General features: G+C 66.9%; 54 protein-coding genes and 1 tRNA gene (2 of these 55 cut by a window edge). 28 read left to right on the top strand and 27 right to left on the bottom strand.

Features of this window, described 5'->3' with window-relative positions; genetic code table 11:
• Positions 1 to 223: the final stretch of an imidazole glycerol phosphate synthase subunit HisF gene (hisF, locus tag EC845_RS16320; protein ID WP_123299171.1), read on the top strand. It extends 557 nt beyond the left edge of the window; only the last 223 of its 780 coding nucleotides appear in the window; the start codon falls outside the window, past its left edge; the stop codon is at positions 221 to 223.
• Between the two features lie 16 nt (positions 224 to 239).
• Here the strand turns inward: hisF and EC845_RS16315 are convergent, their stop codons facing one another.
• The 9 genes from EC845_RS16315 to EC845_RS16275 form a co-directional block, all read right to left on the bottom strand.
• On the bottom strand, positions 240 to 983 hold the full coding sequence (locus EC845_RS16315; RefSeq protein WP_255416912.1) for an aspartate/glutamate racemase family protein: 744 nt from the start codon (positions 981 to 983) through the stop codon (positions 240 to 242).
• A gap of 41 nt (positions 984 to 1,024) precedes the next feature.
• The gene (locus EC845_RS16310; protein WP_123299169.1) at positions 1,025 to 1,852 is read right to left on the bottom strand and encodes a M55 family metallopeptidase; all 828 of its coding nucleotides are present in this window, start codon (positions 1,850 to 1,852) and stop codon (positions 1,025 to 1,027) included.
• Between the two features lie 53 nt (positions 1,853 to 1,905).
• On the bottom strand, positions 1,906 to 3,033 hold the full coding sequence (locus tag EC845_RS16305; RefSeq protein WP_123299216.1) for a P1 family peptidase: 1,128 nt from the start codon (positions 3,031 to 3,033) through the stop codon (positions 1,906 to 1,908).
• A gap of 11 nt (positions 3,034 to 3,044) precedes the next feature.
• Positions 3,045 to 3,989, bottom strand: coding sequence for a glutathione ABC transporter permease GsiD (gene gsiD, locus EC845_RS16300; protein WP_123299168.1), 945 nt, complete (start codon positions 3,987 to 3,989; stop codon positions 3,045 to 3,047).
• 27 nt (positions 3,990 to 4,016) lie between these two features.
• A complete protein-coding gene (gene gsiC / locus EC845_RS16295; RefSeq protein ID WP_123299167.1) occupies positions 4,017 to 4,937 on the bottom strand; it encodes a glutathione ABC transporter permease GsiC in 921 nt (306 codons plus the stop codon).
• Positions 4,938 to 5,070: 133 nt separating this feature from the next.
• Positions 5,071 to 6,618: a glutathione ABC transporter substrate-binding protein GsiB gene (gene gsiB / locus EC845_RS16290; protein ID WP_123299166.1), complete on the bottom strand. Its 1,548-nt coding sequence runs from the start codon at positions 6,616 to 6,618 to the stop codon at positions 5,071 to 5,073.
• Positions 6,619 to 6,737: 119 nt separating this feature from the next.
• Positions 6,738 to 8,633 carry a dipeptide ABC transporter ATP-binding protein gene (locus EC845_RS16285; RefSeq protein ID WP_123299165.1) on the bottom strand — a complete coding sequence of 632 codons (1,896 nt, stop codon included), beginning with the start codon at positions 8,631 to 8,633 and terminating at the stop codon, positions 6,738 to 6,740.
• A 47-nt stretch (positions 8,634 to 8,680) separates the two neighbouring features.
• Positions 8,681 to 9,688 (bottom strand): isoaspartyl peptidase/L-asparaginase family protein, encoded by a 1,008-nt coding sequence (locus EC845_RS16280; RefSeq protein ID WP_123299164.1) that lies wholly within the window; start codon positions 9,686 to 9,688, stop codon positions 8,681 to 8,683.
• Between the two features lie 114 nt (positions 9,689 to 9,802).
• Positions 9,803 to 10,798, bottom strand: a complete 996-nt coding sequence (locus EC845_RS16275; protein WP_199739823.1) for a MurR/RpiR family transcriptional regulator — start codon at positions 10,796 to 10,798, stop codon at positions 9,803 to 9,805.
• A 206-nt stretch (positions 10,799 to 11,004) separates the two neighbouring features.
• Between EC845_RS16275 and hisI the strand changes: the two genes are divergently transcribed.
• From hisI to tatC, 7 genes are all read left to right on the top strand, one after another.
• The gene (hisI, locus tag EC845_RS16270) at positions 11,005 to 11,394 is read left to right on the top strand and encodes a phosphoribosyl-AMP cyclohydrolase (RefSeq protein WP_123299162.1); all 390 of its coding nucleotides are present in this window, start codon (positions 11,005 to 11,007) and stop codon (positions 11,392 to 11,394) included.
• Between the two features lie 5 nt (positions 11,395 to 11,399).
• On the top strand, positions 11,400 to 11,780 hold the full coding sequence (locus tag EC845_RS16265) for a phosphoribosyl-ATP diphosphatase (RefSeq protein ID WP_123299161.1): 381 nt from the start codon (positions 11,400 to 11,402) through the stop codon (positions 11,778 to 11,780).
• 38 nt (positions 11,781 to 11,818) lie between these two features.
• Positions 11,819 to 12,181 carry a hypothetical protein gene (locus EC845_RS16260; protein WP_123299160.1) on the top strand — a complete coding sequence of 121 codons (363 nt, stop codon included), beginning with the start codon at positions 11,819 to 11,821 and terminating at the stop codon, positions 12,179 to 12,181.
• Between the two features lie 40 nt (positions 12,182 to 12,221).
• On the top strand, positions 12,222 to 12,626 hold the full coding sequence (locus EC845_RS16255) for a histidine triad nucleotide-binding protein (RefSeq protein WP_123299159.1): 405 nt from the start codon (positions 12,222 to 12,224) through the stop codon (positions 12,624 to 12,626).
• A 201-nt stretch (positions 12,627 to 12,827) separates the two neighbouring features.
• Complete coding sequence (gene tatA / locus EC845_RS16250; RefSeq protein ID WP_123299158.1) at positions 12,828 to 13,052, top strand: Sec-independent protein translocase subunit TatA; 225 nt, start codon at positions 12,828 to 12,830, stop codon at positions 13,050 to 13,052.
• A gap of 116 nt (positions 13,053 to 13,168) precedes the next feature.
• Positions 13,169 to 13,708: a Sec-independent protein translocase protein TatB gene (tatB, locus tag EC845_RS16245; protein ID WP_123299157.1), complete on the top strand. Its 540-nt coding sequence runs from the start codon at positions 13,169 to 13,171 to the stop codon at positions 13,706 to 13,708.
• 101 nt (positions 13,709 to 13,809) lie between these two features.
• Positions 13,810 to 14,610 carry a twin-arginine translocase subunit TatC gene (tatC, locus tag EC845_RS16240; RefSeq protein ID WP_233598110.1) on the top strand — a complete coding sequence of 267 codons (801 nt, stop codon included), beginning with the start codon at positions 13,810 to 13,812 and terminating at the stop codon, positions 14,608 to 14,610.
• A gap of 138 nt (positions 14,611 to 14,748) precedes the next feature.
• On the opposite strand, the gene EC845_RS16235 is transcribed toward tatC, so the two are convergent.
• Complete coding sequence (locus tag EC845_RS16235; protein ID WP_123299214.1) at positions 14,749 to 15,888, bottom strand: S1C family serine protease; 1,140 nt, start codon at positions 15,886 to 15,888, stop codon at positions 14,749 to 14,751.
• A 367-nt stretch (positions 15,889 to 16,255) separates the two neighbouring features.
• On the opposite strand from EC845_RS16235, the gene EC845_RS16230 reads away from it, so the two are divergent.
• The 3 genes from EC845_RS16230 to pdxA all read left to right on the top strand — a co-directional run bounded on the left by EC845_RS16230 (position 16,256) and on the right by pdxA (position 19,540).
• Positions 16,256 to 17,566 carry an MFS transporter gene (locus EC845_RS16230; protein WP_123299156.1) on the top strand — a complete coding sequence of 437 codons (1,311 nt, stop codon included), beginning with the start codon at positions 16,256 to 16,258 and terminating at the stop codon, positions 17,564 to 17,566.
• Between the two features lie 64 nt (positions 17,567 to 17,630).
• Positions 17,631 to 18,404, top strand: a complete 774-nt coding sequence (locus EC845_RS16225) for a Nif3-like dinuclear metal center hexameric protein (RefSeq protein WP_123299213.1) — start codon at positions 17,631 to 17,633, stop codon at positions 18,402 to 18,404.
• Positions 18,401 to 19,540, top strand: a complete 1,140-nt coding sequence (pdxA, locus tag EC845_RS16220) for a 4-hydroxythreonine-4-phosphate dehydrogenase PdxA (protein WP_123299155.1) — start codon at positions 18,401 to 18,403, stop codon at positions 19,538 to 19,540. The genes EC845_RS16225 and pdxA overlap by 4 nt, the downstream gene beginning before the upstream one ends.
• 57 nt (positions 19,541 to 19,597) lie before the next feature.
• Here the strand turns inward: pdxA and mscL are convergent, their stop codons facing one another.
• Positions 19,598 to 20,050, bottom strand: a complete 453-nt coding sequence (mscL, locus tag EC845_RS16215) for a large conductance mechanosensitive channel protein MscL (protein WP_123299154.1) — start codon at positions 20,048 to 20,050, stop codon at positions 19,598 to 19,600.
• Positions 20,051 to 20,661: 611 nt separating this feature from the next.
• Between mscL and EC845_RS16210 the strand changes: the two genes are divergently transcribed.
• The 7 genes from EC845_RS16210 to EC845_RS16180 all read left to right on the top strand — a co-directional run bounded on the left by EC845_RS16210 (position 20,662) and on the right by EC845_RS16180 (position 26,591).
• Positions 20,662 to 21,273 carry a glutathione S-transferase N-terminal domain-containing protein gene (locus EC845_RS16210; protein WP_123299153.1) on the top strand — a complete coding sequence of 204 codons (612 nt, stop codon included), beginning with the start codon at positions 20,662 to 20,664 and terminating at the stop codon, positions 21,271 to 21,273.
• Positions 21,274 to 21,368: 95 nt separating this feature from the next.
• Complete coding sequence (locus EC845_RS16205) at positions 21,369 to 22,004, top strand: ClpXP protease specificity-enhancing factor (RefSeq protein WP_123299152.1); 636 nt, start codon at positions 21,369 to 21,371, stop codon at positions 22,002 to 22,004.
• A gap of 92 nt (positions 22,005 to 22,096) precedes the next feature.
• Positions 22,097 to 22,172: transfer RNA gene (locus tag EC845_RS16200), tRNA-Thr, on the top strand.
• Positions 22,173 to 22,291: 119 nt separating this feature from the next.
• Positions 22,292 to 22,990, top strand: coding sequence for a GntR family transcriptional regulator (locus tag EC845_RS16195; protein WP_123299151.1), 699 nt, complete (start codon positions 22,292 to 22,294; stop codon positions 22,988 to 22,990).
• Positions 22,991 to 23,151: 161 nt separating this feature from the next.
• Entirely contained in the window at positions 23,152 to 24,129 is a 978-nt protein-coding gene (locus EC845_RS16190) for a tripartite tricarboxylate transporter substrate binding protein (RefSeq protein WP_123299150.1), read from the top strand.
• 75 nt (positions 24,130 to 24,204) lie between these two features.
• A complete protein-coding gene (locus EC845_RS16185; protein WP_123299149.1) occupies positions 24,205 to 25,584 on the top strand; it encodes an MmgE/PrpD family protein in 1,380 nt (459 codons plus the stop codon).
• Positions 25,585 to 25,595: 11 nt separating this feature from the next.
• Positions 25,596 to 26,591 carry a D-2-hydroxyacid dehydrogenase family protein gene (locus tag EC845_RS16180; protein ID WP_123299148.1) on the top strand — a complete coding sequence of 332 codons (996 nt, stop codon included), beginning with the start codon at positions 25,596 to 25,598 and terminating at the stop codon, positions 26,589 to 26,591.
• Between the two features lie 69 nt (positions 26,592 to 26,660).
• On the opposite strand, the gene EC845_RS16175 is transcribed toward EC845_RS16180, so the two are convergent.
• The 7 genes from EC845_RS16175 to EC845_RS16145 form a co-directional block, all read right to left on the bottom strand.
• Positions 26,661 to 28,406: an FAD-dependent oxidoreductase gene (locus EC845_RS16175; RefSeq protein ID WP_123299147.1), complete on the bottom strand. Its 1,746-nt coding sequence runs from the start codon at positions 28,404 to 28,406 to the stop codon at positions 26,661 to 26,663.
• Positions 28,403 to 29,401, bottom strand: coding sequence for an NAD(P)-dependent oxidoreductase (locus tag EC845_RS16170; RefSeq protein WP_123299146.1), 999 nt, complete (start codon positions 29,399 to 29,401; stop codon positions 28,403 to 28,405). The genes EC845_RS16175 and EC845_RS16170 overlap by 4 nt, the downstream gene beginning before the upstream one ends.
• 56 nt (positions 29,402 to 29,457) lie before the next feature.
• Positions 29,458 to 30,216 carry an SDR family NAD(P)-dependent oxidoreductase gene (locus EC845_RS16165; protein WP_123299145.1) on the bottom strand — a complete coding sequence of 253 codons (759 nt, stop codon included), beginning with the start codon at positions 30,214 to 30,216 and terminating at the stop codon, positions 29,458 to 29,460.
• Positions 30,213 to 31,025: a shikimate dehydrogenase gene (locus EC845_RS16160; RefSeq protein ID WP_123299144.1), complete on the bottom strand. Its 813-nt coding sequence runs from the start codon at positions 31,023 to 31,025 to the stop codon at positions 30,213 to 30,215. The genes EC845_RS16165 and EC845_RS16160 overlap by 4 nt, the downstream gene beginning before the upstream one ends.
• 63 nt (positions 31,026 to 31,088) lie before the next feature.
• Positions 31,089 to 33,653 carry a branched-chain amino acid ABC transporter ATP-binding protein/permease gene (locus EC845_RS16155; RefSeq protein ID WP_123299143.1) on the bottom strand — a complete coding sequence of 855 codons (2,565 nt, stop codon included), beginning with the start codon at positions 33,651 to 33,653 and terminating at the stop codon, positions 31,089 to 31,091.
• The gene (locus EC845_RS16150; protein WP_123299142.1) at positions 33,650 to 34,519 is read right to left on the bottom strand and encodes a branched-chain amino acid ABC transporter permease; all 870 of its coding nucleotides are present in this window, start codon (positions 34,517 to 34,519) and stop codon (positions 33,650 to 33,652) included. Before EC845_RS16150 ends, EC845_RS16155 begins: the two co-directional genes overlap by 4 nt.
• A gap of 115 nt (positions 34,520 to 34,634) precedes the next feature.
• Positions 34,635 to 35,891, bottom strand: a complete 1,257-nt coding sequence (locus tag EC845_RS16145) for an ABC transporter substrate-binding protein (protein ID WP_123299141.1) — start codon at positions 35,889 to 35,891, stop codon at positions 34,635 to 34,637.
• Between the two features lie 217 nt (positions 35,892 to 36,108).
• Here EC845_RS16145 and EC845_RS16140 point away from each other — a divergent pair, with 217 nt between their 5' ends.
• The 6 genes from EC845_RS16140 (at position 36,109) to EC845_RS16115 (ending at position 42,275) form a co-directional block, all read left to right on the top strand.
• A complete protein-coding gene (locus EC845_RS16140; protein WP_123299140.1) occupies positions 36,109 to 37,194 on the top strand; it encodes a Gfo/Idh/MocA family protein in 1,086 nt (361 codons plus the stop codon).
• Positions 37,195 to 37,255: 61 nt separating this feature from the next.
• The gene (locus tag EC845_RS16135; protein ID WP_123299139.1) at positions 37,256 to 38,068 is read left to right on the top strand and encodes an IclR family transcriptional regulator; all 813 of its coding nucleotides are present in this window, start codon (positions 37,256 to 37,258) and stop codon (positions 38,066 to 38,068) included.
• A gap of 4 nt (positions 38,069 to 38,072) precedes the next feature.
• Positions 38,073 to 39,830 (top strand): FAD-dependent oxidoreductase, encoded by a 1,758-nt coding sequence (locus tag EC845_RS16130; RefSeq protein WP_123299138.1) that lies wholly within the window; start codon positions 38,073 to 38,075, stop codon positions 39,828 to 39,830.
• A 70-nt stretch (positions 39,831 to 39,900) separates the two neighbouring features.
• Positions 39,901 to 40,515, top strand: a complete 615-nt coding sequence (locus tag EC845_RS16125) for an NIPSNAP family protein (protein WP_123299137.1) — start codon at positions 39,901 to 39,903, stop codon at positions 40,513 to 40,515.
• A gap of 51 nt (positions 40,516 to 40,566) precedes the next feature.
• Entirely contained in the window at positions 40,567 to 41,424 is an 858-nt protein-coding gene (locus EC845_RS16120; RefSeq protein ID WP_123299136.1) for a sugar phosphate isomerase/epimerase, read from the top strand.
• Positions 41,421 to 42,275 carry an SDR family NAD(P)-dependent oxidoreductase gene (locus EC845_RS16115; protein WP_123299212.1) on the top strand — a complete coding sequence of 285 codons (855 nt, stop codon included), beginning with the start codon at positions 41,421 to 41,423 and terminating at the stop codon, positions 42,273 to 42,275. Before EC845_RS16120 ends, EC845_RS16115 begins: the two co-directional genes overlap by 4 nt.
• Positions 42,276 to 42,356: 81 nt before the next feature.
• On the opposite strand, the gene EC845_RS16110 is transcribed toward EC845_RS16115, so the two are convergent.
• The 4 genes from EC845_RS16110 to EC845_RS16095 all read right to left on the bottom strand — a co-directional run bounded on the left by EC845_RS16110 (position 42,357) and on the right by EC845_RS16095 (position 45,683).
• Entirely contained in the window at positions 42,357 to 43,229 is an 873-nt protein-coding gene (locus EC845_RS16110) for an ABC transporter permease (protein WP_123299135.1), read from the bottom strand.
• 10 nt (positions 43,230 to 43,239) lie between these two features.
• Complete coding sequence (locus tag EC845_RS16105; RefSeq protein ID WP_123299134.1) at positions 43,240 to 44,154, bottom strand: ABC transporter ATP-binding protein; 915 nt, start codon at positions 44,152 to 44,154, stop codon at positions 43,240 to 43,242.
• A gap of 66 nt (positions 44,155 to 44,220) precedes the next feature.
• On the bottom strand, positions 44,221 to 45,240 hold the full coding sequence (locus EC845_RS16100; protein ID WP_123299133.1) for an ABC transporter substrate-binding protein: 1,020 nt from the start codon (positions 45,238 to 45,240) through the stop codon (positions 44,221 to 44,223).
• Positions 45,241 to 45,362: 122 nt separating this feature from the next.
• Entirely contained in the window at positions 45,363 to 45,683 is a 321-nt protein-coding gene (locus tag EC845_RS16095; protein WP_123299132.1) for a hypothetical protein, read from the bottom strand.
• 300 nt (positions 45,684 to 45,983) lie between these two features.
• On the opposite strand from EC845_RS16095, the gene secA reads away from it, so the two are divergent.
• The 4 genes from secA (at position 45,984) to EC845_RS16075 (ending at position 51,695) form a co-directional block, all read left to right on the top strand.
• Positions 45,984 to 48,761 carry a preprotein translocase subunit SecA gene (secA, locus tag EC845_RS16090; protein ID WP_123299131.1) on the top strand — a complete coding sequence of 926 codons (2,778 nt, stop codon included), beginning with the start codon at positions 45,984 to 45,986 and terminating at the stop codon, positions 48,759 to 48,761.
• Positions 48,762 to 49,011: 250 nt separating this feature from the next.
• Positions 49,012 to 50,253, top strand: coding sequence for a bifunctional glutamate N-acetyltransferase/amino-acid acetyltransferase ArgJ (gene argJ / locus EC845_RS16085; protein WP_123299130.1), 1,242 nt, complete (start codon positions 49,012 to 49,014; stop codon positions 50,251 to 50,253).
• 51 nt (positions 50,254 to 50,304) lie between these two features.
• Positions 50,305 to 51,177, top strand: a complete 873-nt coding sequence (locus EC845_RS16080) for an ATP-binding protein (RefSeq protein ID WP_123299129.1) — start codon at positions 50,305 to 50,307, stop codon at positions 51,175 to 51,177.
• Entirely contained in the window at positions 51,174 to 51,695 is a 522-nt protein-coding gene (locus EC845_RS16075; protein ID WP_123299128.1) for an NUDIX domain-containing protein, read from the top strand. The genes EC845_RS16080 and EC845_RS16075 overlap by 4 nt, the downstream gene beginning before the upstream one ends.
• Positions 51,696 to 51,703: 8 nt before the next feature.
• Here EC845_RS16075 and EC845_RS16070 read toward each other — a convergent pair whose 3' ends face one another.
• The 5 genes from EC845_RS16070 to EC845_RS16050 all read right to left on the bottom strand — a co-directional run.
• On the bottom strand, positions 51,704 to 51,946 hold the full coding sequence (locus EC845_RS16070; RefSeq protein ID WP_123299127.1) for a DNA gyrase inhibitor YacG: 243 nt from the start codon (positions 51,944 to 51,946) through the stop codon (positions 51,704 to 51,706).
• Between the two features lie 42 nt (positions 51,947 to 51,988).
• The gene (gene zapD / locus EC845_RS16065; protein ID WP_123299126.1) at positions 51,989 to 52,738 is read right to left on the bottom strand and encodes a cell division protein ZapD; all 750 of its coding nucleotides are present in this window, start codon (positions 52,736 to 52,738) and stop codon (positions 51,989 to 51,991) included.
• 237 nt (positions 52,739 to 52,975) lie between these two features.
• Positions 52,976 to 53,647, bottom strand: a complete 672-nt coding sequence (gene coaE, locus EC845_RS16060; RefSeq protein ID WP_123299125.1) for a dephospho-CoA kinase — start codon at positions 53,645 to 53,647, stop codon at positions 52,976 to 52,978.
• Positions 53,644 to 54,588, bottom strand: coding sequence for an A24 family peptidase (locus tag EC845_RS16055; RefSeq protein WP_123299124.1), 945 nt, complete (start codon positions 54,586 to 54,588; stop codon positions 53,644 to 53,646). The genes coaE and EC845_RS16055 overlap by 4 nt, the downstream gene beginning before the upstream one ends.
• A 79-nt stretch (positions 54,589 to 54,667) precedes the next feature.
• Positions 54,668 to 55,402: the 3' portion of a type II secretion system F family protein gene (locus EC845_RS16050; RefSeq protein WP_123299123.1), read on the bottom strand. The gene runs 507 nt beyond the window's last position; 735 of the gene's 1,242 nt are visible here — the last part of the coding sequence; its start codon lies beyond the right edge, outside the window; the stop codon is at positions 54,668 to 54,670.

Below are 55,402 nucleotides of genomic sequence, written 5' to 3'. Positions count from 1 at the left end.
GAAAAGCGGTTTCGACCTGCTGCTCACGCGTGCGGTGAGCGATGCGGTGGGTGTTCCGGTGATTGCATCGGGCGGCGTGGGCAACCTCGATCACCTGGCCGATGGCGTGCAGCAGGGCGGTGCCGACGCGGTGCTGGCCGCCAGCATCTTCCACTACGGCGAATACACCGTGGGCCAGGCCAAGGCGCGCATGGCCGAACGCGGCATCGTCGTTCGGCTCTGATCGCGCCGGGGCCGCCTTACATCCGGTAGGCTGCGCGCGCCAGGGCCCGGGCCAGGATGGCCGAGGGGTCGACCAACGGCCAGTCTCGGGCCGCAACGGCCTGGGGCAGGGCCAGCGGGATTTCCGTGCAGGCCATCACCAGCGCAATATCGCCATGCTGTTCGCGCAGCCGCATGCCGGCCTGCACAAATCGTTCTTCGGCGAGCGCCAGACGGCCGACCTTCACGCCGTCGTAGATCCCTTCCATCAGCCAGCGCCGGGTCTGCTCGTCGGGCACGATGCAGCGAATGCCGTGGGCCTCGAAAGCCGGGTCGTAGAGCCCCATGCGGTAGGTGCCCGTCGTGGCCAGCAAAGCGGCCTGCCGGGTGCCGCGGCGTGCCAGTTCGGCAACGGTTTCCTGGGCGATGTGCAGCAGTTGCACGCCCGGTGCGCTGGCCTGCAGCGGCGCATGCCAGGCATGCGCCGTGTTGCAGGAGATGGCCACGGCCTGGGCGCCGAGATCGGCGAGCCGGCCCAGCGTACGGCGCGTGGCTTCGAGCGGTTGGGGGGCCTCGGGGTCGTTGAGCGCGCGGGTGCGGTCGACGATGGGCACCTGGGCCAGCCAATGCTCGGGATAGGCCTGGTCGTTGATGGCCTGCCCGCGTTCGAGCAGGCAGGCGTCGCAGGACTGAAGAAACAGCCGGGCGAAGTCGACCCCCGCAGCCGGGCCCATGCCGGCCAGGATGCCGACGGTCGCCGTCGTTGCCTCGGTGTCGGCCACGGAAGCAGATAAAACGGAAGAGGCAGGGTGGGAGACGTGGGTCATCTGAGCATGCTGGACATGGCGGACAGGCTGTTGATCATACGCACCGCCGACTCGATGTCGGGCGCCGAGAAGCGCAGTTCGTCGCCTGCCGTGCGCACCAGGCCCGGCCACTGGCAGAACAGGTCGGCCAGGGCGGTGGTCTGGGTCTGCAGCGTGATCTGCAGCGGCTTGCCGGTTTCGGCCAGCAGGAGCGGCCGGCAGGCGCTGCGGCCGGCGACGGCCTGCTGCACACCGGCCCGGATGGCGGCGCAGGACTGTGCAGGCGACAGGCTGATGCCGCTGTTGGCGCCTGTGGCGCGTTTGGTCTGGACCCAGGTCGTGTGCGGAAACAGGTCGCGGTTTTCTTCGATGAACACGTCGTCGCCGCTGGCCATGATGACGGCTGCACCATAGGCGCCGGCCAGGGCGCCGTAGAGGCCCGCCTCGCCGAGCTCGCGGCCGTCGACGGCGATGCGGGCGAACGCGAAGCTGTTGATGGTGTGCGCCAGGATGCCGAGCCCCTGGGCGCGCGAGTGATAGCCGATCAGGCACACGCCGTCCATGCCGAGCTCGACGCCCGAGACCATGCTCAGGTAACGGGGCTTGCCCTGGATGGCCTGCGCCCGTTCGTCGAGCAGATCGGGCGGCATGTTGCGGAAGGCACCATGCGAGTCGTTCACATAGACCTGGGATGCGCCCGCGTCGTAGGCGCCGGCGATCGCGGCATTGGCCTCGGCGGCCATGAGCCGGCGTGCACGTTCGTATTCCGGGTTGCCGGGGCGTACCTGCTCGGGGTGGTAGACGCCGGCGACGCCTTCGATGTCGACAGAGATCAGGATGTTCATGGATAAGGCGGGTCCGTGCGACGGACCTCGATCGAGGAGCGGATTCTTGTTTGTCAGTCCAGGCGGGCCAGCAGATCGCGCAGGGCGCGGCGATGGTGCCCGTTGCGGCCGGTGACCGGTGAAGCCCACCACAGCGCATGCACGATGGCTTGCTCGACGCTGTCGGCGGCGGCCTGGAACAGGCCGTCGAGCAGGGTTTCATGCACCGTGGAGACGGCGGGCATGGGCCGGTCGGCCTGGTGGGGCAGGGTGTAGGCGGTCGAGAACGCCAGCGCGATGTCGCCGCTGCCGTGACCGTAGACCGATCCGGTGCGCGCCAGGCCGGCGCCCGCGCGTGCGGCGAGCCGGCTCAACTGGCGTGCGTCCAGCGGGGCATCGGTGGCCAGGACCATGATGATGGAGCCTTTTTCCGGCGCCTGGGCCTGGGCGCGGGCCTCGTCGTCGAGCAGCGTGGCCAGTTGCGGGCCGAGCCGTTCGCCGCCCCAGCAGAAATTCGGCAGCACGCCATAGTTGGAGAGGACCAGTGCCCCGACCGTGAAGGTCCGGGGAACGGGCCGGCCCTGCTGGATGGCCTCGTGGGGCTGGGCATGGGACATGGGCACACGGCGCGAGGCGCTGCCGATGCCGCCCTTGAGCTGGAAACTCGACATGCCGCGACCGGCGCCGACCGAGCCCTGAGCGGGCTGCAGGCCGGCCTGGGTGCAGGCCGCCAGGTAGTCGTCACCCGTGACCGCCATGCGCTGGATGTCGTTCAGAAAACCGTCGTTGCATTCGAGCACCAGCGGGTTGACGGTGGGCAGGCTGCGGCCGGTTTCCGGATTGGCCTGCCCGCACTGGCGGATCTGCGCCTCGGCGACTGCGCTGACCGAGTACGTGTTGGTCAAGGCGATCGGTGTCTCGAGCTGCCCCAGTTCCTGGAGCTGGACCAGCCCCACGCTCTTGCCGAAGCCGTTGATCACCGCCAGCCCGGCCGGCACCTTGTCGCGGTAAGGATCGCCGGCATGGGGGTCGATGACGGTCACGCCCGTCTGCACGTCGTCCCGGTCGAGCGTGGCGTGACCCACGCGCACGCCGGCGACGTCGGTGATCGCATCGAGCGGGCCGCTGGCCAGCAGGCCGATGCGCGGCGGCTGCGATCGCAGCCGTGCGGCAAGGGCCTGCGCCGGCGACACGTCATGCATGGTGGCGGACATCATGTCTGACGGTCGATCTTGGGGTCGAGCGCATCGCGCAGGCCGTCGCCCAGCAGATTGAAGGCCAGCACGGTCAGGAAGATGGCCAGGCTGGGGAACAGCGCGACGTGGGGTGCGTTGACCATGTCGGCCCGCGCCTCGTTGAGCATGGCGCCCCATTCGGGCGTGGGCGGTTGAGCGCCCATGCCCAGGAAGGACAGGCTGGCCGCCGTGATGATCGAGGTGCCCACGCGCATCGTGAAGTACACGACGATGGACGAGATCGTTCCCGGCAGGATGTGGCGCATGATGATGGTCCAGTCCGACGCGCCGATGCTGCGGGCCGACTCGATGTAGGTCATCTGCTTGAGCACCAGCGTGTTGCCGCGCACCAGCCGGGCGAAGGCCGGCACGCTGAACACGGCCACGGCCACGACCACGTTGGTCATGCTGCTGCCCAGGATGGCCACCACGCCCAGCGCCAGCAGGATGCCGGGGAAGGCGAACAGCACGTCCGAGATGCGCATGACGATGCGGTCCCACCAGCCTTCGTAGTAGCCGGCCAGCAGGCCCAGTGCGGTGCCGATCAGGCCGCCCACCAGGACCGACAGGAAACCCGCCGCCAGCGAGATGCGGGCACCCATGAGGATGCGGCTGAAGATGTCGCGGCCCAGCGGATCGACGCCGAACCAGTGCATGGCCGAAGGACCGTCGTTGAGGCGGTCGTAGTCGAAGAAGTTTTCTGCGTCGAAGGGAGCGAGGTAGGGCGCCAGCACGGCGGCGAGCACCAGCAGCAGCACGAACACCAGGGCGGCGACCGCCACACGTTGCTTCTTGAACTTGCGCCAGAACTCGCGCCAGGGTGTGCGGATCGCCCCGTCGGCGACGGATGCCGCAGTGGCTGCGACGGAGGCGGCAGCAATCTGTGCCGCGTCGGGAGGGGTAGGAATGGAGGGCGTGGTCATGCCGGAATGTCTCGGTGGGGCTGCGGTTTATTTGTAGCGGATGGTCGGGTTGATGTAGCCGTAAAGCATGTCCACCACCAGGTTGATCAGGATGAACTCCAGCGAGAACAGCAGGACCAGGGTCTGGATCACGGGGTAGTCGCGCATGTTGACGGCGTCGACCAGCAGGCGGCCCAGACCGGGCCAGTTGAAGACCGCCTCGACGACGATGGAGCCGCCCAGCAGGAAACCGAACTGCAGGCCCATCATGGTGACCACGGGGATCAGCGCATTGCGCAGGCAGTGCTTGAGGATGACCACCCGTTCGTTGAGGCCCTTGGCACGCGCGGTGCGCACGAAATCGTCCTGCACCACTTCGACGAAGGAGGCCCGCGTGAAGCGTGCCATCACGGCCGCGACGGCCGCGCCCAGGGTGATGGACGGCAGGATGTAGTGCAGCCACGTGGAGGCGCCCACCGTGGGCAGCCAGCCCAACTGGACCGAGAACACCTGCATCAGCACCATGCCCAGCGCAAAGGCGGGAAACGAGATGCCCGAGACCGCCAGCGTCATGCCCAGGCGGTCGGGCCATTTGTTGCGGTAGACCGCGGAGACGATGCCGATGCCCATGCCGAAGATCACGGACCACACCATGCTGGTGATGGTGAGCAGCAGCGTGGGCATGAAACGTTCGCCGATCTCGTCGATCACCGGACGGCGGGTGCGGATGGATGTACCGAAATCACCTTGCACCATGTGCTTGAAGAAGTTCAGGAACTGCTCGGGCAGGGGCTTGTCCAGGCCCAGGTCCTGGCGAACCAGGGCGACCGTGGCTTCGTCGGCGTCCTGTCCGGCCGCCAGCCGGGCGGGATCGCCGGGCAGCATGTGCACGAAAAGAAAAACCAGGACAGAGACGATGAGCAGCGTGGGCAGCAGGCCGGCCAGTCGTTTGAGAAAGTAGTTCAGCATGAAAGCGGGACTGCACGAGGCAGTCGATGGTGCAAGGTCACCGGGGGCACCTCGGACGAGGCACCGCCGGTTTTTTTTGAGAAGGGTTCCCCACGGCCGGTCCGCCGCGGGGAACGGGGGCTGCCAGGCAGCCTTACTGGGTCGCGATTTCGTCGCTGTTGATGTTGCCGTCGGGCATGACGAACACGCCGGACAGGCGCTTGCTGTGCGCCGACAGGTTCTGCTCGGTCACCAGGGGGATGCGCGGCAGATCCTTGGCCAGTTGTTCCTGGGCGGTCTTGTACAGCTCGGCCTTCTCGGCATCGTCGACGCTCACGAGGGCCTTGGCGATGGCGCCGTCGGTCACCGGGCTGCTGTAGAACGACATGTTGTTGAGCTTGGGGGCCCAGGCTTCGGTGGCGAACAGCGGACGCAGCGCCCAGTCGGCTTCACCGGTCGACGACGACCAGCCGGTGTAGTACAGGCGGACCTTGGCGGTCTTGGGGTCGGGCCAGGAATCGACCTGCTCGGCACGCTGGCCGGGTTCGAGCGCCTGCACCTGCATCTTGATGCCGACCTGTGCGAGCTGCTGCTGGACGAACTGGATCACCTTCTGGCTGGTGGTGTTGTTGTAGGCGCTCCACAGCGTGGTCTCGAAGCCGTTGGGATAGCCGGCTTCCTTGAGCAGGTCGCGTGCCTTCTGCGGGTTGTACGGGATCGGGTCCATCTTCACGGCGTACTGGATGCCTTGCGGCACGAAGCCCTGGGCCGGGAAGGCAAAACCGCTGAACGCCACCTTGGCCAGCGCTTCCTTGTTGACGGCGTAGCCGATGGCTTCACGTACCTTCGGGTTGTCGAAGGGTTTCTGCAGCATGTTGAAGCTCAGGAAACGCACGATGATCGAGGGCGTGGTCACCACTTCGATCTTGTCGACCTTCTTGAGGATGGCGGCCTGTTCGTAAGGCAGCGGGTAGGCGAAGTCGGCTTCGCCGGTCTGCAGCATGGCGGCACGCGTGTTGTTTTCCAGCACGGGCTTCCAGCTCACGCCGTCGACCTTGGGGTAGCCCTTTTTCCAGTAGCCGTCGAACTTCTTGCCGACGATGGCTTCGGTCTGCTTCCATTCGACGAACTCGAAGGGGCCGGTGCCGACGGGGTGGAACGCGATGTCCTTGCCCCACTTCTGCAGTGCGGCCGGCGAGATGATGGCGGCCGAGGCATGGGCCAGCGAGTTGATGAAGGGGCCGAAGGGCTCCTTGAGGGTGATGCGCAGGCTCAGGGGGTTGACGGCTTCGACCTTGGCGATGCGGTTGAACTGGGTGGCGCGCAGCAGGCGGTTCTCCGGGTTCATCACGCGATCGAGGTTGGTCTTGACGGCGGCGGCGTTGAACTCGGTGCCGTCATGGAACTTCACGCCGGCGCGCAGCTTGAAGGTGTAGACCAGGCCGTCCTTCGAAACGTCGTAGCTCTCGGCCAGCACGTTGCGGACCTTGAGGTCCTTGTCGAACTGGAACAGGCCTTCGTAGAAGGTCTTGGTCACCGCCGTGGTCATGGTGGTGTTGGTGTTGTACGGGTCCAGCGTCTCGGGCTGCTGGCCGATGGCCAGGATGGCATTGCCGGCGGCCAGCACCGAACCGGAAGCAGCCAGCGCGGCCAGGGCCAGCAGGCTCGACGCGATGCGTCGGGAGTGGATCGTTTTCTTCATGGTGAACTCCAGGTTGGAAGTGAGAGAGGACAGGCTTTGGATGAAGAACTCGAACAGGGTCGAGCGTGCTTGGGTGCCACGGTCCGCCCGGCGGGCGGCCGCGATCTGGGTGATGTCGGTCAGTAGAGGTTGGCGATGGCGTGGCGGGCCACGAAATGGCCTTCGCCCACCTGCACCAGGGGTTGCACGACGGGCTCGTCGCCCAGTGCCCGGATGGGACTGGGGATCTCGCCCTCGAGCAGTGCGCGCTTGAGGTGGCGGCGCGCCGGGTCGGCGATGGGGACGGCGGCCATCAGCTTCTTGGTATAGGGGTGCTGCGGGTTCTCGAAAATCGCGCGGCGCGGGCCGATCTCGACGATCTGGCCGAGGAACATGACGGCCACGCGGTGGCTGATGCGTTCGACCACGGCCATGTCGTGCGAGATGAACAGGAAGGCCACGCCCAGCTCGCGCTGCAGGTCGAGCATGAGGTTGACGATCTGCGCCTGGATGGACACGTCGAGCGCGGAAACCGACTCGTCGGCCACCACCACCTTGGGGTTGAGCGCCAGTGCGCGCGCAATGGCGATGCGCTGGCGCTGGCCGCCCGAGAACTCGTGCGGGTAGCGCTGCGCATACTCGCGCGGCAGGCCGACCTTCTCGAGCAGCCAGTCCACCCGTTCCTGCGCGGCCTTGCCGCTGGCGACCTTGTGCACGAGCAGCGGCTCCATGATGGAGAAACCCACCGTCAGGCGCGGGTCGAGCGAGGCGAAAGGGTCCTGGAAGATGAACTGGATGTCGCGGCGCAAGGCCTGCACCGCGCTGGTGGGCAGGTCGAGGATGTTGCGGCCACCGAACTCGATGGCACCGCTCTGGCTCTCGACCAGGCGCAGCAGCGAGCGGCCCGTGGTGGACTTGCCGCAGCCCGATTCGCCGACGATCGCCAGCGTCTCGCCGGGATACAGATCGAAACTCACCTTCTCGACCGCGTGAACACGCCGCTTGACGCGGTTGAGCAGGCCTGCGCGGAGGTCGAAGCGGGTCACCAGATCCTTGACGCGCAGGATCGGCTGCGCGCCTGCCGGCCGGGTGTCGACCGGTGCCGATTCGAGTGTGACCGAGGCCGCTTCGACCTTGTTGATCAGCTCGAAATGACGGGGCAGGTCGGTGCCCTGCATCGCGCCCAGCTTGGGCACGGCCGACAGCAGCGCACGGGTGTAGGCATGGCGGGGTGCGGCGAAGATCTGCGACGACGGGCCTTCCTCGACCTTGTCGCCACGGTACATCACCACCACCCGGTCGGCGACTTCGGCCACCACGCCCATGTCGTGGGTGATGAAGATCACGCCCATGTGCATGTCGTCCTGCAACTGGCGGATCAGCTGGAGGATCTGGGCCTGGATGGTGACGTCGAGCGCCGTGGTCGGCTCGTCGGCGATCAGCAACTGGGGTTTGCACGACAGCGCCATGGCGATCATCACGCGCTGGCGCATGCCGCCCGACAACTGGTGCGGGTAGCGGTCGAGCACATTGCGCGCTTCGGGAATGCGCACCAGCTCGAGCATGCGCAAGGCCTCGGCGCGTGCCGCCGCCCGATCCATGCCCTGGTGATGGCGGATGGATTCGGCGATCTGGTCTCCGGCGGTGAACACCGGATTGAGCGAGGTCATGGGCTCCTGGAAGATCATGGCCACGTCGGCGCCGCGCACCGACCGCATGGTGGCGTTGCCGGCGCGTGCGAGGTCGAGCACCTGGCCGTTGCGGCGGCGCAGGGCGACCTGGCCGTTGACGATCTTGCCGCCGCCGTGCTCGACCAGGCGCATCAGGGCCAGCGAGGTCACCGACTTGCCCGATCCGGACTCGCCCACGATGGCGACCGTCTCGCCGCGGTCGACATGGAAGGAGAGGTCGCGCACGGCATCGACCGTGCGCTCGGAGTTGGCGAACCGGATCGTCAGGTCGGCCACGCTCAGCACGCGTTGCTCCGGCATGCTGGCGGCCAGCGACGGGGAAGATGGAGTAGAGGAGGGGGTCATAGGGAGAGAGAGGCGCCGGGCACGCGAACGGCCCTGCGGGAGGTCAATCAAACGAGGGGTTCGTCGCGGAAGATGGCGGTCTGCGGCCGTTCGCCGACCCGGGCATGACCGCGGTACATGCCTTCGGTGTTGAAGCACAGGCTCACGCTGCCCGTGCGGTCCACGGCGATCAGGCCACCCGTGCCGGCGATGGCCGGCAAGGCCTGGTGCACCACGGCCTGGGTGGCGTCCTGCAGCGTGGCGCCGCCGTAGGCCATGCGTGCGCAGACGTCGTGTGCGGCGCTGACGCGGATGAAGCTCTCGCCATGGCCGGTGCACGACACGGCGGCGGTGCGGTCGTCCGCATAGGTGCCCGAGCCGATCAGCGGACTGTCGCCGATGCGGCCGGGCTGCTTGTTGGTCATGCCGCCGGTCGAGGTCGCCGCCGCGAGGTGGCCCCGCGCGTCGAGCGCCACGGCACCCACGGTGCCCATCTTGCGGTCTTCGTCGAGCGGCCGGCCGGCGAGTGCGGCGGCGCCGTCGTGGTCGAGCACGGCACCGGCGTGGCGGGCACGGGCGGCATGCAGTTGCTGACGGCGTGCCTCGGTCGAGAAGTAATCCGGCGATACCGCGGCCAGCCCGGCTTCCCGTGCCACGGCCTCTGCGCCTTCGCCCGCCATCAGCACGTGCTGGCCCCGGACCATGACGGCGCGGGCCGCCTCGACCGGGTTGCGCACCCGGCAGACGCCGGCAACGGCGCCTGCAGCCAGGGTGGCGCCGTCCATGACGGCGGCATCGAGCTCATGGGTTTCCCGCGACGTGAAAACCGCCCCGTGGCCGGCGTTGAACAGCGGGCAGTCTTCCAGCAGCTTCACGGCCAGGCAGACGGCGTCCAGCGCCGTGCCACCCGCCGCCAGGATCTGCTGGCCGGCTTCGAGGATGCCGTGCAGGGCTGCGTGATAGGCCTCGGCCTGTTCGGGCGAGATCTGGCCGCGGCTGAGGGTGCCTGCGCCGCCATGGATGGCGATCACGGGACGAACGGCAGCCGATGCGGCGGGAAATGAAGGGGCGGACATGGAAAACGGAGGCAATGGAAACGGAGCGGCAGAAACTGGAGCGGGGCGGTTGGAGACGGGCGTGATCAGGGAAGCGAGATTGACATCAGGCGATTTCCGAAAGAGGTGATCGAATCAGCCCGGATCGCGCAGCGGCGGCACCTGAGGCCCGCTGGGCGAGGGCGCAGGCACGGCGGCGGCCACCGTGGCACCCTGGCCTCCTCGCGGACCCGCACCGGCCTCGAGGCGGCCGCGTGTGCCGTCGTGCAGCCAGGGCAGCACGGCTTCGGTCATGCGTGCCGCGGACTTGACCGACTCCTTGGCCTGATGGGCGACGGCGCTGGTCAGCGCCTCGATCATGGCCAGGGCCGACGATTCGGAGTTCGCCGCGTACTGGTTTTCGGTCTGGGCGAAAAGGCAGACGTGGGCATGCGGCACCAGCGGTGAACGGGGGCCGTCGGTGAGGGCCAGCACGCTCACGCCGCGCTGGAAGGCACCCTGGGCCAGCAGCACCGTGTCGGTCAGGTAACGCGGGTAGCTGATGGCGATGAGCATGTCGTCGGGCGTCATGCGCGGCAGCAGGCGCGCGCCGTAGGAGGCACCGGCCACGCCGGCCAGCAGGTGCACGTTGTCGCAATGGCCGTCGAGGCCGCGCTGCAGCAGGCCGGCCAGCCAGCCGCTGGCGCCGAAGCCCGCCAGATAGATGCGCCGTGCGCGCAGGATGGTGCTCACCGCCGCCTCGCACGAGGCCGCGTCGAGCGCCTCGCGGGTCGCGGCCACGTTGCGCTGGCTTTCCTCGAGCGCGGCGGCGAACACATCGCGCATGCTGCTGGGCTTTTCCAGCTTGATGCGCATTTTTTCGATGGGGGCCAGCATGGCCTCGAAGCCGCGCACCAGCTCCGCGCGCAGCATGGGATAACCGTCCAGGCCGATGGCGCGCGCAAAACGATTGGCCGTGGCCACCGACACGCCCACGGCGGCCGCCAGCTCGTCGATCGGCATGGTGGCGGCCTGCAGCGGGTGGGCCAGCACGTAGTCGGCCATCTGCTGGTGCGAGCGCGTGAGGTTGGGGCGCACCCGGCTGATGCGGATGGCGATGGTCAGGTCGCTGGCGTCGGACGTATCGGGCATGGCGGGCAGGCGGTTTCAGAGCCGCGAGCGGTCTGACAAAAAATTTACATTTGTCGAATCATAAGGAAAATTTTTGATCATTCAAGCTTTAATTCATGAGGGACTTCCCGGTGCGCAACTGCTGTGCCGTGCCCGCAACGTTCCCGGGCCGAGGCTTTCGGACCCTGGGCGTGTGCCACGCGGGCCAAATGACAGACAATGGCGTGATGAATTGGCTCGATGAAGTGAAATGGGATGAACAGGGGCTGGTCCCCGTCATCGCTCAAGAGCACGGCAGCAAGGACGTGCTCATGTTTGCCTGGATGAACCGCGAGGCGCTGGCCCGCACGGCCGAGCTGCGCCGTGCGGTCTACTACAGCCGTTCGCGCGGCAAGCTGTGGTTCAAGGGCGAGGAGTCCGGCCACGTGCAGATCGTGCACGACATCCGCCTGGACTGCGACAACGACGTGGTGCTGCTCGAGGTCACGCAGACCGGGCACGAACCCGGTATCGCCTGCCACACCGGCCGTCACAGTTGTTTCTTCAAACGTCACGACAATGACACGTGGCTGACCGTCGAACCGGTCTTGAAGGACCCGGCCAGCATCTATAAGTAAGACCCATGAGCGCCCCAGATTTCTCCCAGGACGCGCTGGCCCGCTTGGCCGCCGTCATCGAATCCCGCAAGCCGGCCAATGGCGGCGACCCGGACAAGAGTTACGTCTCCCGCCTGCTGCACAAGGGGCCGGACAGCTTTCTCAAGAAGATCGGCGAAGAGGCCACCGAGGTGGTCATGGCTGCCAAGGATGTCGACCATGGGGCCGATGCCTCCAAGCTGGTCTACGAAGTGGCCGATCTCTGGTTCCACAGCATGGTGGCGCTGGCGCATTACGGTCTGTCGCCGCTGGACGTGGTGACCGAACTCGAGCGCCGCGAAGGCACCAGCGGGCTCGAGGAAAAGGCGCTGCGGAAGGCCCAGGCCCGCGAGTCCGGCCAGGCCTGAGACCGCGTTTCCGTATCCTTCAACCCGGGAGACCTGTCATGCAAACTCCGTATCGCGACGACAGCAGCCTGAGCACCGTGGGCTGGGTCAGCTACATCCTCCACCTCATCGTGGCGGTGGCGGCCGTCATCCCCACGGCGCAGGCTTCCATCCTGCTGCTCCTGCTGGCTTTCATCCTGGACATGGTCAAGCGCGGCGACGCCGTGGGTTCCTGGCACGAAAGCCATTTCAGCTGGCGCATCCGCTCGGTGGTCTGGGCCGGATTGCTCTACCTGATCACCGCGCCGCTGTGGCTGTTCTTCATCGTGCCTGGCTGGATCGCCTGGGCCGCCATCTCGATCTGGTTCCTCTATCGCATCGTGCTCGGCATGGTGCGCATGAACCGGCATCAGCCGGTCTGAGTCCCGATTTCCCACGAACGAGTCTTTTCGGAATCCGAACGTGTCCGTTTCCTCTCTCCCTGTCGATGCCGCCGAGGCCCGCACCGCCGCTCACGATCCCGACTGCATCTTCTGCAAGATCGCTGCGGGCCGGATTCCGTCGCGCAAGGTCTACGAAGACGACGAGCTGTATGCCTTCCACGACATCGCGCCCTGGGCACCGGTGCATATTCTGGTGATCCCGCGCCGGCATATCGTGTCGCTGGCCCATGTCGGGCCGGACGATGCCGCGCTGCTCGGGCGCATGGTCGCCCTGGCGCCCGTGCTGGCGCAGCAGGCCGGCTGCCGGCCTTACCCGGAGGGCGGTTTCCGGGTGCAGTTCAACACCGGCGGCGACGGCGGGCAGGAGGTGCATCATCTGCACATGCACGTCGTGGGAGGCGCGAGGCCCTGGCTCAAGGGCTGACCGCAGACCGCATTCACGCCGGCCCGCAGCCGCCGCTGGCGCCGCCGGGCTTCCGACTTCGATCCTGTTTTGATATCTTGGGGTGCAACAGGCGCGCCGCCAGCGACCGGAAAAAACGCTGACGGTGTGAAACACCTTGTTCCTGTAGCGGGCAGCGAGTGCTGCTCACCACTAAAATACTCGTTCACTTAGGAGATTTCCATGGGTTCCTTTTCCATCTGGCACTGGCTGATCGTGCTGCTTATCGTGGTGATGGTGTTCGGCACCAAGAAACTGCGCAACATGGGTCAAGACCTGGGTGGTGCGGTCAAGGGCTTCAAGGACGGCATGAAAGACGGCAACGAAGCGGAGAACAAGCAGGTCACCGAATCGTCCGCGCTCGACAGCAAGCCCACCATCGACGTCGACGCCAAGGAAAAACGCTGAGTGCGTGTCTTGGCAGTCGTTCAGGACACCGGTGGGATCCATCCACCGGTCGGCTGGACGTCGTGTGGCTTGATTGAAGTCATGCCTCGGGTTCAGCACGCAACGGGTTTTTGCGCATGATTGATATCGGTTTTTCCAAAATCGCACTCATCGGGGCGGTCGCGTTGATCGTGATCGGCCCTGAGAAACTGCCGCGCGTCGCCCGCACCGTGGGCATGCTGCTGGGCAAGGCGCAGCGTTACGTGGCGGATGTGAAGGCCGAAGTCAACCGGTCGATGGAGCTCGACGAGCTGCGCAAGATGAAGGACACGGTCGAGACCGCTGCACGCGACGTGCACAGCAGCGTGCAGACCCAGGTCAGCGATTTCGAACAGACCTGGCGAGACACCTCCAGCGACCTGTCGAGCAGCTACGACGGCAGCGGCGCCTCGTCGGAGGGCAGCACCTCGGCGCTCGAAGCCGCCGGATCGGGCGTTCTCGGCAACGTGGTTCCGGCCTACCGCAACCCCAACAAGAACTGGCGTGCCAAACGCACGGCCGTGCCGCAGTGGTACAAGGTCCGTAGCCGCAGCAAGCGCGCCAGTGCGCTCTCGGGCGCCGCGCGGGTGGTGCGAGAGCGCCAGTCGGGGCCGTCCTCGTCCGGTCCGTGCGCCTGAGCGCGCGCCACCGCCTCGTCATGTCCGCCGGGGCCCAGACGGCGGCGGGCTGCCCCAGGCAGCCCTTTTCCTGGCCCTGAGTTTTCCCGAGAGATTTGATCTTGGCTGATCCCAAAAAAGAAGACGAGCTCGCCGGCAGCGAACAACCCTTTGTGCAGCACCTCATGGAGCTGCGCGACCGTTTGCTCAAGGCCGTACTGGCCATCGCCATCGTGGGGGGCGTGCTGGCGTTCTATCCGGGGCCGGGTCGTCTGTACGATTTCCTGGCAGCGCCCCTGGTTGCCCACCTGCCCGTGGGGGCGACGCTGATCGCCACCTCGGTGATCTCGCCTTTCCTGGTGCCGCTGAAGATTCTGCTGATGGCGGCGTTCCTGATCGCCTTGCCGGTCGTGCTCTACCAGGTCTGGGCGTTTGTGGCACCGGGCCTGTATTCGCACGAAAAGCGGCTGGTGCTGCCCCTGGTGGTGGCATCGACCCTGCTGTTCCTGATCGGCGTGGCCTTCTGTTATTACTTCGTGTTCGGCCAGGTCTTCCAGTTCATCCAGAGCTTTGCACCCAAGAGCATCACGGCGGCGCCTGACATCGAGGCCTATCTGAGCTTTGTGCTCAGCATGTTCCTGGCTTTCGGCGTGGCCTTCGAAGTGCCCATTGCGGTGGTGGTGCTGGCCCGCATGGGCGTCGTCACCATCGAAAAACTCAAGAGTTTCCGCGGCTACTTCGTGGTGGGCGCATTCGTGGTGGCCGCCATCGTGACGCCGCCCGACGTGGTCTCGCAACTGGCTCTGGCCATTCCGATGTGCCTGCTGTACGAGCTGGGCATCATTGCGGCCCGCCTGTTCATTCGCAACACGCAGGCTTCCGAGGACGAATCCACCGAAGTCAACAAGGACTCGGCGGCCTGAATCCAGGCCCATGTCCCCGCCCATGGCGTGGCGGGTCGACGATACAAGACAGAACGGCAAGAGGTCATGAGGCCTCTTGCCGTTTTTGTTTGCTGCTCGGGTGCCGGCCCGTCTCCCCGGTCTTGCCGGGGCCGGTTCTCAGCGCGGGTTGCGCTGCGGGCGCGTGCCCGGCACGACCTTGAGGCTCGCGGCACGGTTCTGACGCTGGATCTCCAGCGTGGCGGGCTCGCCCGGGCGCAGCGCGGCGACGCGGGTCAGCAGTTCGGCCACGTTGGCGATGGGCTGGCCTTCGAGGCTGGTGATCACGTCGCCCGGCTGAAGCCCGGCCTGGGCACCCGGACCGGCCTGCAGCACGCCGGTCACGATGACACCGCTGTTCTGGCCCAGGCCCAGCGTCTCGGCCAGTTCGCGGTTGAGCTCCTGGGTCTCCACGCCGATCCAGCCGCGGATGACCTTGCCGTCGCGCACGATGCCGTCGAGCACCATGCGTGCGGTCGAGACGGGAATCGCAAAGCCGATGCCCATGGAGCCTCCCGAGCGCGAGTAGATGGCGGTGTTGATGCCCAGCAGATTGCCGTAGGTGTCGACCAGGGCGCCGCCCGAGTTGCCGGGGTTGATGGCGGCATCCGTCTGGATGAAATTCTCGAAGGTGTTGATGCCCAGCTGGTCGCGGCCCAGCGCGCTGACGATGCCGCTGGTCACCGTCTGGCCCACACCGAAGGGGTTGCCGATGGCGAGCACCCGGTCGCCGATGGCCGCGCTGTCGGCTTGCGCCATGGTGACCACGGGCAGGTCGGGCAGGTCGATCTTGAGCACGGCCAGATCGGTATCGGGATCGGTGCCGACCACGCGGGCCTGTGCCGTGCGCCGGTCGTTGAGGGTGACTTCGATCTGGTCGGCGCCCTCGATCACATGGTTGTTGGTGAGGATGTAGCCTTCGGGGCTGAGGATCACGCCCGAGCCCAGGCTGGCTTGCGCCTGGTTGCTGGGGGCGCCGAAGAATTCGAACCAGGGGGCCAATCCTTCGGGGATCTGTGCCGGCGTCTTGCTGCTGTTGATGCTGACCACGGCCGGCGCCGCTTTCTGGGCCGCGTCGCGGAAGCTGTCGGGCGCACCGCGTTCGTAGTGCTCCTGCGGCGCCTCGACCACGGGTACGGCGCCCTGCGTGTTGAGACTCGCGCCGCGCTGCAGCCATTGGGGCTTGAGCGTGGACACGACAAACAGCGCGGCCAGCAGGACGGTCACGGATTGGGAGAACAGCAGCCAGAGGCGTTTCATGGGCAGGGCAATGGGCTTGGAGATGACGATGGCGCCCGCAGGGTACACGGGCGCTGGGTGTCATTGTGCTTCAAGTGGCCCGGCACGGCGGTTCGGCGCACGCCCCTGTTTGCACGAGGGCTCGCGGGCCTACAAGGGTAACGCTAAGGGTCTACCCTTAGAAGCGATTTAGAATGTCGGGCTTGCCCTTTGCTCGCCGCCGTGTCAGCGGTGGATGGCGACCCTGCCGGATCGCCGCAGGGCAGGCTGCCGCCCCCTTCGACCGGCGCGGCGTCTCTCGGTTCATGCCTTCTTCCCCTTCGTGGAGCGACCGTGCACCTGCGTGCACTGAAGGCCGGCCTGTTTTTGTTTGTTTCGGATATTGATCATGTCTACACCTGCCGCCCCTGCGGGCGCCCTGACGGAGTCCACGCATCGACCGCTGACACGCGGCGATTACAAAACCCTGGGTCTTTCGGCCCTGGGCGGCACGCTGGAGTTCTACGACTTCGTCATCTATGTGTTCTTTGCCACGATCGTCAGCAAGCTGTTCTTCCCGGCCGACATGCCGGACTGGCTGCGCATGCTGCAGACCTTCGGCATCTTTGCGGCCGGTTACCTGGCGCGTCCCATCGGCGGCATCGTCATTGCGCACTTCGGCGACGTGGTGGGCCGCAAGCGCATGTTCACGCTGTCCATCTTCCTGATGGCGGTGCCGACGCTCATCATCGGCCTGCTGCCGACCTACGAGACGCTGGGCGTGGCCGCACCGCTGCTGCTGCTGGCCATGCGCATGCTGCAGGGTGCCGCGATCGGCGGTGAGATGCCGGGGGCCTGGGTCTTCGTGGCCGAGCACGTGCCGGCCAACCGCTACGCCTTCGGCGTCGGCACGCTGACCGCCGGCATCACGGGCGGCATTCTGCTGGGTTCGTTGATGGCGATTTTCATCAACGCCGTGTACGAACCCCAGCAAGTGATGGACTACGCCTGGCGCATTCCGTTCATTCTGGGCGGCGTGTTCGGGCTGGTGTCGGTCTACCTGCGCCGTTACCTCGAAGAAACGCCGGTGTTCAAGGAACTGGCCTCGCGCCGTGCCAAGGCGATGGAACTGCCGCTCAAGACCGTGCTGCGCGAACACCGTGCGGCCTGCGTGCTGACGGCCGCCATGACCTGGGTGCTCTCGGGCGCCGTGGTGGTGGTCATTCTGATGACCCCGGCTTACCTGGAAACCTGGTACCAGATCCCGAGGCAGGATGCGATGGTGGCCAACTGCGCCGCCACGCTGATGCTGACCATCGGCTGCATGCTGGTGGGCTGGGCCTGCGACCGCATCGGCACCCGGGCGGTGATGATCATCGGCTGGGGCGGCCTGGCGCTGTCGAGCTACTGGTTCTACAGCCAATTGCCGGGCACCGGCAGCTCGCTCATCTGGGGCTATGCGTTGATGGGCTTTTTCGTCGGCAGCATTTCGCTCACGCCCATCGTCTCGACCCGCGCCTTTCCGCCGGCCGTGCGTTTCACGGGCCTTTCGTTTGCCTACAACATGGCCTACGCCGTGTTCGGCGGCCTCACGCCGGTGCTGATTTCGCTGTGGGTGAAGCAGGACGTGCAGGGCCCCGGCCATTACGTGCTGGCCCTGGCGCTGCTGGGCATGGCCCTGGCGTTCGTGCCGATGAGCAGCCGCGGCTACAAGGCCTGAACCTCGGCCGACTGAACGAGCGGGACCGAAGACGGCCCGGGCCGGCTTTGCGACAATGCGGGCCATGACTGCCACGACGACTTCTCCCGCCGTCACGCGCCAGCACCTGCTGGCGGCGTTCGACGATATTCTCCAGCCCGGCCGCTTCAAGGACTATGGCCCCAACGGCCTGCAGGTCGAGGGCAAGGCCGAGATCCGCACGCTGGTCTCGGGCGTGACCGCCAGCCTGGCGCTGATCGAAGCCGCCGTGGCCGCCGGCGCCGATGCCCTGGTGGTGCACCACGGCCTGTTCTGGCGAGGCCAGGATGGCCGCGTCACCGGCTGGATGAAGCAGCGGCTGGCTGCGCTGCTGGCCAGCGGCATCAATCTCTATGCCTACCACCTGCCGCTCGATGCCCATGCCGAACTGGGCAACAACGCGCAGCTCGGCGCGCGGCTGGGGGTGCAGGCCGAACGGCATTTCGGTGAGCAGGATCTGGGCAGCGTAGGGCCGCTCGATGCGCCGCTGGCCGCCGAGGAATGGGTGAGCCGGGTCGAGCGCGTGCTGGGACGGACCCCGACCTGGGTGCCCGGCGACGGCCGCCCGCTGCGCCAGATCGCCTGGTGCACCGGGGGCGCGCAAGGCTACTTCGAAGCGGCTATCGCGGCCGGTGCCGATGCCTATGTCACCGGCGAAATCTCCGAGCCGCAGGCTCATTACGCCCGCGAAATGGGTGTTGCCTTCATCGCTGCCGGCCACCACGCCACCGAACGGTATGGCGTGCAGGCGCTGGGCGCGCAAGTCGCCGGCCAACTGGGCCTGTCGCACCGGTTCATCGACATCGACAATCCCGCATGAACGGCCCGTCCTCTTTTTCCGTCCCCGCCGACAGTGCGGAACATGTGGCACAGGCGCAGGCCCCGGTGCGGTTGCCGCTGGCCGTGACCCTGGGCGATCCGGCCGGCATCGGCCCTGAAACCATCGCCATGGCGTTCCGCGACCACCCGCAACGCATGGCAGGCTGTTTTGTGGTGGGCGACGTGGCCGTCATGCGCCGGGCGGCGGCCGTGATCGGCGGACATCTGCCCGTGGTGACGATCGGGCAGCCGGCCGATGCCTGTGCCGACCTGCCGCCCCGGTTGATGCCGGTGCTGGCCGTGCATCCGGGCGCCGAGACCGATCCGGCTCGTGCGCCGTTGCCGGCTTTCGGTGTGGTGGATGCCCGCGCCGGCCGCATGGCCGCCGATGCGGTGGTGTGGGCCGCGCGCGCCGTGTTGCGCGGCGAAGCCGCCGGCATGGTGACTGCGCCGCTGCACAAGGCCGCATTATCCGCAGCCGGCGTGGCGTTTCCCGGCCATACCGAAATGCTGCAGGCCGAGGCGGCGCGTGCCTTGGGCTTGCCCGTCGAGCAGGTCCCGGTGCGCATGATGCTGGCCAACGAGGAGTTGCGGACCGTGCTCGTCAGCATCCACGTCTCGCTGCGGCAGGCCATCGATGCCGTCAGCCGCGATCAGGTGCTGGAGACGCTGCGCATCACGCATGCGGCTCTCAACCGCTGGCCCGAGATCGCCGCGCAGGGCGGTCCCCGCCTGGCCGTCGCGGGCCTCAATCCCCATGCCGGAGAAGACGGCCTGTTCGGCCGCGAGGAGATCGACCACATCGCCCCGGCCGTCGAGGCGGCGGTGCGCGAGGGCATCCAGGCTTTCGGGCCCTATCCGCCGGATACGGTGTTCATGAAGGCGCGGCGCCCCGAAGGCGCGATCCGCGGTACCTACGATGCGGTCATCGCCATGTACCACGACCAGGGGCTGATCCCCGTGAAGTATCTGGGGGTGGAGCACGGCGTCAATGTCACGCTGGGCCTGCCGCTGGTGCGCACCAGCCCCGATCACGGCACGGCATTCGACATCGCCGGCCAGGGCGTGGCCTCGCCGGCCAGCCTGCTGCAGGCGGTCAAGATGGCGCGCCAGCTCTGCGGCACGCCGGTGGTCTGATCAAAGGGCACCCGGCGCGCCCGGCGTGAGACCGCGCTGCCGGGCAGGCCGCCTGGCTCAGGGCAGGGGCGGTGTGTCGCGGCCCTTGAGACTGTCGCGGATCTCGCGCAGCAGCACGATGTCTTCCGGCGGGGCCTTGGGGGCGGCAGGTGCGGGCTTGGGCTCTTCGCGCTTGAGGCGGTTGATCTGCTTGATCATCAGGAAGATGATGAAGGCCAGGATCAGGAAGTTGACCGCCACGGTGATGAAGCTGCCATAGGCAAACACCGGAACGCCCGCTGTGCGGAGGGCCGTCAGGTTGTCGGCCACGCCGGCCGGTATGTCGCCGATCACCACGTAGTAGTTCGAGAAATCGAGATTGCCGGCCACGGCCCCGACCAACGGCATGATCACGTCCTTGACCAGCGAATCGACGATCTTGCCGAAAGCGCCGCCAATGATCACACCGACGGCCAAGTCGATGACGTTGCCCTTGATGGCGAATTCCCGGAATTCTTTCATCATGCCCATACAGTACTCCTTGTCTGGTGACGGTCAAAAAACGAAGTGCGAATGGGCGGATTATGAGGGTCTCATGCCCATTTTGGGAATCTGGCCGAGTCGGTGTCGGCCGCCTGAGCCTGTCAGCAGCGCCGTCGGCACGGTCCGTTCGCGGCGATCGCGGGGCCATTACTCGTCGCCCGCGATCAACCTCTGGCCCTGGTTTCGGGCATATCGGGGATAATGCTCGGTTCGCGGTCTTCCGGAGACCGTGCCTGGCCCTGCGGGGCCTTGAGTGAACGTTGACCGCAAGCACTGCTTTTCGAAGTGCTTTTCGAGGTGCCGGATGCGTGTAAAGCCACTGTCATTGCCAGGGTCGTCACCCGTCGGGAGTACGCAGGGCGGTGTGCGCTGTCTTCGCCTGGTCTGGCGCTTGCGCCCGTGGGTTGCGATCTCCGGTGCATCGAACGGCGTGTCCGGTAGGCCTTTCGGTGCCGGGGATGAACCGGGTCGTCTGCATCTTCGCACAGCGGGGATGTGGGCAGGCCGGGCCGGTTCGGTCGAACGAACGAACAATGGATTCGGGAGCCGCGTATCGATGCGTACGCGACTCCTTTTACGATTTTTTAGGAGCTGATGCCATGATGGTGCTGTATTCGGGAACGACGTGTCCGTATTCCCACCGTTGCCGTTTTGTCTTGTTTGAAAAAGGCATGGATTTCGAGATCCGCGACGTGGACCTCTACAACAAGCCCGAAGACATCAGCGTGATGAACCCCTACGGTCAGGTTCCCATCCTGGTCGAGCGCGACCTGATTCTGTACGAGTCGAACATCATCAACGAGTACATCGACGAGCGTTTCCCTCATCCGCAGCTGATGCCCGGCGACCCGGTCGACCGCGCGCGTGTCCGCCTGTTCCTGCTCAATTTCGAGAAGGAGCTGTTCACGCATGTCTCCACGCTGGAAACGCGCGGCGCCAAGAGCGGCGACAAGAGCCATGAAAAGGCCCGTGCCCACATCAGCGATCGCCTGACGCAGCTGGCACCCGTGTTCCTCAAGAACAAGTACATGCTGGGCGACAACTTCTCCATGCTCGACGTGGCCATTGCCCCGCTGCTGTGGCGCCTGGATTACTATGGCATCGAGCTGTCCAAGAACGCGGCACCCCTGCTCAAGTATGCCGAGCGCATCTTCTCGCGTCCGGCCTACATCGAGGCGCTGACGCCCTCGGAAAAGGTCATGCGCAAGTAACAAGCAGCCCGATCGATTGCTGCAACCCAGGATGCGGGGCCTGCGAACGGAGCGACCTCTGTTCGCCGGCCTCGCGTCGTTTTGGATTCCCGGTTATGACTGACATCGCCAATACCTCGACACGTCCCTACCTGATCCGCGCCCTGCATGAATGGTGCTCGGACAACGGCCTCACGCCCTATATCGCCGCCCATGTCGACGGTTCGGTGCAGGTGCCGATGGAGTTCGTCAAGGACAACGAAATCGTGCTCAACGTGAGCTACGACGCCACCAGTGCGCTGCAGCTGGGCAACGAATTCGTTTCCTTCAGGGCCCGCTTCGGCGGCGTGCCGCGCGACATCATGGTGCCGATCGACCACGTCGTGGCCATCTACGCCCGCGAGAACGGCCAGGGCATGGCCTTCCCGCCGCCCGCGCCGGTCGCAGCCGCTCCGGCCGCGCCCAGCCTGGCCTCGGTCGACGGCGGCGGCCAGTCGTCGTCTGCCGCCTCTGCGCTCGGCGACGAGACAGCCGGCGATGCGCCTGCGACGTCTTCTTCCTCGTCTTCGCCCGTGCAACTCGTGGTGGCTTCTTCGGGCAGCAGCAGCAGCGGCGACGGCGGCGACGCCGCCACGGCAGCGCGCGACGACGCTTCGGGTGCCGCCGACAGTCCGGAAAAAGACGATGGCGACGTGCCGCCGACCAGCCCCCCGCCCGGCGGAAGCCGGCCGTCGCTCAAGCTGGTGAAGTAAGCGGGCAAGGGGGCAAAGGCCGCTGCTGCCGATGCAAGTGTTGTGCAGTTTGGCCCGATCCGGCCCCGCCTGCCATTACAATATTGCGAGTCGCCGGTTTAGCTCAGTTGGTAGAGCACCCGCCTTGTAAGCGGTAGGTCGTCAGTTCGAATCCGACAACCGGCACCAGTTCAAGCCCCCAGTCTTCCGAGACTGGGGGCTTTTTCTTTTGAGGCACGGCTGTGCACGGGTTTTCCATCAGTTCTTCAATCGTCTATATGTATACGATTAGGCGAATGGAGCCTCTTATGCAATTTCTCAAGCCTGCCCTTCAACCGTCCGCCTTCGACGAGATCAAGAACACGTCCCTGGGGAAGCTGGTCCGGGACCAACTGCTGGGGCAGATCATGTCCGGCGCTCTGGAGCCGGGTCAGGCTCTGCGTGAACCCGATCTGGTCGAGCAGATGAAAGTCTCACGGGTGCCCGTGCGCGAGGCGCTGCGTGAGCTCGAAAGCATGGGTCTGGTGGTGTCGCGCAAACATTCGGGCGTGTACATCCGCGAGCTGTCGCTGCAGGAGGTGGCCGACCTGTATGCCTTCCGTTCGGTGCTCGACCGCCATGCCGGCCAGATGGCCGAACGTCTGCCCCAGCCGCAGCGCGATGAGCTCGTCGCGAAACTGCAGGCCTGCGTGCAGCAGATGGACGAAGGCCTCACGCAGGGCCATGGACAGACCTACTACCAGGCCAATCTGCAGTTCCACTGGCTGTTCATCGAAAGCACGGGCAACCGCGAGATCGCGAACAGCTACCGCGACATCATCCAGAAACTCCACCTCGCGCGGCTCAAGAACCTGTCGAGCCAGGATCACCGCCGTGCATCCAACGAGGAACACAAACGCATCGTGCGTGCACTGGAGCAATCCGCGAGCGAACTCGCGCCACAAGCCTGTGCCGGCCTGCTTGCCGACCATGTGCTGAATGCTTACCGACGACTCGCCGAAAACTGACTGACGGCATCCGTCTAGCCATCCGGACCTAGCCCACCGGATCGGCCAGCCGCAGGCGAAGTCGCTTCCCCCCGGCGACTCTTCATGGCGAGCCGCGCCAGGCGGAGCCATGGGAATTTGCGATCTTTCCTCTCGATAAAAAACCTGAACAGGAGACAAAAATGGATCGTCGTGTTTTCTTGATGGCTGCCAGCGCTGCAGCTTGGGCTGCCGGACCGGGAGGGCTGCGGGCGCAGCCGCGGTACCCGGACCGGCCCATCACCTATGTGGTGCCCGTCGCGGCGGGGGGCGGAAGCGATTACGTGGGGCGGGCCACCACCACCTTGTGGGGCAAGGCTCTGGGGGCCACGTTCGTGGTCGAAAACCATGGCGGGGGAGGCGGCGTGATCGCCTGTCAGAAGACGCTGCGCTCGGCACCCGATGGCTACACCCTGATGCAAGGCTATGTGGCGACGCTGGGCACCAGCCCGGCCACCCGCACCTTGCCCTACGACCCGATCAAGGATTTCACATCCATCGGCATGATCGGCGGCACGCCCAACGCGCTGATCGTCGATGCGAACCTGCCGGTTCGCAACTTCCGCGAGTTCGTCGAGTTCATGAAATCCGGCCCGCATCACAACTACGGGTCTGCGGGCGCCGGTTCGCTCACCCATCTCTTGATGGAACTGCTGAAGCTGAAGCTCGGGTTGTCGATCGAGCATGTGGCTTACAAAGGCATTGCGCCGGCCATCAACGATCTGCTGGGCGGCCAGACGCAGGCGATGTTTCCGGGGCTTGCGGCGGCCGTGCCGCATCTGACGGGCGGCAAGGTGCGCGCGATCGCGGTGACCGGCGAGCAGCGGACCGCAAAGTACCCCGACGTGCCGACTTTCAAGGAGCTTGGGGTCGACGGCTTCGACGACATTCTGCAGTGGTATGGCGTCTCGGGGCCGGCCGGCATGGATGCCGGCACGGTGGGCGTGCTCAACGAATCGCTGCAGAAGGTGCTCGCCAATCCCGAACTGGAAAAACTGCTGGAGGTCGAGGCGATCGTGCCGATGGCCATGACCCCGGCGGCGTTCGACGCGTATGTCAGAAAAGACCTCGCACGATGGAAAAAAGTCGCTCAGGAACAGAGCATCAAGCTGGATGCCTGACCCGATCGACTCGGGGCACCCACGCCGTGGGTGTCCTCATGTTTGTTCCCCTGTTGTCTCAACTTCATTTGAATCATGGCCATCAACACCAAAATCGAAGCAGATCAGAACGCCCCTGCGATCACGCAGATTCTCGGCGCATTCGTTGCGCAGCATCCATCGGGCGGCTGGCCTGCCGAAGTCGAGCATGAAGCCCACCGGACTTTTCTGAACTGGCTGGGTTGTGCCGTCGGCGCAGCGCATCACGAAGCCGCATGGGCCGCGCTGCGTGCGGTCCAGGTCCTCGAGCCGGCCCCGCAGGCGGCGGTGCTGGGGCGCGCCGATCGGGTGGATGTCGCCAACGCGGCGCTGATCAACGGCATCACCTCGCACACCTTCGATTTCGACGACACCCATCTCAAGACCATCATCCATCCGGCAGGCCCCGTGTGTTCGGCGGTGCTGGCCCTGGCCGAACTGACGGGCGCGACGGGGCGGCAGGTCATCGACGCGGTGGTCATCGGCATCGACGTGTCGTGCCGACTGGGCAACATGATGTATCCCCATCATTACGACCGAGGCTGGCACATCACCGGATCGACCGGCACGCTGGGCGCCGCTGCCGCGTGTGCCCGCCTGCTGGGGCTGGATACCGAAAAAAGCATCATGGCCCTGGGCATCGCCGCCTCGCAGCCGGTGGGCCTGCGCGAGCAGTTCGGCACCATGACCAAACCGCTGCACCCCGGTGCGGCCGCCAAGGCCGGGCTCATGTCGGCCCTGATGGCCAGAGAGGGCTTCACCGCCAGCCGCCGGGCCATCGAGGCCCCGCGCGGCTTTGCCCAGGTGGTGTCGACCAAGTACGACTGGAGCGAGGTCACCGGCGAACTGGGCTCGCGCTTCGAGATCTCGTTCAACGCCTACAAACCCTTTGCCTGCGGCATCGTGATTCACCCGAGCATCGATGCCTGCGTGCAACTGCGCGCCAAGGGCGTGACCGCCGACAACCTCGAACGCCTGGACCTGCGTGTGCATTCCCTGGTGCTTGAACTGACCGGCAAGAAGGAGCCGGCGGACGGCCTGCAAGGCAAGTTCAGCGTGTACCACGGCTGTGCCGTCGGGCTGATCGAAGGACGCGCCACCGAAGACGAGTATGCGGACGACGTGGTGACCCGCGGCGATGTCGTGGCCACCCGGCGCAAGGTCGTCGCCACCATCGACGACAGCATCGACGAGGCCGCAGTGGATGCCGTGGCCACCTTGAAGGACGGCCGCCAGGTGCATGTGTTCGTCGAGCATGCCATCGGCTCGCTGGAGCGTCCGATGAGCGACGCCGACCTCGAAGCCAAGTTCAGCGGCATGTCCGATGCGATCCTGGGTGCCGATCGGACCCGGCGACTGCTGGACGCCTGCTGGACGCTGGGCGCTGCGGGCAGCGTGCGCGACATCGTGGCTCTGGCTTCTGCCGCCCGGCCATGAAGACGTCCGCAATGAGCCAACCCGCAAGAAACACCGTCGTCGTGCTCGACGACTGGGAACATGCCCTGCGCGAACGGGTGCGCTGGGATGAGATCCGGACCCGGGCCGAGGTCACGATCCACAGCCGCCGGCTGGTGGGCGGCGAACTCGTCGAGGCGCTGCAGGGGGCGCAGTGTGTGGTGCTGTTCAGGGACCGGACGCCCATGCCCCGCGCGTTGCTCGAAACACTGCCCGACCTGCGCCACATCGTCTACACCGGCACCCGCAACAGGACGCTGGACATCGAGGCGGCGCAGAGCCTGGGCATGAGCGTGAGCCATACGGAATGGGGGCCGTCGAAGGCCAGCACCTGCGAGATGACGTGGACACTCATCCTGGCGGCAGTGCGGCGCTTGCCGTCCATCCAGCTGACGCCGAGCAGGCCCGTTTGGCGGGCACCGCATGGCGCCAGCTTTTTGCCACCCGTTCTGGAGGGCAAACGGCTCGGGTTGATCGGGCTGGGGCAGATCGGCCAGCGGGTCGCGGCCGTGGGGCAGGCACTGGGCATGGAGGTCGTGACCTGGAGTCCCAACATGACGGCCGCGCGTGCCGCGGCCAGCGGCGTCACCGCCGTGTCGCTCGAGGAACTGCTGGGCACCGCCCAGGTCGTCAGCCTGCACCTGGTGCCTTCGGCATCCACCCACCATCTGCTGAATGCGGAAAGGCTGGGGGCCATGCGGCCCGACAGCGTGCTCGTCAACACCTCCCGTGCCGAGCTGGTCGACAGCCAGGCCCTGGTCCACGCGCTGCAGGCCGGACGACCGGGCCTGGCTGCGCTGGATGTGTTCGCGCATGAACCCCTGGATGCGGCGTCGCCGCTGCTGGCGATCGAGAACGTCATCTTGACGCCGCACTATGGGTTTCTGAGTCGGGAAGTGGTGGAGGAGTTTGCGAGGGGGGTGGAGGGGAGGTTGATGGCGGTGTTGGGGGGAGGGCCCGAGCGGGGCGGGATGACGTCAAGCGTTTGAGCCAGCCGCACGCGTTTGCGGCCGAGGATGCCGGGTACCACGCCGTGCTGCGCCGGGCCCTGCCTGTTTCTACGATCTCACACGCGCCCGCTGCACGGCGCTGCGGGCCGCCAGGTAGGCAAACACCAACCCGGGGCCCAGTGTGATGCCGGGTCCGGGGTAGGTGCCGCCCATGATCGAGTGCTGGTCGTTGCCGACGGCATAGAGGCCTTCGACGGGCTGGCCCGACGCATCGAGCGTGCGTGCCTGGTCGTCGGTCTCGAAGCCGGTGGCGGCGCCGATGTCGCCGGGGTACAGGCGCAAGGCGTAGAAGGGGGCGGTTTCGATCGGGCCCAGGCTGGGGTTGGGACCGGTCCAGGTGGCATCGCCGTTGGCGCGCTGGTAGGTGGTGGTGCCGCGCTGGAACTGTTCGTCGACGCCGGTCTGGGCAAAGCGGCCGATGTCGGCGGCGGCCTGCTTGAGGTGGGTGGCGTCGATGCCCAGCTTGCCCGCCAGTTCTTCGAGGGTCTGGCCCTGCACGATGTAGCCGTCGGCAATGCCTGCGCGCAGGCCCATGCCGTTGGGGCGCACCATGCCCAGGCCGTATTTGCGCATGCCGTTGGCATCGGTCACCAGGAACGAGGGCACGCTGGGTGCCTGGGCGTTGGCCTCCTGCATGGTGATGCCGGTCAGGTGGTACGAAGTGGATTCGTTGTAGTAGCGCTGGCCCTTCTGGTTGACGATGACGGTGCCCGGCTTGGCGCGATCGAATACGAAATGAGGGAACACGGCCGTACTGCCATCCGTGCGTTTGCGCAGCGAGACGGGCGCCCAGAAGCAGTTGCTGCGGCCGCCGCGTCCGTAGACGGCGCCGACGGTTTCGGCGAGGTCGTGCATGGCGCCGGTGTGGCCGGGCGCGCCGGCGCACCAGGCCACTGCAGAACCGGGTGCCAGTTGGGCACGCCGCTGCGGGTGGCGATTGAAGCCGCCGCTGGCCAGGATCACGCCGCCCTTGGCGTGGATGGTGCGGGTGGCGTCGTGCTGGCTGATGACCAGCGTATCGACCGCGCCCGAGCCGGCGCGGCTGCGCAGCAGGTGGGTGACGCGGGCTTCGGTCAGCAACGTCACGCCGCGTTCGCGCAGCGACAGCAGCAGCCGTCCGATGAGGGCATTGCCCATCACCAGCCGGGTGCCGCGCGGGCCGCTCAGGCGATCGCTGACGTGGCGCAGCATCGTGCGCGTGACGTACTTGAAGGTGGACCACGAGCCCCACCATTTGCGGTTGAAGGCCAGGAGCTGAATGATGTCGTCGCGGTCGACCATCATGCCGCCCAGCACGGTGAATTCGGGGATGGGCGGACGGACCAGGTCGAAGTCCTTGCCCAGCAGCCGGCCGTCGAAGGGCAGGGGTTCCAGTGCGCGTCCGCAGGTGGTCGAGCCTTCGAGTTCCGAGAGGTAGTCGGGGTGGAAGTCGCGGGGACGGTATTTCACATGCGAGTGGTCTTCGATCTTGGCGACGGCATCGGCGCCGTTGTCGAGGAAGGCGCGGCGCACCGACCGGTCGGTGCGATCGCCCACGGCCAGATCGAGGAAACGTTCGGCCTGGTCCAGCGTGTCCTGCGGATTGACTTTGGGGGCATGGCGGGTGCCGACCACCCACGTGGTCGCACCCGAGTAGGCGGTGGTGCCGCCGACGTATTCGGTGGATTCGACCAGCAGGACCTTGGCGCCGTCGATGGCGGCGAACAGGGCGGCCGACATGCCCGCACCGCCCGCGCCGACGACCACGACGTCGAATTCGCTGGGGTCGGGCAGGGATTTGAGTTCTGTTTTCATGAGTGAAGTGTCTGGGTGAAGGGTGTGTGGGCAGAGATGCCCGCGACGGAGGGGGATGAGCCGGTGTCTTGCGCGGCCTGCCGCTGGTAGACCTCGAGCGTGCGCAGCAGGCCCTCGCGCAACGGTGTGGGCTGGTAATGGGGGACGAGCTGCCGCAGATCGTCGGCCGGCAGCTCGGCGGCGATGGGCAGGGGGGCGCCCTGGGCCGAAAGCTCGACGCCGGGGCCGAGCGCGCGAAGACGGGTCAGCATCTGGTCGGTGGTGTAGACATCGCCCACCATGTTCAGCACCAGGGCGGCTTGCGGCCCGGCGGTCGCCGCGGCCACGAAGACCTGGGCCACGTCTTCGACGTAGACCAGTCCGGTGGCGCCGGTGAAAGGAATCACGTAGGGCTGGCGCAAGGCGATCGCGCGGCAGGCCAGCGACGGGCCGGCGCTCGATCCGGTCTCGCGGCCGGCGCCGTAGATCACGAAGGGCCGCAGGCCCACGCTGGCCACGCGGTGACCGGGCCGACCGTCGGCCTGTGCGGCCGGGTCGCACCAGTAGGCGCGGGCGATGCCTTCGCAGGCCAGCTTGGTGGCGCCGTACACGGTGGCGGGCGCCGGGTGCAAGGCGTCGTCCGGCCCGTAGACGCCGGCGCTGCTGGCATAGGCCACACCGGCCCAGCATTCGCGCCGTGCGGCCTCGAACACATGGATCGTGCCCTTGATGTTGACGTCGACCGCGCGCAGGGCGTCGTCGCGGCAGGTGGGCGTGAGCAGGCCCGCGAGGTGGATGGCGCCGTCGCAGCCCGATGCCGCAGCGGCCACGTCGCCGCCGTTCGAGACATCGCCATCGTGCCATTCGATCGCTGCGGCACGTGCGCCGACGATGCCGTGCACCAGGCTGCGGTCGCCCGCCCGGTCGAGTACACGCGCGCCGTGGCCTGCTTCGAGCAGGGCCTTGAGGACCCAGGCGCCGAGGAAGCCCCGTCCGCCTGTCACCAGAATCTTCATGTCCGTGGTTCTCTCGTCGTTGAAGGTGGAATAGTGGAATGGAACAGGGCTCGCCATCAATAGGTCGCGCGTCCGCCCGAGAGGTCGAACACCGCGCCGGTCGAGAACGAACAGGCCTCGGATGCCAGCCAGGCCACCATGGCCGCGACCTCGGCCGGCTGGCCCATGCGCCGCACCGGGATGCGCGACAGGCTGGCCGCCAGTGCCTCGGGAGTCATCTGCTGGACCAGCGCGGTTTCGATCACGGCCGGGGTGATGCAGTTGACGCGGGCGGGCGTGAGGGCCAGTTCCTTGCCCAGCGACTTGGTCAGGGCGATCACGCCGGCCTTCGCGGCCGAGTACGCGGCCATGTCGGCATTGCCTTCCTTGCCGGCGATGGAGGACAGAAACACGATGCGTCCGGCAGCCGATTGGCGCACCAGCGGCACCACCGCCCGGGCGCACAGAAAGGCGCTCGTGAGGTTGATGTCCAGCGTGCGCCGCCAGGCTTCGAGCGGGTAGCCCGCCACCGGCAGACAAGGCCCGGTGATGCCTGCGCCATGCACCAGCACGTCGACGCTGCCCAGGGCCTGCACGGTCTGCTTCAGCGCCTGCTCGACACCGGTTTCGTCGGTGAGGTCGGCGGCGCAGGCGTGGGCCTCGGCGCCCGAGTCGCGCAGCTCGGCGGCCAGCGCGTCGAGTGCCCTGGCGTTGATGTCCCACAAGGCCAGGCGCATGCCGTCGGCTGCCAGGCGCTGCGCCACCGCACGGCCGATGCCGCCGCAGGCTCCGGCGATCACGGCCACGGGGGCGGAACGGGCCGGCACGGGGCTCATGCCGGTTCCTCGCGCAGCAGGAAAGCGACCATCAGATCGCGTACGCAGGCGAACATGTCGCCGCCGGTCATCGTCGGGTGCCCGCCGGCGCGGGCGGCCGCGATCAGCGGCGTGATCGCCGGTGCCGTGATCACGTCGCCGACAAAGGCATGCGAGGCCAGGTGCGCCACCTGCACGGGGATGGGATCGTTTTCGCGCATGCCCACGGGCGTGGCGTTGAGCACGATGTCGAAGCCCGTGGGATCGGGCGAGCCGGCCTCGACGCGGGTCGAATCGAGCGAGGCCAGCCGCGCGATCAGGCTGTCGCGGCGCGTGGTGTCCTCGTCGTGGATGGCCAGCGCGCTGGCGCCGGCCTCGACCAGGGCGTGTGCGATCGCCGAGCCCGCGCCGCCGGCGCCGACCAGCAGCACACGCCGACCGCGCGGATCGCAACCCTTGCGCCGCATCGCCGTGACATAACCGAGCCCGTCGAACATGTCGCCATGCCAGGTGCCGTCGGCGTTGCGGCGCATCGTGTTGGTGGCTTGCAGAAAATGTGCGCGTTCGGAGGCCGTCGTGCACAGGCCGTAGGTGGCGAACTTGTGCGGCACGGTGACGATGATGCCGTCCACGTTCTGCACCCGGGTCAGGCCCTGCACGCAGGCGGCGAGGTCGGCCGGTGCGACATGCGCGGGCATGACGATGGCGTTGTGCCCGCGGTCGTGAAACGCCTGCGTCACGCCCGAAGGCGATTTCACCTGCGCAATCGGGTCCCCCACGATGATGTGGACCCGTGTGGCGCCGTCCAGATAGTCCTGAATGTCAGGCATGTCTTTTTGCTCCTGTCTTCTGTTTTGTCTGTCTTGTCGATCCATGGGCCGGGATGGCCGGCTTCACTCGTGCACGATACCCAGCAGGCGGGCCTGCGTGGCGGTGTCGGCGGCGAGGTCGGTGGCCGCACCTTCGTACGCCAGCTTGCCGTTGACCAGCACGCAGGCACGGTCGGCGATGCCGAGAACCGATTCGGCATGGTGCTCCACGATGATCATGCTGACCTGGCCGCGCAGGCGCTTGACGGCTTCCATCACCTCCTGGACCACGGCGGGTGCCAGGCCTTCGAAGGGTTCGTCGAGCAGGATCAGCCGGGCCGGAGCCATCAGCGCACGCGCGATGGCCACCATCTGGCGTTCGCCGCCCGACAGGCTTTCGGCCTTGATGTTGCGGCGGTTGTGCAGGCGCGGGAACAGCTCGTAGGCCTTGTCCACGCTGATGCCGCCGGGGCGGGCGGCGAGCACCAGGTTTTCATAGACGGTGAGGTTGGGGAACAGCCGCCGGCCTTCCGGCACGATCGAGATGCCGGCGCGGTTGATCGCGTGCGACTTGCGGTTGGTGATCTCCTGCCCGTCGAAGCTGATGCGGCCGGCGCTGACGGGCATGGCACCCATGATGGCGCGCAGGGTGCTGGTCTTGCCCACGCCGTTGCGGCCCAGCACCGCCAGCACCTCGCCCTCGTTGAGGCTCAGGTTCAGGCCGTCGATGATGGTGCTGCCGTTGTAGCCGGCCTTCAGGCCTTCGATCTTCAGCAGCGTCTTGCCGGTGCGTGCCGTGGGCTGGAGGACGGGCTGGGCCGGGCTGACTTGCGGATGAACCGTGCCGGCCGTTCCGCTGCCCGCTGCCGCTGCATCCGGGGCCGGCGAGGCCTGCGCGCCCTTGGTGCCCAGGTAGGCTTCGATCACCAGCGGATGCACCGCCACTTCCGCAGGCTTGCCGTCGGCGATCAGTTGTCCGCGGTGCAGCACCGTGACCCGATCGGAGATGGCCAGCACCCGGTCCATGTCGTGTTCGATGAGGATCACGGCATGCTGGCGGGCCAGCGTGCGGATGAGCTTGGCGACGATCTCGCGGTCGGCTTCGGCCAGTCCGGCCAGCGGTTCGTCGAGCAGCAGAAGCCGGGCCTCCATGGCCAGCGAGACGGCAATCTCCAACAGCCGCTGTTCGCCGTGCGACAGGTCGGTACAGCCTTCGGCGGCGCGGTCGGCCAGGCCCACCGCATCGAGCAGCGACCAGGTGCGGTCGTTGACCTGCGCCATGTCGTGCGCATCGCGCCACAGGCTGGGCAGGCCGGGCTGAGCGGCCTGGACGGCCACCCGCACGTTCTCGAACACCGTCAGGTTCTTGAAGATGCTGAGGATCTGGAACGAGCGGCTCATGCCCAGCTTGATGCGCTTGTGCACCGGCAGGCGGGTGATGTCGCGGCCTTCGAACACGATGCTGCCTTCGCTGGGAGGAAGGATGCCGGTGAGCATGTTGAAGAACGTCGTCTTGCCGGCGCCGTTGGGGCCGAGAAAGCTGTGGAGCTGGTACGGGTAGATGTCGAGATCGATCTTGTTGGCGGTGACCAGCGAGCCGAAGCGTTTGCTCAGGCCGCGCACGCTCAGCACCGGCTTGCTGGCATCGGCCTGCATGCGCGCGCCGGCATAGGGCTTGATGACGGCCGGCCGCGCGGGGATGCCCTCGCGCACCAGCGTCCAGCGCTGGCGGCCGAACAGGCGCTGCACCAGGCCCTGGATGCCTTCGTGCGAGAACAGGGCGAACAGGATGATGATGGGCGCGAAGATGAGCCACCAGTGCTCGGTCAGGCCGCTGAGCTTGTCCTCGAGCACGATGAAGGCGATGGCACCCCACAACGGGCCGAGCACATGGTGCACGCCGCCCAGCACGGTCATCAGCAGGCTGTCGCCCGCGTGTTCCCAGCTCAGGTTGTTGGCGTAGGCCCCTTGCAGCAGCAGGCACAGCAGGCCGCCGGCATATCCGATGATGCCGCCGGCGATGACGAAGGCACCGAGTTTCAGGCCATAGGTGTTGTAGCCCAGGCTGGCCGCACGTTGCTCGTTGTCGCGCGCGGCCTGCAGGGCACGGCCGAAGGGCGAGTGCACCAGCCGCCACATGAACCAGACCACGGCAAGAATCGTCAGCACCGCAAAGACGTGGAAGGCGGCGAACGAATCGAACATCGGGCGCGGCACGTTCTGCAGGCCGTTTTCTCCGCCGGTGAACTCGGTCCACTTGAAGGCGATCTCGAATGCGATCTGCGAGCAGGCCAATGTCAGCAGCGAGAAGTACAGCCCGCGCCGGCGCAGGATGAAGGCCCCCAGTGCCGCAGCGAGGATGAGCGAGAACACCACCGCCAGCGCCAGCGCCGACAGCTCGTTGCCGCCGACGCGCAGCAGCACGATGGCGACCACATAGGTGGATGTGCCGAAGAACACCGAAGCCCCGAACGGCACCAGGCCGCTGTAGGCGACCAGCAGATTCACGCCCATGCCGTAGAGCGCGTAGATGGCGATCTGCGTGGCGCGCGACAGCGGCGTGCCCATCACGATCATCAGCACGGACAGGCCGGCCAGCACCAGGGCCATCACGACCACCGGATGGCGAAGGATATTTGTCGATTTCATTCAAAACGCTCCCAGCGTTCGCCGAACAGACCGCGCGGACGCACCAGCAGGATGAGGACCATCAGCACATACATGGCTGCGGCCGAGGCTTCCGGAAAGAACTGCACCGTGAGCGCGGTGACCAGTCCGACCAGCAGGCCCGCGACCACGGCCCCGGGGTAGGAACCCAGGCCGCCGATGGTCACGATCACGAAGGCCGGCATGATGGCTGCGGTGGCCATGGTGGGCGTGACGGTCTGCAGCGGCGCGGCAAGCATGCCCGCGGCACCGGCCAGAAAACAGCCCAGGCCGAAGGCGCCGGTGAGCACACGCGGCAGGTTGATGCCGAGCAGGCCGACCATCTCGGGGTCGCGGCTGCCGGCGCGCAGGATGCGGCCGAACGGTGTGAACTTGAAGAACGCCCACAGCGCGATCAGCAGGATCACCGTGGCCACCAGCACGGCCAGGCGGTACTTCGTCAGCAGGATCGGGCCGTACTCGATGAAGCCGCTGAAGATCGGGGGCGGGCTGAAGGGCAGGCCGCCCGCACCCCACACCAGCCGCATCAGCGAGATCATCAGCAGCGACAGGGCAAACGTCAGGATCAGCCCGAGCAGGGGCTCCTTGCCGTAGAGCCTGCGGATGAGCAGCCATTCCACCAGCATGCCGACCAGGCCGACCAGCACGGGCGCGAAGACCACGGCGTACCAGCCGAATTCGGCTTGCAGCGTGAGCGCGAAATAGGCGCCGAGCGCAAAAAAGGCCCCGTGCGCGAAGTTCACCACGCCCAGCATGCCGAAGATGATCGACAGGCCGGTGGCAATCAGCACATACAGGAAACCAAGCACCAGGCCGTTGACGGCCTGGGACAGGATGAGATCCAGCATCTCCAACTCCCTCAAAAAATAGAACGGCCCGCAGCGCGCCGGCTGCCGCGCGCCGCGTCGGGGCGGCGGCGGCAGGCCAGGGCTGCGGGAAACAAGTCAGTGCATCGGGAGAAGATCAGCGGGGATCCATCCGGCAGCCGATTTCCTGCTGCGTGCCGTAGAGGGCATCGAGCTGAGAGGCGTCGTTGGGCGCCGTGGCCACCACGTCGAGCCAGTCCCACTGGTCGGTGATCTTGTCCTTGACCTTGAGCACCAGGGTCTTGCGCAGCATCTGGTGATCCCACTTGCGGTAGTAGGCGGGTGTGCCGCCGTCGTCGATGCGCACCGATTCCAGGGCCGCGGCGATGTCGCCGCCCTTGACGTTGCGGGCCTCCTCGATGCCCGCGATCAGCATGCGCATCGAGAACCAGCCGAGCCAGACCTTGTCGGCCGGCGGCTTCTTGTACTTGGCGACATAGGCCTGCGTGAAGGCCTTGTCGGCCGCCGGGTTGTCGGGCGAACTGAAATGCCAGGGCTTACCGAAGTAGCCGGTGGCGGCCTCGGGGCTGATCGACCAGAGATCGGCGTCGCCGATGATCGGGCAGGCGATGGGGATGCGGCCTTTCATGCCCATTTCGGCGTACTGCTTGAGGAAGGTCGAGAGGTCGCCGCCGGGCAGGCCGGCCACGACCACGTCCGGCTTGGCCTGGCGCAGCTTGAGGATGAAGGAGCTGAAATCGGTGGTGCCCAGGGGCGTGGCGTCCTGGCTCTGCACCGAGCCGCCGCCTTCCTTGAGCAGGCCGGTCATCGAGGTCTGGATGTCCTGCCCGAACGCGTAGTTCGCCGTGAGGAAAGACCACTTCTTGCCGACCTTGAGCAGCTCGGGCGCCATGGCCCGGCTGGCCACCAGCGTGGTCGTGAGGGTGCGGAAGGTATAGGGGTTGCACTCCGAGCCCGTCAGCTCGCGGGCTGCGGCATTGGGAGAGATGTAGGGCACCTTGGCCCGCCGCGCCACCGAGGCCATCGCCAGCGAAGTGGCGCTGTTGGTGCCGCCCAGCACCGCCACGACCTTGTCCTCGTCGATCAGCTTCTGCATGTTCTGCTGCGCCGACTGCGGATTGGGTTCGTCGTACCAGACCAGCTCGACCGGGCGGCCCAGCAGTTTGTTGCCGACGGCTTCGAGCGCCATGCGTGCGCCGGAGACCAGTTGTTCGCCCTGAACCGTCCAGGTGCCTTGCTTGGCAAACACCAGTCCGATCTTGATCGGCCCCTCGCCCTGCGCCCTTACCAGGGCGGGCATGCCCAGGCCAAGGGCCATGCCACCTGCCAGGGTCTTGGCGGTTCTCCCCAGCATTTTTCGGCGTCCGTGATCAAACACGTTGTCATTTTTCATAGCGTTGTCTCCTAATTGTCGGCGGTCCGGTTGGAACTACGAAAGGCGCCTTCAGGCCAATCACACCTTCAGGCGATGTCTCGGAGCGGATACTACATAAAACTGGAACAACGTTCAACTATTGAATATCGTTTAATTTCAGGATAGGATTCGACTCAGATCGGCGGCGAGGCATTGCGGGCCGCCGACACACAGAAAAAACAGGAGACACCGACAGATGACGCCAACCCCTGCAACACCCCCATCGCCCACGGATCGCCCGGCGCAGCGACCGCGCATCGCGGTCATCGGCGCGGGTGCGATCGGGCGCATGCACATCGGCCACATGGCTCAGCGCACGGACATGACGCTCGCAGCCGTGGTCGAACCCACGCCTGCCGGCCGCCTCTGGACCGAGTCGCTGGCGGTGCCCGTGTTTGCCGATCACCTGGCCATGCTCGAAGCCGTTCGGCCCGACGCCGCCATCGTCGCCACCCCCAATGCCACCCATGTGGATGTGGCGATCGACTGCCTGCGCCACGGCGCCGCCGCGCTGGTTGAAAAACCGGTGGCCGACACGCTCGACGAGGCCCGGCGCCTGCTGGCTGCCGAGCAGGAATACGGCCTGCCCGTGCTGGTGGGTCATCACCGGCGGCACAACCCCATCCTGCGGCGTGCCCGCGACATCGTCGCCAGCGGCCGGCTCGGCACCGTGCTGAGTGCCACGGCGCTGGCGACGTTTCTCAAGCCCGACAGCTACTTCGACATGGCCTGGCGCCGGCAGGCCGGTGGCGGCCCGGTGCTGATCAATCTGATCCACGACATCGACCTGCTGCGTTTCCTGATGGGCGACATCCAGTCCATCCAGGCCTTCAGCGCCAACACGGCCCGGGGTTTCGAGGTCGAGGACACCGCCGCTGCCATCCTGCGTTTCAAGAGCGGCGCCCTGGCGACGCTGTCGGTTTCGGATGCGACCACGGCACCCTGGAACTGGGATCTGGCCAGCGGCGAAGCCGAGCATTACCCGCGCCAGTCCATCAATTCGCACTACATCAGCGGCACGCACGGCTCGCTCACGCTGCCTCAGCTCGAGGTCTGGAGTTACCCGGGCGCGCGCGGCTGGCACGATCCACTGACCCAGGAGCGCAGTGCGCTGCACCGGGGCGATCCCTATCAGGAGCAGTTGCGGCACTTCCGCGCACTCGTCACCGGCGAGGAAAATCAGCCGGTGTGCAGCGTGCAGGACGCCATGCGCACGCTCGAGGCCACGCTGGCCGTGCGCACCGCGGCCCTCACAGGGCAGCTCGTGAGCCTGGCTGCATGACGGATCGGGCGTGCAAATCCGGTACGCTCAAGTGAATTTCACTTGAACCGATTGCTCCACCATGAACGGAATCCTCGACCGCACCCTCGGCATCCTCGAACTGCTGGCCGCCCACGTGGAAGGCCTGCCGCTGGCCGCCATTGCCGACCGCATCAACACGCCGCGCAGCGCGGTCCATCGCCTGCTGGCCGACCTGATGCGTCACGGCTATGTGCGCCAGGTGCGCGAGCAGGGCGATTACGTGCTGACCACCAAGCTGGTCTCGATGGGGCTGAGTTTCCTGAGCAATTCGGGCATTCTCGACATCGCGCAGCCGCTGCTCGACCGGCTGGCGCAGGCTTCCGGCGAACTGGTGCGGCTGTCGGTGATCGACGGCGAACGGCTGACCTGGGTCGCCCGCGCCCAGGGGGCCACGCGCGGCCTGCGCTACGACCCGGACATGGGACAGGACGCCAGGTTCTCGTGCTCGGCCTCGGGCTGGGCCTGGCTGTCCACGCTCAGCGACGAACAGGCGCTCGAACTGGTCGCACGGCAGGGCTTCGGCAGCCGCGAGGAGTTCGGGCCCAACGCGCCGACCACCGTCGCAGAACTGCTCGAACGCCTGCAGCAGACCCGCGCCCGAGGTTTTGCCGTCACGGTCGAAACCTTCACGCAAGGCATGACCGCCATGGCCGCGCCGGTGCGCCGGGGCAGCCAGCAGGCCATCGGCTGCATCAGCGTCGCAGGCCCTGCCTTTCGATTCACCGAGGAACGCATGCTGGCCATGGGTGAAGAACTCATGCGCGTGGCCGCCGAACTGGCGGCCATCAGCGGCTCCTCTCCGCTTTTCTACGCCCCACCCCGAGACGCACGACATGTGATCGTCTCGACCTGATGTCATGACCCCCCACACCACCGCATCCTCTCCTCAAACACAACGGCAAGACCTGCAATGTGACGTCCTGGTGATCGGCTCCGGCGCCGGTGGATTGGCCACCGCCGTGACGGCCGCCAAGCTGGGACTGGATGTGGTGGTGATCGAGAAAGAGCCGGTCTACGGCGGCACGACCGCCTGGTCCGGCGGCTGGATGTGGATTCCACGCAATCCGCTGGCCCTGCGCGGAGGAATCCGGGAAGACCGGTCCGCGCCGCTGGCCTACCTGCGCCAGGAGATCGGCGAGCACTACAGCGCCAGCCATGTCGAGGCTTTTCTCGACCACGGTCCGGCGATGATCGAATTCTTCGAGCGGCACACCGCGCTGCGGTTCGTCGACGGCAACGCCGTTCCGGACTTTCATGGCAACACGCCGCATGCAGCGCTGGGCGGACGCTCCGTCAGCGTGCAGCCTTTCGATGCGCGTGAGCTGGGACCGCACGGCCGGGACATGCGTCCGCCGCTGGACTTGATTTCGCTGTGGGGCATGGGCATCGCATCGGGGGCGGAGTTGCGCCATTTCCTGCGTGCGATGCGTTCGCTCTCGTCTTTTGCCTATGTGACGCGACGGGTGCTCGGCCATTGGCGCGACCTGCTGGTGCATGGCCGCGGCATGCGGCTGGTGAACGGCAATGCGCTGGCCGCACGTCTGGCCAAGTCGGCTTTCGATGCCGGCGTACGGGTGCTGACGTCGCATGCGGCCCGGCGCCTGATCGAGCAGGATGGCCGTGTCGCCGGTGCCGTGGTGCAGACGCCCGCCGGCGAGATCACCGTGCGCGCCGGCCGTGCGGTGGTGCTGGCCTGCGGCGGTTTCCCGCACGATGTCGAACGCAAGAAGGCACTGTTCGACCATGCGCCCACGGGCCGGGAACACTGGTCTGCGGCCGTGCCGTCGTGCACGGGCGACGGTCTGCGGCTGGGCGAATCGGTGGGCGCGCGCCTGGAACACCGGACGGACAGTCCGGGTGCCTGGGCGCCGGTTTCGCTGGTGCCGCGTGCCGACGGCAGCCAGGGCGTCTATCCGCACCTCATCGAACGGGCCAAGCCGGGCGTCGTCGCTGTCACGGCGCAAGGAAAACGCTTCGTCAATGAGGCGGATTCCTACTTCGACTTCATGGAAGCGCTGCTCAAGACCGTGCCACCCGGGCAGACCGTGCATGCCTGGCTGCTGTGCGATCACCGCTTCATCCGCCGCTACGGGCTGGGCGCGGCCAAGCCGGCCCCCATGCCGTTCGGCCACCTGATTCGCTCGGGTTACCTCAAGCGGGCCGACGACCTGGCGCAACTGGCCCAGGCCTGCGGCATCGACTCGGCCGCGCTGCAGGCGACCGTGGCGCAATACAACCTGCATGCCCGCAGCGGGCACGACCCCTTGTTCGCCAAGGGCCAGACGGCCTACAACCGCGTGCAGGGCGACCCCACGCATGCGCCCAATCCCTGCATGGCCCCCATCGAGCACGGGCCGTTCTATGCCGTCAGGATCGTGCCCGGCAGCCTGGGGACGTTCACCGGTCTGCGCACCGATGCCAGCGCACGCGTGCTGGATGCGCGCGACCAGCCCATCGCAGGGCTCTATGCCTGCGGCAACGACATGCACAGCGTCATGGGCGGACGCTACCCCAGCGGCGGCATCACGTTGGGGCCGGCCCTGACCTTCGGTTTCATCGCCGCTCACGACATGGCGGGCGTGCCGCTGCAATCCGCTTATCCCCAAGCCGCCTGAAACCCCATGCCGGGTTGTCGCCGGCCGGCTTTTTTTCCTTCACTTCCAATCCTTCGACAGGAGCCACACCATGTTCTTCGAACTCGCTACCCTGACCGTGCGTTTCGGCACGGCCGCCAAGGCCAATGCCGCCATCAAGTCCTATTGCGAAGCCCCCGAGGCGGGCGGCACGCTGTACGGCGTGTGGTTCTCCGACATCGGCGACCTCAACCAGATCGCCGTGCTGCGCGGTTTCGACACGCTCGAGGCGCTGTACGCCGAACGCGAGCGTGGCCTGCGCAGCGCCGATCCCTTCGGCAGCGCCGAGTTCACCACCGCGCTCGAATGGCACAGCTACAAGGGCTTCGACTGGCTGCCCGCACCCACGCCGGGCAGCTACGGCGCGGTCTACGAAATCCGCACCTACGATTTCAAGACCGGCGGCCTGCCGCATACCCTCGAGAAATGGCAACAGGCCTTGCCCGCGCGCCAGGAAGTCTCGCCCTGCCTGGTCGCCATGTACGCACTCGACGGCCGGCCGCGCTTCACGCAGATCTGGCCCTATGCCAGCCTCAACGAACGATCGGCCGCCCGCGCCGACGCGGTCAAGCAAGGCATCTGGCCGCCCAAGGGCGGTCCGGACTGGCTGACACCCGCCATGCACTCGCAGGTGTTCGTGCCCACCGATGTCTCGCCCCTGAAATAAGCCCGCAGCCCAACCTTCACGCACCCGTCCATCTGAAAGGGGGAGACCGACATGACTTCTGCAACATCGACCCGACCGGCGCGCGCCTATTCGCTGGCGCAATTGACCGTGCTCTCGCTCGGCCCGCCCGAGATCGTCGCCGTGGCGGCCCAGGCCGGCTACAGCCATGCCGGCATCCGCCTGCTGCCTGCAGCGCCCGGCGGCACCGCCTATCCGCTCATGAACGATGCCGCGCAACTGCGCGAGACGCTGGCCGTGCTGCGCGACACGGGCGTTCAGGTCTTCGACCTGGAAATCATCCGTCTCGGCGAGCGCTTCGAGGCCGGCGATTACCGCGCGTTTTTCGAAGTCGGCCAGCAGCTCGGCGCCAAGGCCGTGCTGGTCGGCTGCGACGATCCCGACCCGGCCCGGCTGGCCCAGTCCTATGCGGCACTGTGCGAGGCCGCGCGGCCCTATGGCCTGACGGCGGATGTGGAGTTCATGCCCTGGACTGCCGTGCGCAACGCCGCCGATGCCGTGGCGGTCGTCGAGGCCGCGGGCCGTCCGGCGAATGCGGGCATCCTCGTCGACGGCATCCACTTCGGACGTTCGCACACCACGCTCGACGAGATCCGGGCATTGCCGCGCGAGTGGCTGCACTACGCTCAGATGTGCGATGCCGTGGCGGGCACGGACTTCAGCGATGCCGAACTGATCCACACCGCGCGCTGCGAGCGCCTGCTGCCGGGCGAAGGCACGGTCGATCTCAAGGGGCTGTTCGAGGCCTTGCCGGCGGATCTGCCGGTGAGCGTGGAGATTCCGCACGATGTGCGCGCACCGCAGCTCGGCGCGCTCGAATGGGCACGGCAGACCCTGGCCGCGACCCGGCAACGGCTGGAAGGCGACGGCGCCCGATGCCCGGCGCCATGACGACAGACACCGGCTTCTCTGTGTCCCCCGGCGACGGCGCTGCGGCAGCAGGCCTGTCGCGGCGGGTGCTGGTGACCGGGGCGGCCGGCGGCATGGGCCGCGCCATCTGCCTGGCGCTGGCGCACGATGCCCGGCGCCGTGGCCAGCGGCTGCAGCTCGCGGCCTTCGGTTCACGGCCCACCGCAGCGCTCGAGACGCTGCAGGCCGAACTGGCTGCGTTGCAGGCCGATGTCCGAGTCGTCTGCGTGGACCTGACCGAACCGCAAGCCACCGCGCAGGCCGTGCAGGATGCGATCGCCTGGGCGGGTGGGCTCGATACCCTGATCTCGAACGCCGGCCAGTCGCGTCCCGGCCAACTGGCGACGCTCGACGTGGCGGAGTGGGACCGCTGTTTTGCCCTCAACACCCGGGCCACCTGGACGCTGGCGCAAGCCGCGCGGCCTGCGCTGGCCGCCTCGCGCGGCAGCCTCGTCGCCGTGGCGTCGATGTCCGGTCTGCAGGCGCATCCGGGCTACGGCGCGTACTCGGCTGCCAAGGCCGCACTCATCATGCTGTGCCGGCAACTGGCGCTGGAATGGGGCGACATGGGCATCCGCGTCAACACCGTCAGCCCCGGCATGATCCGCACGCCGCTGACCGAGTCGGTCTATCGGCACGCCGATGTCGCGGCACGACGCGAGTCGCTGGTTCCGCTGGGCCGCATCGGCCAGGCAGAGGACGTGGCCCAGGCGGTGCTGTATCTCGCCAGCCCCGAAGCCGCATACGTGACGGGCAGCAACCTGGTCGTCGACGGCGGCGTGGCCGGCAACATGCTCACGCAGATTCCCGGGCGCCCGGACAAGGCGCGCTGACACGCCGCCTCGCTCGCAACCGCAGGCCGCGCCGGGCCCGGCGTGCATCGCCCCGGGACCGGATGGCTGCGTGTTGGCCGTCTAGCGCTGGACGCCCCAGCGGCGCACGGTCACGCGCTCGAGGGTCGAGAACACCACGTTCTCCACCAGAAGGCCGATCACGATCACCAGCACCAGGCCGGCAAACACCCGGTCGGTATAGAGCTCGTTGCGGTTCTGGAAGATGAACCAGCCGAGTCCGCCGCGCCCGGACGAGGCACCGAACACCAGCTCGGCGGCGATCAGCGTGCGCCAGGCAAAAGCCCAGCCGATCTTCAGGCCCGACAGGATGGACGGCAGCGCCGCCGGCACCAGAATCTGCAGCACGTAGGGCAGGCCCTTGAGCCCGTAGTTGCGGCCGGCCATGCGCAGCGTCTCGGGCACGCCCTGGAAGCCGGCATACGTATTGAGCGCCAGCGGCCAGAGCACCGAATGGATCAGCACAAAGATCAGGCTGCCCTGGCCCAGGCCGAACCACAGCAGTGCCAGGGGCAGCAGGGCGATGGCCGGCAGCGGGTTGAACATCGACGTCAACGTCGACAGCAGATCGCGTCCGAACTGGGTGGAGACGGCCAGCGTGGTCAGCAGAAAGGCCAGGCCGATGCCGGCCAGGTAACCCTGTACCAGCACCACCAGCGAGATCTGGACTTTTTCGATCAGCTCGCCGCTGGCCAGGCCGTCGACCAGTGCCAGGGTCGTCGCGCTGAAGGTGGGCAGCAGCAGATCGTTGTCCTGCCAGCGGGCAAAGATCTCCCACAGCAAGGCCAGCGCGGCGATGATGACGCTCTTGCGCAGCCAGCCTTGCTGCCACAGGCGGGTGGCCAGCGGCAGATGGCGCTCGACCGGCGCCTCGACGAACGGAGCGAGTTCGCGCTCGTACTCGGCGCGGATGGGGGGATTCAGCGGGGTGGTCATCGGAAACTCGTCAAACGGCCTGGAGGTGCGCATCGCCAGGGGCCTGCGCCGTCTCGTCGAAAAGCAGGCGGTGGATGCGCTGCGCTGCCGCCTGGAAGTCGGTGCCCCCCAGGCTGCCGAGGTCCCAGCCATGGCTGTTGATCTCGGCGCGCACGCGTCCGGGGTGGGGCGAGAGCAGGGCCACGCGGTTGCCCACGACCAGCGCCTCCTCGATCGAGTGGGTGACGAACAGCAGCGTGAAACGCACCTCGTCCCACAGCGCCAGCAGCTCTTCCTGCATCTTGCGGCGCGTCAGCGCGTCCAGTGCGGCAAAGGGTTCGTCCATGAGCAGCACCTTGGGCTGCATCGCCAGTGCGCGTGCAATGGCCACCCGTTGCTTCATGCCGCCCGACAACTGGTGCGGATAGACATGGGCGAATCGTGCCAGACCGACCTTGTCGAGGTAGTGCAAAGCCCTTTCGCCGGCTTCCTTGCGCCCCAGGGTTCGCGAGGCCAGCAAGGGGAACATCACGTTCTGGTGCACCGTTTTCCAGGGCGGTAGCTGATCGAACTCCTGGAACACCACGATGCGGTCGGGCCCGGGGCCCTGCACGCGCTGGCCGGACAGGCGGATCTCGCCTTCGGTCGGTTCGATGAACCCGGCCACCGCCTTGAGCAAGGTCGATTTGCCGCAGCCCGACGGCCCCAGCAGCACAAAACGGTCGCTCTGGTACAGGTCGAAATCGACCCGGTGCGTGGCCCGCACCACCCGCTCGGGGGTGCGGTACTCCAGCGTCACGCCGTCGACGCGCAACAGCAGGGAGGATGCCTGTGCGGCAGTCCGGCCCTGCGTGTCGTGCGGCGCGATCGTGGCGGCGGAGCCTTTTGGCTCGAGGCCGGATTCGAGGTCCGGGGCCTGTCGCAGTGCATGGCTGCGGGCATTCATGAGGGCGGGATCCTTGTTGTCGTTCGGCGCGGCGGCCCCGGCGGGGCCGAGGCCGGGGTCGGGAGGTCAGTTGCCCTTGGCAACGCGCGGGTCGTCGAAGAAGTAGTCCTTCAGCGCCTTGGGCTGGTTCTTGATCGCGCCCACTTCATGCATGAACTGGCCCAGGCCCAAGGTGTTCTGCGGTTCGACCTTGAACTGCACTTCCGGGTTCTGGATCACCGACAGCAGCAGCTTGCGGTCGGTCTTGGCGCCCGTGATCTTGATGTAGATGTCCGCCGCCTGTTCCGGGTTGGCCGTGATGAACTTGGCCGCGTCGTCCAGGCCTTCGATAAACGCCTGGTAGGTCTTGGGGTTCTCGTTGCGGAATTTCTCGGTGCCGTACAGCACGGTCGACGAGGCCGGGCCACCCTGCACGTCGTACGACTTCAGCACGATGCGGGCATTGGGGTTCTCGGCCAGTTCCTGTTCCTGGAACGGGGGGTTGCCGAAGTGGCCCGTGATCTCGGTGCCGCCCTTGATGATGGCCGCCGCTGCATCCGGATGGGGCAGGGCCACCGAGATCTTGTCGAGCTTGGCGTATTCCTTGTTGCCCCACTGCTTGGCCGACGCCCACTGCAGGATGCGCGACTGCACCGACACGCCCACGGCGGGCACGGCGATACGGTCTTTCTCGGTGAAGTCGGCGATCGTCTTCACGTTGGGATTGTTGCTGACCAGGTAATACGGGAAGTTGCCCAGCGAGGCGATGCCCTTGACGTTCTGGCGGCCATGGGTGCGGTCCCACAGGGTGAACAGCGGCCCGACGCCGGCACCCGCCACGTCCACGCTGCCCGACAGCAGCGCATCGTTGACGGCCGAGCCGCCCGACAGCTTGACATACTCGACCTTGATGTCGACGCCGGCCTGCTTGCCGCGCTTTTCGATGAACTGCTGGTCTTGCGCCACGTTGAGCAGCAGATACACCACGCCGAACTGCTGGGCGATGCGCAACTGGCCCTCGGCCTGCGCCGACAGGCTCGCGGTCATCAGGCCGGCACCGGCCAGCAAAGCCACGGTGGCGTGTCGCGTGAGCTTGAAACGTGTCATGGGAAAGCCCTCTACTCGTAGTTGGTGTATCCCACTGACTGTAGAAGGAGGCTCTGCGCAGGAAAACGAATGAATTGCGCGAAGCGAGATCAAAAAACGCCTAAGCAGATCCGGTGATGAGCTTATGCCGTGCGTCTTGCCTGTGCCAGGTGAACCTTGAGGCGGATCTTGGCGTTGGGCCAGCCCTTGGTGCGCAGGTGGGCCTCGAAGGCGGGCAGAAGCTGGCGCAGCTTGGCGGCCACCGCCGTGCTGTCGACCAGCAGGCACCAGGCCTCGCCATCGAGCGGGCCCGGGCGCACGGCCGGGCGCAGCATGGCCGGAATCAGCGGTTCGATCGTCCGCATGCGCGAATTCGAGGCCTGCGTCAGTTCGGCCAGGCGCGCCAGACCCGGGGCATGGCTCATGGCCTGCTGAAGGGTGAAGGGGCGGTGGCTGCGCGGCATCGGGCTCCGGGGGGCGGGCCGGGCGGTGGCCCGGCGCTGGCAGGCATTATCGCCCCTGGGCGGCTTCGGCGGCGTCTGCCTGCCGGCGGGCGATCGGCGCACTGAGGCCGTCGGCGGTTGCCGCGATGCGCTTTGGCGGTAATGAGGTGTAGGTAGAATGTCCGATTCGTCTTCGGAGCCGTCATGCCTGTGGGAGTGGGGTATTGAATCAGGAGCCGCAGGCGCCATTTGTATTCCAGGATTACAAGGACGTCGTCGCCGTGTCACCGCAATGGGGGGGCAAGAGGCGGCGCAATTTTCATGGCCAACAATTTTCTGACCAGACTGTTCGGCAGTCGCAATGACCGCCTGCTCAAGGGTTACCGCAAGACCGTGGAGCGGATCAACGCGCTGGAATCGACGTTCGAGGCGCTCAGCGACGACGAACTGCGGGCCAAGACCCAGGAGTTCAAAGACCGCGTGGCCCAGGGCGTGCCGCTCGACGACATCCTGCCCGAAGCCTTCGCGGTGGTCCGCGAAGGCTCCAAGCGGGTGATGAAAATGCGCCACTTCGATGTGCAGATGCTGGGCGGCATCGCCCTGCACGACGGCAAGGTGGCCGAAATGCGCACCGGCGAAGGCAAGACGCTGACCTCGACGCTGCCGGTCTACCTCAATGCGCTGGCGGGCAAGGGCGTGCACGTGGTGACGGTCAACGACTACCTCGCCAATCGCGATGCGCAGTGGATGGGCCGCCTCTACAACTTCCTGGGCCTGAGCGTGGGTGTGAACCTGCCCTTCATGCCGCGCGACGCCAAGCAGAGCGCTTACGGCAGCGACATCACCTACGGCACCAACAACGAGTACGGTTTCGACTACCTGCGCGACAACATGGTCTACGACCCGGCCGAGCGGGTGCAGCGCGGGCTCAACTTCGCCATCGTCGACGAAGTGGACTCCATCCTGATCGACGAGGCCCGCACGCCGCTGATCATCAGCGGACAGGCCGAAGACCACACCCAGCTGTACCTGGCCATCAACAAGGTCGTGCCGCAGCTCAAGAAGCAGATCGGCGAAGAGGACCCGCGCACCGGCGAAGGCGTCATCGAACCGGGCGACTTCACGGTCGACGAGAAGTCGCACCAGGTCTTCCTGACCGAAGACGGCCACGAGAACGCCGAGCGCCTGCTGGCCGAAGCCGGCCTGCTGGCCCCCGACGCCTCGCTCTACGACCCGTCCAACATCTTGTTGATGCACCACATCAACGCCGCCCTGCGCGCCACGCACATCTACCACCGCGACCAGCATTACGTCGTGCAGCAGGGCCAGAACGGCGGCGAGATCGTCATCGTCGACGAGTTCACCGGCCGCCTGATGGCCGGCCGCCGCTGGAGCGAAGGCCTGCACCAGGCCGTCGAAGCCAAGGAAGGCGTGCCGATCCAGCCCGAGAACCAGACGCTGGCCTCGATCACCTTCCAGAACTATTTCCGCCTCTACAACAAGCTTTCCGGCATGACCGGCACGGCCGACACCGAGGCCTTCGAGTTCCAGAGCATCTACGGCCTGGAGACGGTGGTGATCCCCCCGCACCGGCCCAGCAAACGCATCGACCAGCTCGACCGCGTGTACAAGACCTCCAAGGAGAAGTACGACGCCGCCATCGCCGACATCCGCGACTGCTACGAACGCGAACAGCCGGTGCTGGTCGGCACGAGCTCGATCGAGAACTCCGAGCTCATCTCGGCCCTGCTGACCCAGGCCAAGCTGCCCCACCAGGTGCTCAACGCCAAGCAGCACGACCGCGAAGCCGACATCATCGCCCAGGCCGGCCGCAAGAAGGCGATCACCATCGCCACCAACATGGCGGGCCGGGGGACCGACATCGTGCTCGGCGGCAACATCGAAAAAGACATCGCGGCCATCCAGTCCGACGAGTCGCTCGACGAGGCCGCCCGGCAGCAGAAGACCGCCGAACTGCGCGGCCTCTGGCAGACCGAGCACGACGAAGTCCAGGCCCTGGGCGGCCTGCGCATCGTGGCCACCGAGCGCCACGAGTCGCGCCGCATCGACAACCAGCTGCGCGGCCGCTCCGGCCGTCAGGGCGATCCGGGTTCCTCGCGTTTCTTCTTGAGCCTGGACGATCCGCTGATGCGCATCTTCGCGGGCGACCGCGTGCGTGCCATCATGGACCGCCTGAAGATGCCCGAAGGCGAGGCCATCGAGGCCGGCATGGTCACACGCAGCATCGAAGGTGCCCAGCGCAAGGTCGAAGCCCGCAACTTCGACATCCGCAAACAGCTGCTCGAATACGACGACGTCTCCAACGACCAGCGCAAGGTGATCTACCAGCAGCGCAACGACATCCTCGACGCGGACGATCTGCAAGGCCAGATCGATGCGCTGCGCGAAGGCGCGGTCACCGACCTGGTCCGCCAGTACGTGCCGGCCCAGTCGGTCGAAGAGCAATGGGACCTGCCCGGCCTCGAAAAGGCGCTGCTCGACGAGTGGCAGCTCGATGTTCCGCTGGCGCAGGAAGTCGAACAGGCCAGCGCGATCACCGACGAGGATGTGCTCGAGCGGGTGCTGACCGCGGCCAACGAGTCGTTCGACGCGAAGCTCAACCAGGTGGGTGCCGAGCAGTTCAAGCCTTTCGAGCGTGCCGTGCTGCTGCAGACCATCGACAACCACTGGCGTGAACATCTGGCCTCGCTGGATCACCTGCGCCAGGGCATCCACCTGCGCGGCTACGCCCAGAAGCAGCCCAAGCAGGAATACAAGCGCGAGGCTTTCGAGCTGTTCGGCCTGATGCTCGACACCGTGCGCAACAGCGTCACCAAGGTGCTGATGAACGTGCGTGTGCAGTCCGAAGCCCAGCTCGACGAAGCCGCCTCCGATCTCGAAGCCCGTGGTTCGGCACTCAGCCATGTCACTTACACGGCTCCGGCCGAGGGCGGCGACGGCGTCGAGTCGGTCGAGCGTCCGTCCGAAGAGGCACGAGCCGGTTCGGCCGGCGGCGGCCTGCAACGCGTGGGACGCAACGATCCGTGCCCTTGCGGCAGCGGCAAGAAATACAAGGCCTGCCACGGCAAGCTGGCCTGATGGCAGCGCTGCCCGGTTGCTGCCACGACGCAGTGGCCGGCTCGCAGCGGCAGCCTCTCGTCCACAGACGGCCTTCGGGCCGTTTTTCAATGGGGCGGCGCACGGCCGAAAAGGTCATGAACAGGTTCTAGAATGGCCGATTCATGCCGAGCGGGCCACCAGGCGGAGGCTCGCCCGGCACCGTGTCCTTTGCCCGACCCCGCGCCTGCCCGTGCAGGCGCCGATCCCAACAAACCCAGAGAGAAAATCCATGGCTGTTCATCTTCATGCGCCCGATCCCGCTTCCCTGCTGCCCATCGCGGGCGTGCGCATCGGTTTTGCCGAGGCGGGCGTGCGCAAGGCCAATCGCAAGGACGTGACCGTGTTCCTGCTGGATGAAGGGGTGGCCGTCGCCGGCGTGTTCACGCAGAATCGTTTCTGTGCCGCTCCGGTCCAGGTGTGCCGCGAGTCGCTGGCCCGCGTGGCCGAAGGCGGTGAGGGCATCCGGGCCCTGGTGGTCAACACCGGCAACGCGAATGCGGGCACGGGTGCCGACGGCCTGCAACGCGCGCGCGACACCGCAGCCAGCCTCGCCGCGCTGGTCGGTGTGGCGCCCGGACAGGTCCTGCCTTTCTCCACCGGCGTGATCATGGAGCAGTTGCCGGTCGACCGCATCACCGCGGCCCTCCCGCAGGCGCTTTCGGCCGCCCGCGCCGACAATTGGGCCGTGGCCGCCGAGGCCATCATGACGACCGACACCGTGCCCAAGGCCTTCAGCCGCAGCGTGCAGATCGGCGGAGCCACGGTGAGCATCACCGGCATCAGCAAGGGCGCGGGCATGATCCGTCCCAACATGGCGACGATGCTCGGTTTCCTGGCGACCGATGCCCGTGTGGCACCCGGTCTGCTGCCGGCCCTGGCGCTCGAACTGGCCGAGGGTTCGTTCAATCGCGTGACCATCGACGGCGACACCTCGACCAACGATTCGTTCGTGGTCATGGCCAGCCAGAAGGCCGACCATGCCGAGATCGCCACCTGGGACAGCGAAGAGGGCCGTGTGCTCAAGGCCGCCCTGCTCGACGTCGCACGCACGCTGGCCCAGGCCATCGTGCGGGACGGCGAGGGCGCCACCAAGTTCATCACCGTGCGGGTCGAAGGCGGCAAGACGGCGGCCGAGTGCCGCCAGGTGGCCTATGCCATCGCCCATTCGCCGCTGGTCAAGACCGCGTTTTTTGCCAGCGATCCCAACCTCGGCCGCATCCTGGCCGCCGTGGGCTACGCGGGCATCGCCGACCTCGACCAGACCGGCATCGACCTGTTCCTCGACGACGTGCATGTGGCCGTTCAGGGCGGCCGCAACCCGGCCTACCGCGAGGAAGAGGGCCAGCGCGTCATGAAGCAGGACGAGATCACCGTGCGTGTGGTGCTGGGCCGCGGCGATGCCGTCGACACCGTCTGGACCTGCGACTTCAGCCACGAGTACGTCACCATCAACGCCGATTACCGCTCCTGAGCGGCTGCCGTGCCGCTCGGCGCAGCCGGCCCGGAAAAGAGAAGAACCAGGATGAACGAAGCTTTTGAACGCCTGCTCACGCGGGCCGAGGCGCTGCTGGCGCGCATCGAATCGGTGCTGCCGCAGCCGCTGGCCGAACCGGATTGGCAGGCCTCGGTGGCCTTTCGTTACCGCAAGCGTGCCGGTGGGCACGGTGTGCTCGAACCCGTGCGGCATGTCGCGCAGATGGCGCTCGACGACCTGCGCGAGATCGACGACCAGAAAGAGAAGATCCGCCGCAACACCGAGCAGTTCGTGCGGGGCCGTCCGGCCAACAACGTGCTGCTCACCGGCGCCCGGGGCACCGGCAAGTCTTCGCTGATCAAGGCCATGCTGACCACCTATGCCAGCCAGGGTCTGCGCCTCATCGAGGTCGACAAGGGCGACCTGGTTGACCTGCCCGATCTGGTCGAGGTCATGGCGAATCGTCCGGAAAAATTCATCGTGTTCTCGGACGACCTCAGCTTCGAGGACGGCGAACCGGCCTACAAGGCGCTCAAGTCCATCCTCGACGGCTCGATCTCGGCATCGACCACCAATGTGCTGATCTACGCGACCAGCAACCGCCGGCATCTGCTGCCCGAGTACATGTCCGACAACCAGAGCTACAAGCACACCGACGACGGCGAACTGCATCCCGGCGAAGTGGTCGAGGAAAAGATCTCGCTTTCGGAGCGTTTTGGTCTGTGGGTGAGTTTCTATCCGTTCAGCCAGAACGAGTACCTGGCCATCGTGGCCCAGTGGCTGAGTTCATTCGGCGTGCCGCCCGAGCGCATCGAGGCCGCACGGCCGCAGGCCCTGGTCTGGGCGCTCGAACGGGCCTCGCGCAGCGGGCGCGTGGCGTACCAGTTCGCACGCGACTATGTCGGACGGGAGGGCGCATGAGCGAGCAAACCTCTCAAGCCACCCTGGTGGCCCATGGCGACCGGCCTCGTACCGGCGGCGCCGACCGCAAGGCCGTCGACGTGGCCGTGGGCGTGCTGATGCAGGCCGACGGCGCTTTTCTGCTCACCTCGCGCCCCGAAGGCAAGGTGTATGCCGGCTACTGGGAGTTTCCCGGCGGCAAGCTCGAAGCGGGCGAGAGTGTGGCCGACGCGCTGGCCCGTGAGCTCGAAGAGGAACTGGGCATCCGCATCGGTGGCGCAGAGCCTTGGCGCACCGAGGCGGTCGATTACCCGCATGCCCTGGTCCGCCTGCATTTCTGCAAGGTGACCGATTGGCAAGGTGAGCTTCAGATGCGCGAGGGCCAGCATTTCTGCTGGCAGCAGTTGCCAGTGACCGTGCACCCGGTGCTGCCCGGCGCCTTGCCTGTGCTGCGCTGGCTGGCCGACGAGCGGCAGTGGTCCGGCGAGATCACCGAGCTGCCGTTGGATCCGGCAACCGGGACACGGCTCGGCGCTTGAACCGACAATCAGTGCGGCAGGCCCGGGGTGGCCGTTGAACCCTCGGTTTCGCCGTCGTCTTCGGGATTCTCGACCGCCTGCACGCGGAACTCTTCATTCGCCCAGGCGCCCAGATCGAAGTTCTTGCAGCGCGCGCTGCAGAACGGCCGGTAGGGATTGCTGGTCGCATACACCGACTGTTCACCGCAGCCGGGGCACTTGACGGTTTGCTGGGCGAACGGGGCGGACGGGGACGATTCGGTCGCTGACATGTCTGGAAAGCAGAAAAAAAGAGCGCGTTCGCGCGTCGGCGCTCAACTGAGCGCGATTTCGAAGTTCACATCCCCGGCCCAGGGCTTGAGGTGACCGGTTTCAGTGGTTTCCAGGAAACGCACCGATGCCAACAGCCGGTTGCCGCTCATTTCCGGCACCAGATGGGTGTTCGGATCCATGCGCAGCCGCAGCAGCTGAAAGGTGCGACCCTGGGGTAGATTCTGCTGGAAAACGCCGCGGACCGCTGCCACTTTCTGCCAGCCGCTGGCGTCGCGCAGCAGGCGCAGCAGCATGTAGACGGGCTCGGCCAAGGGGGCCAGCGACTGCGCCCAGCGCTCGAGATCGGCAATGCGGCGCGTGGGGGGCAGGTGCTGCCAGGCGTGGTAGACGGGCAGATCGAACTCGCAGGTGCCGCCGGGAATGGCAAACCGGCTGCGCAGCGTGGACAGCCAGTCGTGCTCGAGCAGCTCCTGGCCGGCCTTGCCGGTCTGCTCGTGCAGCGCCGTGAAACAGCCTTCGAGCTGCCCGATGATGTCGTCGAGCGTGGCTTGCGAGATATGCGGATTGTCCCGGTAGGCGTTCAGGATCTGCTTCTGACGCTCGAGGTCCTTGAGCAGATCGGTCTTCAGGTCGGGGCGCGCCGAGACGTCGATGATCTCGAACATCGTAGCCAGCGCGTAATGATGGTCGAGCGGCTGTTCGCGCGGTACCAGGACGCTCAGGCGACGCAGCAAGTGCTCGAGCCGGAGGTAGGTGCGTATGCGTTCGTTGAAAGGAAATTCGTACAGCATCGTTAGGCTAGGCATCTTGGATGGGGCGCGAGAAGAGGGATACCCAGGTTGGCTGCAGCCCGGCGGGGGCTCCGCACAGGCTGCGCACCGCATGTCCAGTATTGTGCAGTCAATTGCGGCGGCGTCGACGGCCCAGGCTGGCCGGCGCATGTGCAGTACGCAAAAAATGCAGCATCGACTGGCCGCACAACTGGCTGTGCGCGCCAGCCCCAGCCCGTGTGACTGGGGTGGTGAACATCATAGTGCCAAGCTGGGTACCCACTGTAGGACAGCAGCCAAGACGGTTTTTCGCAGTGCTTCGAGCCCGATGCCGTCGTTGAACACGACCGCATCGGCGATGGCGCGCCGCTGCGCTCGCGTGGCCTGCCGGGCGATCATGGCCCGCACCGTGGCTTCCGGCCAGCCGCTGCGAGCCATGACACGCTGCACCTGGGTGGCTTCGCTGCAGTCCACCACCAGGATGTGATCCAGCCGCCCTCGCCAGGTGTCTGCGGATTCCGCCAGCAAGGGGATATCGAGCACGATGCAGGGGGCTTTCGCCTCGACGGCGGCCTGCACCCGGCGTTCGATTTCCTGGCGCACGAGGGGATGCACGATGGCTTCGAGCGCGGCCTGGGCCGCAGGGTCGTCGAGCATGCGCCGGCGCATGGCGGGGCGGTCGAGGGCACCGTCTGCATCGATCACGCCGGCACCGAAGCGTGCGCGCAGCGGCTCGATCGCCTGGCCGCCGACGGCGGTCAACCCGCGCGAGATCGCATCGGCATCGATGACGGCAGCGCCCCGGTCGGCCAGCATGCCGGCCACCGTGCTTTTGCCGCTGCCGATGCCGCCGGTCAGGCCGATGCGGGGCGGCACATGCCGTGTTTTCAAAGGGTGAGCGGGCTGCTCGGGTGTCTGGTGGTCAGTCATGGAATCAGCAGGGCTTGCGTGCCGAGGTAAGGACCCAGCACCAGCGTGGCCAGCCCGGCGGCCACCAGGAAGGGACCGAAGGGGAAGTAGCCGCCCGCACGCAGTCCATGGCTCAGGTGCAGGGCCAGTCCTCCCAGCACGCCGGCCACCGACGACAGCAGCACGATGGGCACCAGGGCCTGCCACCCCAGCCAGGCGCCCAATGCGGCCAGCAGCTTGAAGTCGCCATGGCCCATGCCCTGGCGTCCGGTGACGGCCTGGAACACCGCGCACACCAGCCACAGCGACAGGTAACCCGAAATCGCGCCCCACAGGGCATGCGGCAGCGGTGTCTCGGTCAGGCCCAAGGCCGACCCGATCAGTCCGATCCACAGCAGAGGCTGCACCAGGTGATCGGGCAGCAGGGTGGTGTCCCAGTCGATGAACGCCAGCGCGACCAGCAAGGCGCAGAACAGGCCCCACAGCGCGCCTTCCGGACTGATGCCCCAGCGCCATCCGCAGTACAGGAACAGCAGGCCGGTCAGCAGTTCGACGGCCGGGTAGCGCAGGCCATAGGCCTGGCCGCAATGGCCGCAGCGCCCGCGCAGCAGGGCGTAGCTCAGCAGGGGAATGTTTTCATACCAGCGCACGGTGTGACCGCAGGCCCGGCAGTGCGAGCGGGGTTTCGACAGGCTCAGGCGGGGAAGGGCGTCGAGACGGGTCTGTGCTTGCCGCGCACCTTCGGCCAGCCCGGCCGGCGGCGCGCTGCCCGGACCGAAGACCGTGCGCCAGAGGCTCGTGCCGGTCGCATCGGGCTCCTCGCCCAAGGCCTGCAGCGATTCGTCCAGCCAGGCCCGGTACATCATGCCCGGTGTGCGGTAGATCACCACGTTGAGAAAACTGCCGATCAGCAAGCCGATCAGTGCGGCAAGGCCGCCGTCGATCCAGGGGGAATGCAGCATGGGGGAACCGTTTGTAGGGATGAGAGGGGGGACGGGACGCCCGGGGTGGCCGACAGTGCCGATGTTAGTGGCATTGCGCTCACGCCAGAGCGCCCAGTTGAAAGATGGGCAGGTACAGCGCCAGAACCAGGCCGCCGACGAGCGCGCCCAGGACCAGAATGATCACGGGTTCGAGCATGGCCGAGAGACCGGCCACGCGGTCGTCGACCGCCTGCTCGTAGAAGTCCGCGGCCTTGTCCAGCATGGTGTCGAGCGCACCCGATTCCTCGCCGATCACGGCCATTTGCCGCATCAGAGGGGGAAACAGGGGACCGCAGCGGCTCAAGGCCGCGGCCAGGCTGCTGCCCTGGGCGACGTCGTCGCGGATGCGGCGGGTCGCCTGCTCGTAGGGGGGACTGCCCGCCGCGCTGGCGACATCGTCGAGTGCTTCGACCAACGGCACGCCCGCTGAGAACAGCGTGGCCAGCGTGCGGGCCCAGCGCGCCAGTACCGCAAGGCGCAGCAAGGGCCCTGCCACCGGCAGGCGCAGCACCAGCCGCGCCAGGCCCTGCCGCAGCGCCGGGCTGCGTCGCAGCAGGGTCCGGCCGGCAAGGCCTGCCGCCAGCACCGCTGCCGCAAGCCAGCCCAGGGCATCGGCGAGCCACAGGCTTGCGCCCAGCACCAGGCGGGTCGGCCAGGGCAGGGGCACGCCCATGCCGTCGAACATTTGCTGAAAGGCCGGCACCACCCAGGCCATCATGACGGCCACCAGGGTCGCAGCCACCGCGACGATCGTGGCCGGATAGGCCATGGCGGTGCGCACCTTCGACTGGAT

Origin of the sequence: Comamonas sp. BIGb0124 (assembly GCF_003752175.1) — a bacterium.
Classification (GTDB): Bacteria; Pseudomonadota; Gammaproteobacteria; order Burkholderiales; family Burkholderiaceae_C; genus Comamonas_F.
This window is presented reverse-complemented; position numbering and strand designations above follow the sequence as displayed.

What these genes read in the sequence shown, in the direction of transcription:
- EC845_RS16310 (WP_123299169.1), bottom strand. Translation starts at nt 1,852, where the DNA reads ATGAACATCCTGATCTCTGTCGACATCGAAGGCGTCGCCGGCGTCTAC.
- EC845_RS16305 (WP_123299216.1), bottom strand. Translation starts at nt 3,033, where the DNA reads ATGCATGACGTGTCGCCGGCGCAGGCCCTTGCCGCACGGCTGCGATCG.
- gsiD (WP_123299168.1), bottom strand. Translation starts at nt 3,989, where the DNA reads ATGACCACGCCCTCCATTCCTACCCCTCCCGACGCGGCACAGATTGCT.
- gsiC (WP_123299167.1), bottom strand. Translation starts at nt 4,937, where the DNA reads ATGCTGAACTACTTTCTCAAACGACTGGCCGGCCTGCTGCCCACGCTG.
- gsiB (WP_123299166.1), bottom strand. Translation starts at nt 6,618, where the DNA reads ATGAAGAAAACGATCCACTCCCGACGCATCGCGTCGAGCCTGCTGGCC.
- EC845_RS16285 (WP_123299165.1), bottom strand. Translation starts at nt 8,633, where the DNA reads ATGACCCCCTCCTCTACTCCATCTTCCCCGTCGCTGGCCGCCAGCATG.
- EC845_RS16280 (WP_123299164.1), bottom strand. Translation starts at nt 9,688, where the DNA reads ATGTCCGCCCCTTCATTTCCCGCCGCATCGGCTGCCGTTCGTCCCGTG.
- EC845_RS16275 (WP_199739823.1), bottom strand. Translation starts at nt 10,798, where the DNA reads ATGCCCGATACGTCCGACGCCAGCGACCTGACCATCGCCATCCGCATC.
- hisI (WP_123299162.1), top strand. Translation starts at nt 11,005, where the DNA reads ATGAATTGGCTCGATGAAGTGAAATGGGATGAACAGGGGCTGGTCCCC.
- EC845_RS16265 (WP_123299161.1), top strand. Translation starts at nt 11,400, where the DNA reads ATGAGCGCCCCAGATTTCTCCCAGGACGCGCTGGCCCGCTTGGCCGCC.
- EC845_RS16260 (WP_123299160.1), top strand. Translation starts at nt 11,819, where the DNA reads ATGCAAACTCCGTATCGCGACGACAGCAGCCTGAGCACCGTGGGCTGG.
- tatA (WP_123299158.1), top strand. Translation starts at nt 12,828, where the DNA reads ATGGGTTCCTTTTCCATCTGGCACTGGCTGATCGTGCTGCTTATCGTG.
- tatB (WP_123299157.1), top strand. Translation starts at nt 13,169, where the DNA reads ATGATTGATATCGGTTTTTCCAAAATCGCACTCATCGGGGCGGTCGCG.
- EC845_RS16235 (WP_123299214.1), bottom strand. Translation starts at nt 15,888, where the DNA reads ATGAAACGCCTCTGGCTGCTGTTCTCCCAATCCGTGACCGTCCTGCTG.
- EC845_RS16230 (WP_123299156.1), top strand. Translation starts at nt 16,256, where the DNA reads ATGTCTACACCTGCCGCCCCTGCGGGCGCCCTGACGGAGTCCACGCAT.
- EC845_RS16225 (WP_123299213.1), top strand. Translation starts at nt 17,631, where the DNA reads ATGACTGCCACGACGACTTCTCCCGCCGTCACGCGCCAGCACCTGCTG.
- pdxA (WP_123299155.1), top strand. Translation starts at nt 18,401, where the DNA reads ATGAACGGCCCGTCCTCTTTTTCCGTCCCCGCCGACAGTGCGGAACAT.
- mscL (WP_123299154.1), bottom strand. Translation starts at nt 20,050, where the DNA reads ATGGGCATGATGAAAGAATTCCGGGAATTCGCCATCAAGGGCAACGTC.
- EC845_RS16210 (WP_123299153.1), top strand. Translation starts at nt 20,662, where the DNA reads ATGATGGTGCTGTATTCGGGAACGACGTGTCCGTATTCCCACCGTTGC.
- EC845_RS16205 (WP_123299152.1), top strand. Translation starts at nt 21,369, where the DNA reads ATGACTGACATCGCCAATACCTCGACACGTCCCTACCTGATCCGCGCC.
- EC845_RS16195 (WP_123299151.1), top strand. Translation starts at nt 22,292, where the DNA reads ATGCAATTTCTCAAGCCTGCCCTTCAACCGTCCGCCTTCGACGAGATC.
- EC845_RS16190 (WP_123299150.1), top strand. Translation starts at nt 23,152, where the DNA reads ATGGATCGTCGTGTTTTCTTGATGGCTGCCAGCGCTGCAGCTTGGGCT.
- EC845_RS16185 (WP_123299149.1), top strand. Translation starts at nt 24,205, where the DNA reads ATGGCCATCAACACCAAAATCGAAGCAGATCAGAACGCCCCTGCGATC.
- EC845_RS16180 (WP_123299148.1), top strand. Translation starts at nt 25,596, where the DNA reads ATGAGCCAACCCGCAAGAAACACCGTCGTCGTGCTCGACGACTGGGAA.
- EC845_RS16175 (WP_123299147.1), bottom strand. Translation starts at nt 28,406, where the DNA reads ATGAAAACAGAACTCAAATCCCTGCCCGACCCCAGCGAATTCGACGTC.
- EC845_RS16170 (WP_123299146.1), bottom strand. Translation starts at nt 29,401, where the DNA reads ATGAAGATTCTGGTGACAGGCGGACGGGGCTTCCTCGGCGCCTGGGTC.
- EC845_RS16165 (WP_123299145.1), bottom strand. Translation starts at nt 30,216, where the DNA reads ATGAGCCCCGTGCCGGCCCGTTCCGCCCCCGTGGCCGTGATCGCCGGA.
- EC845_RS16160 (WP_123299144.1), bottom strand. Translation starts at nt 31,025, where the DNA reads ATGCCTGACATTCAGGACTATCTGGACGGCGCCACACGGGTCCACATC.
- EC845_RS16155 (WP_123299143.1), bottom strand. Translation starts at nt 33,653, where the DNA reads ATGAAATCGACAAATATCCTTCGCCATCCGGTGGTCGTGATGGCCCTG.
- EC845_RS16150 (WP_123299142.1), bottom strand. Translation starts at nt 34,519, where the DNA reads ATGCTGGATCTCATCCTGTCCCAGGCCGTCAACGGCCTGGTGCTTGGT.
- EC845_RS16145 (WP_123299141.1), bottom strand. Translation starts at nt 35,891, where the DNA reads ATGAAAAATGACAACGTGTTTGATCACGGACGCCGAAAAATGCTGGGG.
- EC845_RS16140 (WP_123299140.1), top strand. Translation starts at nt 36,109, where the DNA reads ATGACGCCAACCCCTGCAACACCCCCATCGCCCACGGATCGCCCGGCG.
- EC845_RS16135 (WP_123299139.1), top strand. Translation starts at nt 37,256, where the DNA reads ATGAACGGAATCCTCGACCGCACCCTCGGCATCCTCGAACTGCTGGCC.
- EC845_RS16130 (WP_123299138.1), top strand. Translation starts at nt 38,073, where the DNA reads ATGACCCCCCACACCACCGCATCCTCTCCTCAAACACAACGGCAAGAC.
- EC845_RS16125 (WP_123299137.1), top strand. Translation starts at nt 39,901, where the DNA reads ATGTTCTTCGAACTCGCTACCCTGACCGTGCGTTTCGGCACGGCCGCC.
- EC845_RS16120 (WP_123299136.1), top strand. Translation starts at nt 40,567, where the DNA reads ATGACTTCTGCAACATCGACCCGACCGGCGCGCGCCTATTCGCTGGCG.
- EC845_RS16115 (WP_123299212.1), top strand. Translation starts at nt 41,421, where the DNA reads ATGACGACAGACACCGGCTTCTCTGTGTCCCCCGGCGACGGCGCTGCG.
- EC845_RS16110 (WP_123299135.1), bottom strand. Translation starts at nt 43,229, where the DNA reads ATGACCACCCCGCTGAATCCCCCCATCCGCGCCGAGTACGAGCGCGAA.
- EC845_RS16105 (WP_123299134.1), bottom strand. Translation starts at nt 44,154, where the DNA reads ATGAATGCCCGCAGCCATGCACTGCGACAGGCCCCGGACCTCGAATCC.
- EC845_RS16100 (WP_123299133.1), bottom strand. Translation starts at nt 45,240, where the DNA reads ATGACACGTTTCAAGCTCACGCGACACGCCACCGTGGCTTTGCTGGCC.
- EC845_RS16095 (WP_123299132.1), bottom strand. Translation starts at nt 45,683, where the DNA reads ATGCCGCGCAGCCACCGCCCCTTCACCCTTCAGCAGGCCATGAGCCAT.
- secA (WP_123299131.1), top strand. Translation starts at nt 45,984, where the DNA reads ATGGCCAACAATTTTCTGACCAGACTGTTCGGCAGTCGCAATGACCGC.
- argJ (WP_123299130.1), top strand. Translation starts at nt 49,012, where the DNA reads ATGGCTGTTCATCTTCATGCGCCCGATCCCGCTTCCCTGCTGCCCATC.
- EC845_RS16080 (WP_123299129.1), top strand. Translation starts at nt 50,305, where the DNA reads ATGAACGAAGCTTTTGAACGCCTGCTCACGCGGGCCGAGGCGCTGCTG.
- EC845_RS16075 (WP_123299128.1), top strand. Translation starts at nt 51,174, where the DNA reads ATGAGCGAGCAAACCTCTCAAGCCACCCTGGTGGCCCATGGCGACCGG.
- EC845_RS16070 (WP_123299127.1), bottom strand. Translation starts at nt 51,946, where the DNA reads ATGTCAGCGACCGAATCGTCCCCGTCCGCCCCGTTCGCCCAGCAAACC.
- zapD (WP_123299126.1), bottom strand. Translation starts at nt 52,738, where the DNA reads ATGCTGTACGAATTTCCTTTCAACGAACGCATACGCACCTACCTCCGG.
- coaE (WP_123299125.1), bottom strand. Translation starts at nt 53,647, where the DNA reads ATGACTGACCACCAGACACCCGAGCAGCCCGCTCACCCTTTGAAAACA.
- EC845_RS16055 (WP_123299124.1), bottom strand. Translation starts at nt 54,588, where the DNA reads ATGCTGCATTCCCCCTGGATCGACGGCGGCCTTGCCGCACTGATCGGC.